Here is a 56171-nt window from a genome sequence, read left to right on the forward strand (position 1 = left end):
CGTGACGTACAGCAAGCCGAAGACGGACGGCGTCTGCGACGTGTGCGGCGGCGAGCTGTACCAGCGCGAGGACGACTCCGAGGACACCGTCCGCAAGCGGCTCGAGGTCTACCACACGCAGACCGAGCCGATCATCGACTACTACAAGGCCCAGGGCCTGGTCGTGACGATCTCGGCCCTCGGCAAGGTGGACGAGGTCACGAAGCGCGCGATGGCAGCCCTTCAGGGCGACGCGTAGTCATCAGTACGTCGCTTCGGCCGCGGTGCCCGTCCTGGGCGCCGCGGCCGTAGTGTTGTGTACCCAACGGTTGTAGGAAGACGGAGAGCGGAAGCCCGATGGTGCAGATCAAGACTCCCGAGCAGATCGCCAAGATGCGGGCGGCGGGGCTTGTCGTGGCCGCCATGCACAAGGCCACGCGTGAGGCGGCCGTGCCGGGTGCCACCACGAAGGACCTCGACGACGTGGCCCGCAAGGTGCTCGCCGAGCACGACGCCAAGCCGAACTTCCTCGGGTACGGCGGCTTCCCCGCGACCATCTGCACCTCCAAGAACGAGGTCGTCGTCCACGGCATCCCGAGCGAGGACGTGGTCCTCCAGGACGGCGACATCATCTCGATCGACGCCGGCGCGATCATCGACGGCTGGCACGGCGACGCGGCGTACACGGCCTTCGTGGGCAGTGGTCACGCCCCGGAGCTGATCGAGCTCTCCCGGGTGACCGAGGAGTCGATGTGGGCCGGGATCGCGGCCATGAAGCTGGGGAACCGGCTCGTCGACATCTCCCGCGCCATCGAGACGTACATCCGCCGCCAGCCCCGCCCGGCCCGCGGCAAGTACGGGATCATCGAGGACTACGGCGGCCACGGCATCGGCACCGAGATGCACATGGACCCGCACCTGCTGAACTACGTGGAGCGCCGCCGCGGCCGCGGCCCCAAGCTGGTGCCCGGCATCTGCCTCGCCATCGAGCCGATGGTGTCCCTCGGCACCGCGAAGACCGAGGTCCTCGAGGACGACTGGACGGTCATCACGACGGACGGCACCTGGTCCTCGCACTGGGAGCACTCCATCGCCCTGACCGAGGAGGGCCCCCTGGTCCTCACCGCCCCCGACGGTGGCAAGGCGAAGCTGGCCGAGTACGGGATCACGGCGGCGCCCGATCCGCTGGGCTGAGTCGTAGGGTCCCTGACCGCGCAGTTGCTTAAGGATCTTCGTTGCCGGGCAGTCATACCCGATTCGTCTTTCCGAGTGCACTGACGTAGACTGACGCGTCGGCTCTCGTGCATTCGCATGTCTGCGTAACGTCGCGGAGTCGATCAAGGTAGTCGATTCGAAGGGCGAAGCGTGGCCAAGAAGCAAGGTGCCATCGAGATCGAAGGCACTGTCGTCGAGTCTCTTCCGAACGCCATGTTCAAGGTGGAGCTCCAGAACGGCCACCAGGTCCTGGCACACATCAGCGGCAAGATGCGCATGCACTACATCCGCATCCTCCCTGACGACCGGGTCGTGGTGGAGTTGTCTCCGTACGACCTGACGCGTGGCCGGATCGTCTACCGGTACAAGTAGATCTTGCCCGCACCCCGCTCAGGCGAGGTGTTGGCACTGACCCGGAGAACCTCACAAATGAAGGTCAAGCCGAGCGTCAAGAAGATCTGCGACAAGTGCAGGGTGATCCGCCGTCACGGCCGGGTCATGATCATTTGCGACAACCCGCGCCACAAGCAGCGCCAGGGCTGACGCACGTACTGCATTCGCAGATTTTCGCGCGACGCACGTAAAAGCACATATGCAGGACCCGTCCCTCTTCAGATCCATTCGCAGGTAATGGAGGGCGACACCCCCGGTCGGAGGCCGGGGACCCAGGATGTACCTCGTACGGCACCTGGGAGCGGTTCTGCTGAAGACCTCCGAGTATCAACAGGAGCCATGAATGGCACGCGTTGAAGGCGTTGACCTCCCGCGCGACAAGCGCATCGAGGTCGCGCTCACGTATGTGTTCGGCATCGGCCGGACGCTGTCCCAGCAGACGCTGGACTCCACCGGTATCGACCGCAACACCCGCGTTCGCGACCTGTCCGAAGAGGACCTGGTCAAGATCCGCGAGTACGTGGACCAGAACGTCAAGACCGAGGGTGACCTCCGTCGCGAGATTCAGGCCGACATCCGCCGCAAGGTCGAGATCGGCTGCTACCAGGGCCTGCGTCACCGCCGTGGCCTGCCCGTCCGCGGTCAGCGCACCAGCACCAACGCCCGCACCCGCAAGGGCCCGCGTCGCGCCATCGCCGGTAAGAAGAAGCCGGGCAAGAAGTAGTCCTCGCTCAGCGGTCTATCGACAGCTGTTGCTGCAGGACCGACCACCTCCCGTAGGAGATACAGATGCCCCCCAAGGGTCGTCAGGGCGCTGCCAAGAAGGTGCGCCGCAAGGAAAAGAAGAACGTCGCTCACGGCCACGCGCACATCAAGAGCACGTTCAACAACACGATCGTCTCGATCACGGACCCCACGGGCAACGTGATCTCCTGGGCCTCCGCCGGCCACGTCGGCTTCAAGGGCTCGCGCAAGTCGACTCCGTTCGCCGCGCAGATGGCCGCCGAGTCGGCCGCGCGTCGCGCGCAGGAGCACGGCATGCGCAAGGTCGACGTCTTCGTCAAGGGTCCCGGCTCCGGCCGTGAGACCGCGATCCGCTCCCTCCAGGCCACGGGCCTCGAGGTCGGTTCGATCCAGGACGTCACCCCCACCCCGCACAACGGCTGCCGTCCGCCGAAGCGCCGCCGCGTCTGACGTATTTCTACGTCTGACCTGGTGCCGCTCGTGCGGTTGCCTTGAGGATTCGGGCGGTACGTACCCTTCGGGGGCCGTACCGCCCGTACCCTTGTCATTGCAGTAGGGCGTCAAATAGCGGGCGCCCATGACTGAAGGATCGCAACATGCTGATTGCTCAGCGTCCCTCGTTGACCGAAGAGGTCGTCGACGAATTCCGCTCCCGGTTCGTGATCGAGCCGCTGGAGCCGGGCTTCGGCTACACCCTCGGCAACTCCCTCCGCCGGACTCTTCTGTCCTCGATCCCGGGTGCGGCCGTCACGTCCATCCGGATCGACGGTGTCCTGCACGAGTTCACCACCGTGCCGGGCGTCAAGGAAGACGTCACCGACCTCATCCTCAACATCAAGCAGCTCGTCGTCTCCTCGGAGCACGACGAGCCGGTCGTGATGTACCTGCGCAAGCAGGGCCCGGGTCTGGTCACCGCCGCCGACATCGCGCCCCCGGCCGGTGTCGAGGTGCACAACCCCGACCTCGTCCTCGCCACGCTCAACGGCAAGGGCAAGCTGGAGATGGAGCTGACCGTCGAGCGCGGTCGCGGCTACGTCTCCGCCGTGCAGAACAAGCAGGTCGGCCAGGAGATCGGCCGCATCCCGGTCGACTCGATCTACTCGCCGGTGCTGAAGGTCACGTACAAGGTCGAGGCCACGCGTGTCGAGCAGCGCACCGACTTCGACAAGCTGATCGTCGACGTCGAGACCAAGCAGGCCATGCGGCCGCGTGACGCCATGGCGTCCGCCGGTAAGACGCTGGTCGAGCTGTTCGGTCTGGCCCGCGAGCTCAACATCGACGCCGAGGGCATCGACATGGGTCCGTCCCCGACGGACGCCGCGCTCGCCGCTGATCTGGCGCTGCCGATCGAGGAGCTCGAGCTCACCGTTCGGTCGTACAACTGCCTCAAGCGTGAGGGCATCCACTCCGTGGGTGAGCTCGTCGCTCGCTCCGAGGCCGACCTCCTCGACATTCGCAACTTCGGTGCGAAGTCCATCGACGAGGTCAAGATGAAGCTCAACGGGATGGGTCTGGCCCTCAAGGACAGCCCGCCCGGATTCGACCCGACCGCTGCGGCCGACGCCTTCGGCGCCGACGACGACGCGGACGCCGGTTTCGTCGAGACCGAGCAGTACTAGGCGCTCCGCGCTTAGGACGGATTTTGGCTGCGGGACCGTTGTGGCTGGTCGCGCAGTTCCCCGCGCCCCTTACGGGGCGCGGGTACCGCTGACCCCGGTACCTGATACGGCCGGGGCAGATCACTAGGAGAAACACCATGCCGAAGCCTGCCAAGGGTGCCCGTATGGGCGGCAGTGCCGCGCACGAGAAGCTGATGCTGGCGAACCTCGCCAAGGATCTCTTCGAGCACGGCCGCATCACCACCACCGAGGCCAAGGCCCGTCGTCTGCGTCCCTACGCGGAGCGTCTGGTCACCAAGGCGAAGAAGGGCGACCTTCACAACCGCCGTCAGGTCCTCCAGGTCATCTCCGACAAGAGCATCGTCCACACGCTCTTCACCGAGATCGGCCCGCGCTACGAGAACCGCCCGGGTGGCTACACCCGCATCACCAAGATCGGTAACCGCCGTGGCGACAACGCGCCCATGGCCGTCATCGAGCTGGTGGAGGCCCTGACCGTGGCCCAGGCGGCCACCGGTGAGGCCGAGGCGGCCACCAAGCGTGCCGTCAAGGAAGACGCCCTGAAGAAGGACGACGCTCCGGTCGAGAAGACCGAGGCCAAGTCCGACGAGGCCGTCGAGGCTCCCGCTGAGGAGTCCAAGGACGCCTGAGGCTCTGCCTAGCGTTTGAGCGGGTCCGCCCCCTTCGGGGCGGGCCCGCTTTCGTATGCCTGAGAGGATTGCGGTGTGAGTGAGCAAGTGGAGCCCGGGTTCGTCCGGGTGCGGCTCGATCTGAGCTACGACGGCAGGGACTTCTCCGGCTGGGCCAAGCAGCGCCAGGGCCAGCGGACCGTCCAGGGCGAGATCGAGGACGCGTTGCGTACGGTGACGCGGTCGCGGGAGACGTACGAGCTGACCGTGGCCGGGCGGACCGACAGCGGGGTGCACGCCAGGGGACAGGTCGCGCACGTCGACCTGCCGGAGGGCGTGTGGGCCGAGCACCGGGACAAGCTGGTGCGGCGGCTCGCCGGACGGCTGCCGCACGATGTGCGGGTGTGGAAGGCCGAGGAGGCGCCCGCCGGGTTCAACGCGCGGTTCGCGGCGATCTGGCGGCGGTACGCGTACCGCGTGACCGACCACCCCGGCGGCGTCGACCCGCTGCTGCGCGGGCACGTGCTGTGGCACGACTGGACGCTGGACCTCGACGCCATGAACACCGCCGCCGAGGCGCTGCTCGGGGAGCACGACTTCGCCGCGTACTGCAAGCGGCGCGAGGGCGCCACGACCATTCGTACGCTGCAGGAGCTGCGCTGGGAGCGGCGGCCCGACGGGATTCTGGAGGCGACCGTGAAGGCGGACGCCTTCTGCCACAACATGGTGCGGTCGTTGGTCGGGGCGATGCTGTTCGTGGGGGACGGGCACCGGCCGCCGGACTGGCCGGGCAAGGTGCTCGCCGCCGGCGTGCGGGACTCGGCCGTGCACGTGGTGCGGCCGCACGGGCTGACGCTCGAGGAGGTCGGCTATCCGGCCGACGAGCTGCTCGCGGCGCGCAGCGTGGAGGCGCGCAACAAGCGGACGCTGCCCGGGGTTTCCTCCGGGGCGTCCGGGTGCTGCTGAGCGCCTCCGGCGGGGGCTGCTGAGGCTCCGGCCGGGCTCCCGCGGCCGCGGGCGGGGCTGCTACTCCGGGTTGTTGGCCGCCGCCGACGCCTGGGCCTCGCCCCGGCGGTTGATCTGGTGGAACGTGAAGCGGGCGAGGTCGTCGCCGACCTCGTACGCGCCCCGGTCCTTCGTCGTGACGTCCTTGCCGCTGAGGAAGCCGGTCGTCGTGAAGTACGCGTAGCGGCCGTAGGCGTTGTACGTGCCGCGGCAGACCGTCGTGCGGCAGAAACCGGACACGCCCTTGCCGGGCAGGGAGGTGATGAGGCCCTTGTCCGCCTGCTTCTTGGCCTTGGTGGCCTGCGCCTCGGTGTCGAAGACGGCGACGCCGACGGTGACCGCGATGCCCTTGCGGGCGTAGGTGGCGCGCAGCACCTCGGTGCACTTGTTCTTCGTCAGGATGTTGGCCAGAACCGGTTGGGCGACGGAGGCGCACTTCTTGGTGCTCGCCGTCGCGCCCTTCTTGTAGACGCGCTCCCCGGAGGTCAGCTTCGTGCCCGGGAAGAGGGACTCCGGGCCGAGCGGGGCCTTGTCCTTCTTGGCGCTGGAGATGTAGTCCTTCGGGTCCGGCGGGGGCGGGGGAGTGGTCGCCTCGAAGGACGGCGCCGGGTCCTTGCTGGCGCCTGGGATGTCCGCGCTGGTGGGCAGCTCGCCGGCGGGCTTGTTGGAGGCCGAGGCGTCGTCGCTGTTCGCGGAGACGACCGCGATGGCGACGGCTGCGGCGACGCCGATCGTGGCGAGTGCGCCGCCGCCGATCAGCAGCCACTTGCGGCGGCGGGCACGTGTCTCGGACGCTTCGGCGAGCGCCGCCCAGTCGGGGGTCTGCGAGCCCCCCGGACCCCACTGGGGTCCCCCTTGCCCAAAGCTCATGGGCCGCATCTTAGACGGGGCGGTGGGGATGTTGAGCCGGGGTCGGGGGGCGATCTCGGCCTAGCCTGATCGGCATGGATTCGGGCAAATCAGGCAGTGGCGGCTTTTCTGGTCTTGCCGGGTGGCTGGTGCGGCCCGCCGGGTGGCAGGCGTGGGCCGTGCTCGGGGTCGTCCTCGGGGCGGCGGCGCTGCGGATCGCGTACCGGGTGCCGGACGGCGGGATGGACAACGCGATCGTCGTGCGGGCGGCCGACGCGTGGCTCGACGGGCGGTCCCCGTACGCCGACCGGCACTTCCTCTATCTGCCGGGGGCCGTGCTCGCGGCGGTGCCGCAGGCGATGTTTCCGCAGGTGGGGCGGGTGCTCGTACCGGTGGGGGTGGTGGGGGCGCTGGCCTGTGGGTGGGCCTGTGCGCTGCGGATCCACGGCGTGGCCCTGCGGAGCCGGTTCGCTGTGCTCGGTCTGCTCGGGCTCGTCCTCGGGTTCGCGCCCTTCGTCCACCTTGTTGAGCTGGGGAACTGGACGGTGGCTTCGGCGGTGGCGCTGCCGGTGGCGTTGCTGTGCGTGTGCCGGGGGCGGTGGGTGGTCGCCGGGGCGGTGATCGGGGCCGCCGTCGCGGTCAAGCCGCTGCTTGTGCCGGTGCTGCTGCTTTTCGTGTTCGCGCGGAAGTGGCGGGCGCTGGGGGTGGCGGTTCTGGTGCCAGTGGTGGTGTCGGTGCTCGCTGCGCTGGTGCTGCCGGATCCCGGGGCCTTCTTCACGCGGACGCTGCCGTTTCTGCTGCGCGGGGAGGATCGGTTCGTGCGGCTGTACGAGGCGTCGCCTGCGGCTGTGCTGCCTCGGGTGGGGGTCCCTGCCGTGGTGGCGTCGCTGGTTTCTGTGGTGGGGGGTGTGGTGGGGGTGTGGTGTGCGTGGCGGAGGTGGCGGGCCCCTGGGCCTTGGGTGGGGGCGGAGGTCCCGTCGGCCGGGGGGCCTGAGGCCGGGCGGGTCGTCGAGACCGCGGCTGCGTTGATGCTGGCCGCGTTTCTCGTGTCCCGGCCTTCGTACGACCACTATCTGCTGGTCGTGCTGCCGTTGCTGCTCGCGGGGGCGCTTCGGGCGTCGTCCGTGGTGCGAGGGCCGTGGTTCTGGGTGGCGCTGGTGCCGCAGGTGCCGGGGTTTGTGTGGGTGGGGGTGGAGGTGCTGCCGCGGCGGGCCTTCAAGGACGCGTTCACGTTGTGCGTGCTTGCGGGGGTGGTGTTCTGGTGGTGTGCCGCCGTCGGGCGCCGTGGCGGGCCTGTCGGGCCGGCGTCTGTGCCGGCGCCGTCGGCTGGCGCTTCTGTGGCGGGGGAGTGGTCCCTGCCGGGGGCTCCCCAGTCCCGCCCCTTCCCGTAACCAGGGGGCTGCCGCCCCCTGGGCCCCCGCTTATCGGCCTGGACGGCCTCGTCCTCAAACGCCGGACGGGCTGAGTGGGGCGGGTGGTGGGGAGGGGGCAGCCCCGGTGTACGGGGTGTGATTGAGGCGGGAAACGGTGCCTGTTCGCCAAGGCGGGGGCCCCGTTTTGACCCGTACGGGGCACGGCGGGTATTCTTCCAGTTCGTTATGCGTATTGGCTTGGTCGTTCTCACGCGATGGGCCCTTACGCAAGTTCCCTGGAGCAGTTACCAGTGGCTCGCATACGGGCATCGTCCCGGCCTTTGTGAGCCCCAGCTGCATGATCGCTTCAGAGGATTCGTGTGTCTGGAACCCATCCACTGAAGAAGCGAAGGCTACGAAGTGCGTACGTACAGCCCTAAGCCCGGCGATGTCACTCGCCAGTGGCACGTGATCGACGCCCAGGACATCGTCCTCGGCCGTCTCGCGACCACTGCCGCCAGCATCCTGCGCGGCAAGCACAAGCCGATCTACGCGCCCCACGTTGACACCGGTGACTTCGTCATCATCATCAACGCCGACAAGGTGCACCTGTCCGGCAACAAGAAGACCCAGAAGATGGCCTACCGCCACTCTGGCTACCCGGGCGGCCTCCGTTCGGTCCGCTACGACGAGCTCCTCGAGAAGAACCCCGAGAAGGCCGTCGAGAAGGCCGTCAAGGGCATGCTCCCCAAGAACACCCTCGGCCGTCAGATGCTCTCGAAGCTGAAGGTCTACGCGGGCGACCAGCACCCGCACGGCGCTCAGCAGCCGGTCCCGTTCGAGATCACCCAGGTCGCGCAGTAGTTCCGGCCACCCCCTAAGACGAAAAAGAATCTGAGGAGCATCGTGGCCGAGACCACCGCTGAGCAGCCGCTCGACGAGAACGCCGAAAACATCGACATCGAGTCGTACACCACCGAGTCGGACGCGCCCGTGGAGGGCGAGTACACCTCGGAGTCCAACGCCGCGCGCTTCGGCGACCCGCAGCCGGCCGCCGGCCTGGGCCGTCGCAAGAACGCCATCGCCCGCGTCCGGATCGTCCCGGGCACCGGCAAGTGGAAGGTCAACGGGCGCACGCTCGAGGACTACTTCCCGAACAAGGTCCACCAGCAGGAAGTCAACGAGCCCTTCAAGGTGCTCGAGCTCGACAACCGCTACGACGTCATCGCCCGCATCTCGGGTGGCGGCGTCTCCGGTCAGGCCGGTGCGCTCCGTCTCGGTGTCGCCCGTGCGCTGAACGAGGCCGACGTCGACAACAACCGTGGCGCCCTCAAGAAGGCCGGTTACCTCAAGCGCGACGACCGTGCGGTCGAGCGCAAGAAGGCCGGTCTCAAGAAGGCCCGCAAGGCCCCGCAGTACAGCAAGCGCTAAACACCGCTGCCTGCTAGTACTTCCCGAACGCCCCGGCGGCACCCTGTGTGCTGCCGGGGCGTTCGTTTATCGGCACCCCATGATCTGGGGTAGAAGTTCGACAGGCTGGGCGGCCAAGGCCGCGCGGTGGAGCCGCCAGACATCACCGCGTCCGCAGGACCAGCCGGCACTCAATGTTCGGAGGACAGCAGTGGGACGACTCTTCGGCACGGACGGTGTGCGCGGTGTCGCCAACGCGGATCTGACGGCCGAGCTCGCGCTCGGGCTCTCGGTCGCCGCGGCGCACGTGCTCGCCGAAGCGGGCACCTTCGAAGGCCATCGCCCGACGGCGGTGGTCGGACGAGATCCGCGGGCGTCCGGGGAGTTCCTTGAGGCCGCGGTCGTCGCGGGCCTCGCCAGCGCGGGCGTGGACGTCCTGCGCGTCGGTGTGCTGCCCACCCCCGCGGTGGCGCATCTCACCGGTGCGCTGGGCGCCGACCTCGGCGTGATGCTCTCCGCCAGCCACAACGCGATGCCCGACAACGGCATCAAGTTCTTCGCCCGCGGCGGCCACAAACTCGCCGACGTCCTGGAAGACCGCATCGAGTCCGTGTACGAGGAGCACCGCACCGGCGCTCCCTGGCAGCGCCCCACGGGCGCGGGCGTCGGCCGCGTCACGACGTACGACGAAGGCCTCGACCAGTACGTCGCGCACCTCATCGGCGTCCTCCCCAACCGCCTCGACGGCGTCAAGGTCGTCCTGGACGAGGCGCACGGCGCCGCCGCCCGGGTCTCGCCCGAGGCGTTCGCGCGGGCCGGCGCGGAGATCATCACGATCGGCGCCGAGCCGGACGGCCTCAACATCAACGACGGCTGCGGGTCCACGCACCTCGACCTGCTGAAGGCCGCCGTCGTCGAGCACGGCGCCGACCTCGGCATCGCGCACGACGGCGACGCCGACCGCTGCCTGGCCGTGGACCACACCGGCGCCGAGGTCGACGGCGACCAGATCCTCGCCGTCCTCGCCCTCGCGATGCGCGAGCGCGGCGTGCTGCGCCAGGACACCGTTGTCGCGACCGTCATGTCGAACCTGGGCTTCAAGCTCGCCATGGAGCGCGAGGGCCTCTCCCTCGTGCAGACCGCCGTCGGCGACCGGTACGTCCTGGAGTCGATGAAGGAGCACGGCTACGCCCTCGGCGGCGAGCAGTCCGGACACGTCATCGTCCTGGACCACGCCACCACCGGCGACGGCACCCTCACCGGTCTGCTGCTCGCCGCCCGCGTCGCCGAGACCGGCCGGAACCTCGCCGAGCTCGCCGCCGTCATGGAGCGCCTGCCGCAGGTCCTCATCAACGTCCCCGACGTCGACAAGTCCCGGGTGAAGACCTCCGCCGAGCTGGGTGCCGCCGTCGCCGACGCCGAGCGGGAGCTGGGCGCCACCGGCCGCGTGCTCCTGCGCTCCTCCGGCACCGAGCCGCTGGTGCGCGTCATGGTCGAGGCCGCCGACATCGAGCAGGCCCGCTCCGTTGCCGGGCGCCTCGCCGACGTGGTGAAGTCCGCGCTGGGCTAGGCCAGTTCGCGTTTCCTCGCGGCGCGCTCGCGCTGCCCCGCCCAGAGCAGCTTCTGGGCGAGCAGCGTGAGCGTGCCGGCGAGGACGATGCCGAGCAGGTTCAACAGCAGTTGCTCGGTGGAGCCCCAGGCCTGGTTGTACTTGCCGTAGCTGAAGGCGACCGCGGCGTTCGCCGCCGCCGGGACCGTCGTCACCGAGATCGCGACGCCCACCAGGGCCCCCGATTTCGCGGACGTCAGCGAGAGCGTGCCCGCGGCGCCCGCGAGGACGGCCACGACGAAGGAGAACCAGTCGGGCCGGTAGATGAAGTTGGTGTTGGGGCGCGCGGCGTCCAGCGCTTCGCCGTCGAAGAGGTCGACCGCGTCCATGAAGTAGCTGAAGCCCACCGTCACCAGCATCGCCACCGCGAAGCCCACGAGCAGCGCGATCAGCGAACGCAGCGCCAGCCGCGGGGCGCGCTGCACCAGCGCCGTGCAGAAGCCCGCGAGCGGCCCGAACTCCGGGCCCACCGCCATCGCGCCCACGATCAGGATCGCGTTGTCGAGGACCACACCGCACGCGGCGATCATCGTGGCGAGCGTGATGAAGGCGACGTACGTGATGGAGAGCGTGGACTCCTCGTGCGTGGCGTCCGTCAGGTGCTCCCACAGGACCGCGTCGGCGCCCTCGCCCGGTGCCTCGTCCTCGGCCTTGTCGGCCCGCAGGGACAGCGACAGGTCGATGTTCTCCAGGGCGATCGAGCCGTACTTGTGGATCTCCAGGGTGCGCAGCTGGTCGATCAGTTCGTCGCCCGCCTCCCGGGCGACGTCGCACATGACGATGTCGCCCGACGGGTTGCGGGCCGCGCCCGGCACCACCGCGAGATGGGTGGTGCCGACCGTCCTCTCGATCACGCGCACCACGTCATCGGTCTTGTCGGCCGGGGTGATCAGGCGCAGATGCAGCATGCCCGCACCCTAACGCGGCCCTGACGGGCCCCTCAGAGCTTGCGCAGGCTCAGGCGCTGCACCTTGTGGTCGGGGCCCTTGCGGACGACGAGGGTGGCGCGGCCGCGGGTGGGGGCCACGTTCTCAAGCAGGTTCACCTTGTTGATGGTCCGCCAGGTCGTGCGGGCGTAGTCCAGGGCCTCCTCCTCGGAGACCTGGGTGTACTTGCGGAAGTACGAGGACGGGTTCTGGAAGGCCGTCGCGCGCAGCTTGCGGAAGCGGTTCAGGTACCAGCGCTCGATGTCCTCGGGGCGCGCGTCCACGTACACACTGAAGTCGAAGTAGTCCGCGAGACCCACGCGGGTGCGGCCGTCCTTGCCGGGCAGGGCGGGCTGCAGGACGTTCAGGCCCTCGACGATGAGGATGTCGGGGCGGCGGACCGTGAGGCGCTGGCCGGGCACGATGTCGTAGATCAGGTGGGAGTAGACGGGGGCCGTAACCTCGTCCTTTCCGGCCTTGATGTCCGCGACGAAGCGCGTGAGCGCCCTTCTGTCGTACGACTCCGGGAAGCCCTTGCGCGACATCAGGCCGCGGGCCTGGAGCTCCTTGGTGGGCAGCAGGAAGCCGTCGGTGGTGACCAGCTCCACGCGCGGGTGCTCGGGCCAGCGGGACAGCAGGGCCTGCAGGAGGCGGGCGACCGTGGACTTGCCGACGGCCACCGAGCCCGCGACTCCTATGACGAAGGGCGTGCCGGACTGCGCGGCCTTCTCGGCGGTGTCGCCGAGGAAGGTGTTGAGCGCGCCGCGCAGTCCGTCGGTCGCGCCGACGTACAGGTTCAGGAGGCGGGACAGCGGCAGATAGATGTCACGGACCTCGTCGAGGTCGATGACGTCGCCGAGGCCGCGCAGCTTCTCGACCTCGGCGGCGGTCAGGGGGAGCGGCGTCTTCTCGCGCAGCGCGCTCCACTCGGAACGGGTGAGGTCGACGTAGGGGGTCGCCTCCGGCTTGTGCCGGTGGACGCCCCGTGGCGCCTTCGCTGGCGCTGAGACCGAAGAGATCACAGTCCATTGTTACGGCTGTTTGAACAGGAGGGCGGGTGGGGTGCGTCACCTTGGGCGCACACGGACGTACGCTTCCCGTTATGTGCGGAATCGTCGGATACGTCGGCTCGCAGTCGGCGCTCGAAGTGGTGCTTGCCGGGCTGCGACGCCTGGAGTACCGGGGATACGACTCGGCCGGAGCGGCCGTCATCGCCGACGGCGGGATCGCCGCCGCCAAGAAGTCCGGCAAGCTCGTCAACCTGGAGAAGGCCCTGGTCGACCAGCCGCTCCCGGCGGGCGCCACCGGCATCGGGCACACCCGCTGGGCCACCCACGGCGGCCCCACGGACGCCAACGCCCACCCGCACCTCGACAACGCGGGGCGCGTCGCCGTCGTACACAACGGCATCATCGAGAACTTCGCGGAGCTGCGGGCGGAGCTGGCCGGGCGCGGGCACGTGCTGAGTTCCGAGACGGACACCGAGGTCGTCGCGCATCTGCTGGCCGAGGAGTTCTCCGGCTGCGCGGACCTCGCCGAGGCCATGCGGCTCGTGTGCCGGCGGCTGAAGGGCGCGTTCACGCTGGTCGCGGTGCACGCGGACGCGCCGGACGTGGTCGTGGGGGCGCGCCGCAACTCGCCGCTCGTGGTGGGCGTGGGGGAGGGCGAGGCGTTCCTCGCCTCCGACGTGGCCGCGTTCATCGCGCACACGCGCTCGGCCATCGAGCTCGGGCAGGACCAGGTCGTCGAGGTCCGGCGGGACGAGGTCGTGGTGACCGACTTCGACGGGCGGCCCGCCGACGTACGCCACTACCGCGTCGACTGGGACGCGGCCGCCGCAGAGAAGGGCGGGCACGCCTCCTTCATGCACAAGGAGATCGCCGAGCAGCCGCGCGCCGTCGCGGACACGCTGCTCGGCCGGATCGGCGCCGACGGCGAGCTGATCCTCGACGAACTGCGCATCCCCGCCGCCGAGCTGCGCGAGGTCGACAAGGTCGTGGTGGTCGCCTGCGGGACCGCGTTCCACGCGGGGCTCATCGCCAAGTACGCCATCGAGCACTGGACCCGCGTTCCCTGCGAGGTGGAGCTGGCCAGCGAGTTCCGCTACCGCGACCCGATCCTGGACGCCCGCACCCTCGTCGTCACCGTCTCGCAGTCCGGCGAGACCATGGACACCCTGATGGCGCTGCGGCACGCCCGCGAGCAGGGCTCCCGCGTCCTCGCCATCTGCAACACCAACGGCTCCACGATTCCGCGCGAGTCGGACGCCGTGCTGTACACGCACGCCGGTCCCGAGGTCGCCGTCGCCTCCACCAAGGCGTTCCTGACGCAGCTCGTGGCCTGCTATCTGGTCGCCCTCTACCTGGGCCAGGTCCGCGGCACCAAGTGGGGCGACGAAGTCCTCGGCGTGGTGCGGGACCTGGCCGACATCGCCGGGGCCGTGGAGCGGGTCCTCGCGGACATGGAGCCCGTGCGGGAGCTCGCCCGGTCCCTCGCCGGCGCCGGGACCGTGCTCTTCCTCGGGCGGCACGTGGGGTACCCCGTCGCCCTCGAAGGCGCCCTGAAGCTCAAGGAGCTCGCATACATGCACGCGGAGGGGTTCGCCGCCGGGGAGCTGAAGCACGGGCCCATCGCGCTGGTCGAGGACGGGCTCCCGGTCGTCGTCGTGGTGCCCTCGCCGCGCGGCCGCTCCGTCCTCCACGACAAGATCGTCTCCAACATCCAGGAGATCCGGGCCCGCGGCGCCCGCACGATCGTGATCGCGGAGGAGGGCGACGAGACGGTCGTTCCGTACGCCGATCATGTGGTGTGGGTTCCGGTTACGCCTACGCTGCTTCAGCCGCTGGTGGCCACTGTGCCGTTGCAGGTCTTCGCCTGTGAACTGGCTGTGGCTCGGGGCAATGAGGTGGATCAGCCTCGGAATTTGGCCAAGTCGGTGACGGTGGAGTGAGCTTGTGATTATTGGGGTGGGTATCGACGTGGCCGAGATCGATCGGTTCGCGCTGTCGCTGGAGCGGCGGCCCGGCATGCGCGAACGCATCTTCGTCGAGCGGGAGTTGTTCCTGCCCGACGGGGACCCGCGCGGGATCGCATCGCTCGCCGCCCGCTTCGCCGCCAAGGAGGCCCTCGCCAAGGCCCTCGGCGCCCCCGCCGGACTGCGCTGGATCGACGCGGAGGTGTACGTCGAGGAGAGCGGGCAGCCGCGCCTGCGGGTCTCGGGGACGGTGGCCGCGCGGGCCGAGGCGTTGGGGGTGCGGGGGTGGCATGTGTCGATGAGCCATGACGCGGGGGTGGCTTCCGCGGTGGTCATCGCTGAGGGGTAGGAGCGGCGGCGGTCGGGTGCGGGTGAGGCCGTGGTGCCTCGTGGGGGCGTGTGCGCGAGACTTGGGGGATGCGTACTGCGTACTGCGTGGAGAGTGTCCGGGGCGCCGAGCGCGCGCTGATGGCCCGTGTGCCGGAGGGCGCCCTGATGCAGCGGGCCGCCGCCGGGCTCGCCGTGGCCTGCGGGCAGTTGCTCGGGAGGGTGTACGGGGCGCGGGTCGTGCTTCTCGTCGGGAGCGGGGACAACGGGGGTGACGCGTTGTACGCCGGGGCGCGGCTCGCTCGGCGCGGGGCCGGGGTGACCGCGGTGCTGCTGGATCCCGGGCGGGTGCACGGGGGTGGGCTTGCGGCTTTGCGGGGGGCTGGGGGGCGGGTTGTTGACGCTGTGGTGGGGGGTGAGGGCCGGTCCGGGGCCGGGGCCGGGGGCGGTGGTGATGCGGATTCCGGTGGTGCGGGTTCTGGTTCTGGTCGTGGTGCGGGGTCCGGTGCTGCGGGGTTCGGCTCCGGTTCGGTGGGGGACGTTGCCGAGGGTGCGCTCGCCGTTGTGGGGCGGGCTCAGCTCGTCGTCGACGGGATCGTCGGGATCGGGGGCACGGGCGGGCTGCGGCCCCTCGCCGGGCGGCTCGTGCGTGCCGCCCAGGAATCCGGTGCGCTGATCGTCTCCGTCGACCTGCCCAGCGGCGTGGACGCCGACACCGGGCAGGTGCGCGGGGACGCCGTGCGCGCCGACGCCACCGTCACCTTCGGTGCGTACAAGCCCGGCCTGCTCATCGACCCCGCCCGCGAGCACGCCGGCGCCGTGCGGCTCGTCGACATCGGGCTCGACGCCGAACTCGCCGCGTACGACCGTGACTTGGAAGCCCTTCAGTACGTCGACGTCGACCGGCTGCTGCCCGTGCCCACCGCCGAGAGCGACAAGTACCGGCGCGGTGTCGTCGGCATCGTCGCCGGGTCCGCCCGCTACCCGGGGGCCGCCGTGCTCGCCGTCGCCGGCGCGCTGCGCGGGGGCGCCGGGGCCGTCCGGTACGTGGGGCCCGCCGCCGACGCCGTCATCGCCCGCTTCCCGGAGGCCCTGGTCTTCGACGGGCCGCCCGCCAAGGCCGGGCGCGTGCAGGCCTGGGTCGCCGGGCCGGGGCTCGGGGACGACGCGGCTCGGCTGCGTGACGTCGTGGACGCCGAGGTGCCCGTGCTCATCGACGCCGACGGGCTGCGGCTCGTCGACCACGCCGCCGTGCGCGCGCGTACCGCGCCCACGCTGCTCACTCCGCACGCCGGGGAGGCGGCCGCGCTGCTCGGGGTGTCCCGGGCCGAGGTGGAGGCGGCTCGGCTGGACGCCGTGCGGGAGTTGGCCGCGCGGTACGGGGCGACCGTGCTGCTCAAGGGGTCGACCACGTTGATCGCCGCGCCGGGTGGGGGTGCCGTGCGCGTGAACCCGACGGGGACTTCGTGGCTGGCCACGGCCGGGAGCGGGGACGTGCTCTCGGGGCTCGCCGGGTCGCTGCTGGCTGCGGGCCTTGGGGCGCGGGACGCCGGCTCGGTGGCCGCGTTCCTGCACGGGCTCGCCGCGCGGCTCGCTGCCGAGGGGGCGCCGGTGGGAGCACAGGATGTCGCGGACGCGGTGCCGCTGGCTTGGCGGGACGTGCGGGGGTAGGTCGGGGCGGGTGCCGCTCAAGGCCAGGGGCCGGCTCGTGTTCGGCTCTGAGAGACTTGGGGGCGATGACTGAGACTGTGTTGCCGCGCGTTCGCGCGGAGATCGACCTCGACGCCCTGCGGGCGAACGTGCGCGCGCTGCGCGCCCGCGCGCCCCACGCGGCCTTCATGGCCGTGGTGAAGGCGGACGGCTACGGCCACGGGATGATCCCGTGCGCCCGCGCCGCCGTGGAGGCGGGCGCGACCTGGGTGGGCACCGCCACCCCGGAAGAGGCTCTCGCGCTGCGCGCGGCCGGCATCGGCGGACGCGTGATGTGCTGGCTGTGGACCCCGGGCGGGCCCTGGCGCGAAGCCGTCGAGGCCGACGTGGACGTGACGGTGAGCGGCATGTGGGCCCTGCGCGAGGTCACCGCCGCCGCCCGCGCCGCAGGACGCGTCGCCCGCGTACAGCTCAAGGCCGACACCGGCCTCGGCCGCAACGGCTGCATGCCCGACGACTGGCCCGAGCTGGTGGGGGAGGCGTTGCGTGCGCAGGAGAACGGCCTGGTCACGGTCACTGGGTTGTGGTCCCACTTTGCTTGTGCCGATGAGCCCGGACATCCGTCCATCCAGGGGCAGATGGATGTTTTTCGGGAGATGGTGGCGTATGCGGAGGGGCGTGGGATACGTCCTGAAGTGCGGCACATCGCCAACTCTCCGGCCACGCTGACCCTGCCGGACACCCACCTCGACCTCGTCCGGCCCGGCATCGCCATGTACGGCGTCTCGCCCAGCCCCGAGATCGGCACCCCGCAGGACTTCGGCCTGCGCCCCGTCATGACCGTCGCCGCCGCCCTGGCCTCCGTGAAGCACGCCCCGGCCGGGCACGGCGTGAGTTATGGGCATCACTACACCACCCCGGGCGCCACGACACTGGGCCTCGTTCCCGCCGGGTACGGCGACGGCATCCCCCGGCACGCCTCCGGCTCCGGCCCTGTCCTGGTCGACGGCAAGTGGCGTACCGTCGCCGGGCGCATCGCCATGGACCAGTTCGTCGTCGACCTGGGCGGCGACGAGCCCCCTGCCGGATCGGAGGCCGTGCTCTTCGGCCCCGGCGACCGCGGCGAGCCCACCGCCGAGGACTGGGCCCGCGCGGCGGGCACCATCGCGTACGAGATCGTGACCCGCATCGGTTCACGCGTTCCGCGCGTCTATGTGAACGAGGGGTCGACCGGCAGCGGCGACTGACGCCGGGCGGGACCGACGACTAGCAGAGGAGCGGGTACGTGGGCGAGGGCAGCACGGGGGCGGCCGCCGCGGAGGTGGTGGCCGAAGTGGCCGGTTCGGCGGGCAGCACCTGGCGGCGGGCCGGTCTCGCGGGCGCCGCCATAGGAGTCATCGCCGCCGGCGCGGCCGCGGGCGTCGCCATCGAGCGCATGACCGTCGGACGCGGCATGCGCAAGAAGGCCCGCCTCGCCCTCGACGCCTCGGGCCCCTACGGCTCGCTGCGCGGCATGCCCGGCAAGGCCTACGCGGACGACGGCACGGTGATCGCGTACGAGGTCGACGAGGTGGAGCCGGGCGCGGCCGACGGACCGCAGTCGCCGCGCAAGCGCCGGCTCTTCGGGCGCAAGGCACCCGCCCCCGTCACCGTCGTCTTCAGCCACGGCTACTGCCTCAGCCAGGACTCCTGGCACTTCCAGCGGGCCGCCCTGCGGGGCGTGGTGCGCGGCGTCTACTGGGACCAGCGCAGCCACGGCCGCTCGGGCCGCGGCATGGGCCAGCTCCACGACGGCAAGCCGGTCTCCATCGACCAGCTCGGCCGCGACCTGAAGGCCGTCATCGACGCCGCCGCGCCCGAGGGCCCGCTGGTGCTCGTCGGCCACTCGATGGGCGGCATGACGACCATGGCTCTCGCCGATCAGTTCCCCGAGCTCATTCGGGAGCGGGTTGTCGGGGTCGTTCTCGTCGGTACGTCCTCCGGGAAGCTCGGGGAAGTCAGCTTCGGGCTTCCCGTGGCCGGGATGAACGCCATCCGGCGCGTCCTGCCCGGCGTCCTGAAGGCCCTCGGCTCCCAGGCCGACCTGGTGGAGAAGGGGCGGCGGGCCACCGCCGACCTGTTCGCGGGCATCATCAAGCGCTACTCGTTCGCCTCCCGGGACGTCGACCCGGCGATCGCCCGGTTCGCCGAGCGCCTGATCGAGTCCACGCCCATCGACGTGGTCGCCGAGTTCTACCCGGCGTTCGCCGAGCACGACAAGGCCGAGGCCCTCGTCCACTTCGCGGGTCTTCCCGTACTCGTCCTCGCGGGCGACAAGGACCTCGTCACCCCGAGTGAGCACAGCGAGGCCATCGCGGACCTGCTCCCCGACGCCGAGCTGGTGCTCGTCCCCGACGCCGGGCACCTGGTCATGCTGGAGCACCCGGAGGCCGTCACCGACCGCATCGCGGACCTTCTTGTCCGCGCGGGCGCCATGCCGGAGGCGGACGGAGCGCGCACGTCGAGCGGCTAACGTGGCCGTCATGGAAGCACCGCACAGCCCGGCCCCCGCCGTCTCCCTCCAGCTCACCGTCAACTCGCCGCAGCAGATGGGCGAGTTGGGCCGCCGCCTGGCCAAGATCCTGCGCCCCGGCGACCTCGTCATGCTCACCGGCGAGCTCGGCGCGGGCAAGACGACACTGACCCGGGGCCTCGGTGAGGGCCTCGGCGTGCGCGGCGCCGTCACCTCGCCGACCTTCGTCATCGCCCGCGTCCACCCCTCCCTCGGCGACGGTCCGCCCCTGGTCCACGTGGACGCGTACCGCCTGGGCGGCGGGCTCGACGAGATGGAGGACCTGGACCTCGACGTGTCCCTGCCGGACTCCGTGGTCGTAGTCGAGTGGGGCGACGGCAAGGTCGAGGACCTCTCCGACGACCGGCTGCACGTCGTCATCCACCGGGCCGTCGGTGATACCACGGACGAGGTACGCGAGGTGACCCTGCGCGGGCTCGGCGGGCGCTGGGCGGGGGCGGACCTGACGGTTCTGTCTGCCTGAGGGGTCCGGCGCGTTCTCGTCGGTTCGCCCGAACTTTCCGACAAGCCGTCGGCAAGATGTTGCGCGGCGAGCGTCGCCCGTGGTCACATGGATACCAGGTCTTGGTTAGGTCTACCTAACCATGTCTGCCCCCGGAGCCCCAGGAGGCGTCCATGCCGGCTTCAGAACGTGATGCGCAGACTCAGCCGCGCGGGCATGCGGCGCGGCCATCCGCCTCGGCCACTTCGTCCGGCTGCTCGATGAGCGATCTGCTGGCGTCCTGCGCCGCCGCGAGCGCGGTGTCCACGCCGCCCGCGGCGCCGGAGCACCCCGCGGCAGCGCGCGCGGACGAGCGGCGGCGCGATGCCGCGTAAGCAGATGAGTCAGGCGGATGGGTCAGCAGGGGCTCGGTCGGCGCCCTACTTGATGACGACGACCTTCGTGTCCCGCAGCGCGAAGTCCCACATGGCGTTGCCGTCCGCGCGGGACGAGCGGATGCCGCCCGTCTTCTTCGCCGGATCCGGCTTCGACGTCGAGCCGTTGAGCGCCGCGCTGAACCCGACCGCTATGCCGTTGACCGACGTGAACCGCACGACGTGCTCGATCAGCACCCCGTCCGACCCTATGACCTGCCCCGTACGCGAGTTGACGGCGTACGAACCCGGCACCGGGTCCACAGTGCTCGGCGTCACCCGATAGGTCCGCTTCACCTTGCCGGAGTCGCCGACCAGCCACACCCGGTCGCCGGCCAGGGAGTACACGACGCGCTTGCCCTTGCCGGAGGCGGCGGGCAGCTTCAGCGGGTTCTTGTCCTTGGGGGAGCTCGACGGCACCGTCGGGGACTTGTCCGGGCTGGCGTTCAGGTCGTCCGGGGCGCTGGCGGAGGCCTGGTAGGCGAGGAAGCCGACCGCGGCGAGCGCCGCCGCGGTGAGCCCGGCCACGAATCCCGAGCTGCTCCTGGACACTGCGCCACCTCTCCTACGTACGGCTATGGGGTGACGGTAGCAGCAGGCGTGCCCCTGCCCGGGGCGGCCGTGCGCCGTGCGCCGGAGCCGTAGGCTGTTTGCGTGCTCTTGCTCGCTCTGGATACCGCCACCCCCGCAGTGACCGTCGCTCTGCACGACGGCACGTCCGTCATCGCCGCATCGAGCCAGGTCGACGCCCGCCGCCACGGCGAGCTGCTGCTCCCCGCCGTCGACCGCGTGCTCGCCGACGCGGGCCTGAGGCTCGACGCGGTCACGGCCGTCGTCGCGGGCGTCGGCCCCGGCCCGTACACCGGGCTGCGCGTCGGCCTGATGACCGCCGACACCTTCGGCCTCGCCCTCGGCGTCCCGGTGCACGGGGTGTGCACGCTGGACGGCCTGGCGTACGCGTCCGGCATCGAGGGCGGCCCGTTCGTCGTCGCGACGGACGCGCGCCGCAAGGAGGTCTACTGGGCGCGGTACGAAGACCCGCGTACGCGGGTGAGCGGTCCCGCCGTGGACCGGCCCGCGGACATCGCGGAGCAGGTCGCGGGCCTGCCTGCCGTCGGCGCGGGCGCGGCGCTGTACCCGGACACGTTCCCGGACACGCGCGGCCCCGAGCACGTCACGGCCGCCGCGCTCGCGTCCCTCGCCGCGGAGAAGCTGGCCGCGGGCGAGGAACTCCTCGAACCCCGCCCGCTCTACCTGCGCCGCCCGGACGCGCAGGTCCCCAAGAACTACAAGGTGGTCACGCCCCAGTGACCACCGTGCCCCCCGAGCCCGCTGAGCCCTCTGGGAAACAGCCCCACGGCGCCGCGCTGCGCGAGATGCGCTGGTGGGACATCGACCCCGTGCTCGCCCTGGAGAAGGAGCTCTTCCCGGACGACGCCTGGTCGCGCGGCATGTTCTGGTCCGAGCTCGCGCACGCGCGCGGGGCCGGCTCCACGCGCCGCTATCTGGTGGCGTACGAAGGCGACCGGCTCGTCGGATACGGCGGGCTCGCGGTCGCGGGCACCGACTCGGACGGCGGCGCGGCGGTGGCCGCCGACGTGCAGACCATCGCGGTCGCCCGCGACCACTGGGGCACCGGCCTCGGCGCCCGGCTGCTCACCGAGCTGCTGCGGTACGCCACGGCTTTCGAGGCCACCGAGGTGATGCTGGAGGTCCGCGTGGACAACGAGCGGGCCCAGAAGCTGTACGAGCGCTTCGGCTTCGAGCCGATCGGCTTCCGCCGCGGCTACTACCAGCCCGGCAACGTGGACGCCCTGGTGATGCGCCTGTCCGACCCCTCCGCCATACCGGGCCGGTCCGTGAACGGCGCCCCCGACGACACCCCCGACCCCGCGACGACCGACGGCCAGGCGGAACCTGGCCCGCTGAACGGCGTACAAGGAACCGAGATCCATGGCTGACACCCGTGACGAGCCCCTCGTCCTCGGCATCGAGACCTCCTGCGACGAGACGGGAGTGGGCGTCGTCCGCGGCACGACGCTCCTCGCGGACGCGGTCGCGTCCAGCGTCGACGAGCACGCCCGCTTCGGCGGCGTGGTGCCGGAGGTGGCGTCCCGCGCCCACCTGGAGGCGATGGTCCCGACCATCCAGCGCGCCCTGAAGGACGCCGGGGTGAGCGCGAAGGACCTCGACGGCATCGCCGTCACCGCGGGCCCCGGCCTCGCGGGCGCCCTGCTCGTCGGCGTCTCGGCCGCGAAGGCGTACGCGTACGCGCTCGGCAAGCCGCTGTACGGCGTGAACCACCTGGCCTCGCACATCTGCGTGGACCAGCTGGAGCACGGGGCGCTGCCGGAGCCGACGATGGCCCTGCTCGTGTCCGGCGGCCACTCCTCGCTGCTCCTTTCCACCGACATCACCTCGGACGTGCGGCCCCTCGGGGCGACGATCGACGACGCGGCGGGGGAGGCCTTCGACAAGATCGCCCGCGTGCTGAACCTGGGCTTCCCCGGCGGCCCGGTCATCGACCGCTACGCCCGCGAGGGCGACCCGGCCGCGATCGCCTTCCCGCGCGGTCTGACGGGCCCGCGCGACGCGGCGTACGACTTCTCCTTCTCCGGGCTCAAGACGTCGGTGGCGCGCTGGATCGAGGCGAAGCGGGCGGCGGGCGAGGACGTGCCGGTGCGGGACGTGGCGGCGTCGTTCCAGGAGGCCGTGGTGGACGTGCTGACCCGCAAGGCGGTGCGCGCCTGCAAGGACGAGGGCGTGGACCACCTGATGATCGGCGGCGGAGTGGCCGCGAACACCCGGCTGCGGGCGCTCGCGCAGGAGCGGTGCGAGAAGGCCGGGATCCGGCTGCGCGTGCCCCGGCCCAAGCTGTGCACGGACAACGGGGCGATGGTGGCCGCGCTCGGGGCGGAGATGGTGGCCCGCAACCGGGCGGCGTCGGACCTGGGGCTTTCGGCGGATTCTTCGTTGCCGGTGACGGAGCCGCATGTGCCGGGGGCGCATGGTGCCCACGCTCACGATCACGACCACGTGCACGAGGTCAGCAAGGACAACCTCTACTCATGAGCGTCGCGTTGATGTGGGAGGCGCGGGCCACCGAGGGCCGGGGGCCCGAGCTGCTCGCGTGGGCGCGGGACCAGAAGCTGGTGCCCGCGCCCCTGCGCCGGGAGACCTTCACCGCCCCGCAGGACCGCGTCCTCGTGATCACGTGGTGGGACGCGGCGTACGACGCGGACCTGCCCGAACTGGCCGATCCGCCGGGCGATTTGGTGTCCCGGCCGCCTCACCGGTGGCGGTTCGAGCCCCAGGGCGAGGGCTGATCCCCGTACGCCCCCGGAAGCGGCCGGTCCTCGGGCGTCATGAGGAGCGCGATCACCACGACGAGCTGGAGCGGGATGGTGGCGAACGGCGTCAGGATGCTGAGCGTCCCGACCGTCGAGTCCCAGTACATGTCGAAGCCGTCGTCGAAGGCCGGGACCAGGGTGCGCACGTCGAAGTAGATCGAGGCGAGCGCGAGCGCGAGCGCGGCGCCGCGGGCCGCCGGGCGCCCGGCGAGCAGCAGGGCGCCGATGAGCAGGGGCGCGGCCACCAGGAACAGGGCGTAGAAGGCCTGGGGGAGCGGGATGCCGCGTGAGGCGTCGACCGCCGCCCGGAGGAAGTCGCCCCCGTCGGAGTCCTGTCCGCTGCCGATGAAGTAGATGTGGTCCCGGGTGAGGGTGTAGATCAGCCAGCCCACCTCGATCGCGCCGCTCAGCAGCAGAGCCACACCGGACACCACGAAGGCCGGCCGTGCGCGGCGGCCCGCGACGGGCGGTGGGGTGTAGAGGTCGCCGTACGGGGCGTACGCGGGCGGCGGCGGGGCGTCCGCGTACGGGGACCGCGGCGGGTACGCCGGGGCGGCCATCGGTGGCGGGGTGGCGTGCGCCGGGCCGCGGGTGCGGGCGACGGCCGCCCAGATCGCGCAGCCCAGGGCGATGCCCGTGAACCGGAAGGTGAGCAGGGCCTTGCCGTAGCCGATTTCGGTGATGAGGTCGCCGTACTCGTCCGAGGCCATGAGGCCGATCACTTCCCGCAGGCCCAGGCAGATCAGGAGCGCGGCGAGCAGCGCGAGGCCCCCGCGCGCCACCCGGCGCCGCCCGAGCGCGAGGGCGCCGACGACGAGGGCGGCCGCGAGGAACGCCCAGTCGTGGTGGGTCTGCGCCACCAGCGTGAGGGACTCCCGTGGGTCGTACAGGGCCTTGAAGGAGTACCCGGAGTAGCGGGTGTAGCTGGTGGACGGCCCGTCGGTGGCCTCCTTGGCCTCGTACCCGATCCAGACCGTCGCCACGAGCGCGTACAGCAGGACGGCCGCGCCGGTCCACTGCAGCGCCGGTGCGTCGCGTGGTGCGACGCGCCCCGGTATGCCCTGTCCTGCCCCTGCCCCGCCCTGACCCCATACGGCCATGCGTGCCCCCCGTTTTCTGGATTCTGTTTTTCCGGTTTCCGTCTGCACGCGGATCCCGTCCGTACGTGTAGCCGGTGGTCGGCCGCGTTGTCTACGGCGTATCCGCTTGCGGGTGCGACCGCGTCGGGCGGCCGGGTCCCGCGGCCCGCGCGAGCAGGCCGTCCACCACCGCGCTCAGCTGGTCGGCGAAGTCGTAGGCGTCCCTGAGCTCCGCCCAGCGGGGGGTCAGCGGGGCGACGTGGGGGAGCTCGGCGGTGTCCGCTTCCGTGAGCATGTCGGGGAAGTACCGCTTGCGGTCGGGCTCTTCGGCGCGGCGGGTCATCGCGTTCCGGAAGGCGAGGTCGCCGTACACGCAGTGCCAGACGGTGCGGTAGGCGTGCACGGCCTGGTCGGGGGAGAGCCCGCAGGCCTCGCCCGCGCCGATGATCTCGTCGACCATCCACATCGCGCCCTTGTCGCTGAGGTCGCCGAGGCTCAGCACCTCCACCACCCAGGGCAGCCGCAGCAGGATGCCGTGCATGTGCAGGGACACGGCGAGCAGCCGGTCGCGCGGCTCTTCGGGCAGTTCGGGGCGCGGCAGCGTGGCGGCCGTCCCGGCCAGGGTGAGCATCAACAGCTCGTCCTTGTCGCGCACATGGTGGTACAGCGCCATGGGCGTCGCGCCGATCTCCTTGGCGACGCGGCGCATGCTGAGCGCCGCGACGCCCTCCTCCTGGAGGATGCGCCGCGCCACGTCGACGATCGCCTCCGGGTCGATGCGCCGGGGGCGGCCGACGCGGCGCTTCTGGGGCTGATCGGTTTCCTTCTCCCCGGCCGTGCCGGGTTCTTCGTCCTTCGCTCGTGCTGCCACGTGCTCATTGTCCCGTCGTCCGCCCGCGCGAGGGCGGCCCCCTGCTCGTGGGGCGTGGGCCCGCGGCCTGCGGGGCCCCGGCCCGTCCAGTTTCTTTACGCGTATAGCCAATTTCTATACGCGTATAATAATCTGCGCGGCATGACGCACTCACCCACCGGCGGCCCGCCCGCGCGCGGCCCGCTCCTCCTCCCCGTCCTCCTGACCGTCCAGTTCCTCGTCTCCCTCGACATGTCCGTCGTCAACATCGCGCTGCCCGACATGGGCGCCGACCTCGGCTTCGCGCCCGAGTCGCTGACCTGGGTCGTCAACGCGTACGCGCTCGCGTTCGGCGGGCTTCTGATGCTCGGCGGAAGGCTCGCCGACCTGATGGGCCGGCGGCGCACACTCGTCGCCGGGTTCGTGGTGTTCGGGGCGGCGAGCCTCGCGGGAGGGCTCGCGCAGGACCCCGGCCAGCTCGTCACGGCGCGGGCGGTGCAGGGCGCGGGCGCCGCCGCCCTCGCGCCGGTGGCGCTCGCGCTGATCACCGTCCACTACGCGCAGGGCAAGGAGCGGGCACGGGCGCTCGGCCTGTGGGGCGCGTCGGGCGCGCTCGGCGGGGCGGTCGGGATCATGGCGGGCGGACTGCTCACGGACTGGGTGGGCTGGCGCTCGGTGATGCTGGTCAACGTCCCGGTGGTGCTCGCGGCGCTCGCCGCCGTCCGGCCCGGCATCCCCGCCGACCGGCGCGGGGCCGACGCCCCGCGCCTCGACGTGGCGGGCGCGCTCCTGGTCACGGCGGGGACGAGCGTGCTCGTGCTCGGCCTGGTCCGCACCGAGACCGAGGGCTGGGGCTCGGCGGCGACCGCAGGGACGCTCGCGGCGGCGGCCGCGCTGCTCGGCGCCTTCTGCGCGGTCGAGATGCGCGGCGAACGGCGCGGCCGCGGGCCCCTCCTCCGGCTCGGCCTGCTCACCCGCCGCCCGGTCCTGTCCGCGAACGTCTTCGCGCTCCTGATGTCCTCGGGCCAGTTCGCCGCGTTCTACTTCACCTCGCTCTACCTCCAGGAGGTCATGGCGTACGGACCCACGCGGGCCGGAGCGGCCTTCCTGCCGTTCTGCGCGGGCATCGTCGCGGGCACGGTGGTCGCGACCCGCACGGTGGGCCGGGTCGGGGAGCGGGCGCTGCTCGTGGCGGGCGGGCTGCTCGGCGCGGCCGGGTTCGGGTGGTTCGCGCTGGCGGTCGGGGCGGGCGGCACGTTCGCGGGGTCGATCCTCGGTCCTTCGCTCGTGGCGAGCGTGGGCATCGGCATGTGCTTCGTGCCGCTCGGTACGGCGGCTACGGCGGGCGTGGCGGCGGAGGAGACCGGCATGGCGTCGGGGCTGCTCAACAGTTCGCGCCAGCTCGGCGGGTCGATCGGCCTCGCGGTGCTCGTGACGGTCGCGTCGAGTGCGACGGGGGCGGGCGGCGGGCCCGGGGCGCTCGCGGACGGGTACGCGGCGGCGTTCGGGGTGGCGGCGGGGCTGCTGGTGGCGGCGGCGCTGGCCACCGCGGTGCTGCACGGGCGGCGTACGGCTGCGCTTTCGGCGCCGACACTCCCGCGACCTGCGGAAACGTACGAATCCGAGAAAACTTCGAAGAATCTCGGCGAGGGTGTCGATCCGGGCGTCTCCCGTTCGACGCATCAGTGAGAAGTGAGAGCGAGCGGCGGGGAGAGCCCCCGTCGCCCACCTTCTGAACGGAGACACGGTCATGCCGCGCTATCTGACGATGATCCGCATCGACGAGAACAACCTGCCGGAGAGCGGTGGCCCGAGCGCCGAGCTGGAGGAGCGCATGGGCGAGCTGCTCCAGGAGATGACCAAGGCGGGCGTCCTGCTCGACACCGCCGGCCTCGCGCCGAGCGCCGAAGGGGCCAGGGTGCGCTGGGAGAACGGGAAGCTCTCCGTCACGGACGGGCCGTTCACCGAGGCCAAGGAGGTCGTCGGCGGCTACTCCATCGTCCAGGCCAAGGACCGGGCCGAGGCGGTCGAGTGGACCAAGCGGTTCCTGAAGGTCCACGAGGAGTACTGGACGATCACCGTGGAGGTCAGGGAGATCTCCGAGCCCGACATCCAGGGGGTCGGGCCGCAGGCCTGACGTCCCTCACCCCGGCTGTCGGCCGGTCCCTTTGCGGAGGTGTCGTGGGGGTGCTCTGATGTGTGGCCGTGGACCATGTGCCCGAGCACCCCCGCCGCGCCGTCGACGGCGACGTCGAGCGTGATGTCGAGCGCGACGTCGAGACCGTCTTCCGGATGGAGGCCCCGCGCGTCATCGCCGGTGTCGCGCGGATCGTACGAGACGTCGGCATCGCCGAGGAGCTCGCGCAGGACGCGCTGGTCGCCGCCCTGGAGCAGTGGCCGCGGTCCGGCGTCCCGGACAACCTCGGCGCCTGGCTCATGGCCACCGCCAAGCACCGCGCCATCGACCTCGTACGCCGCCGTGAGCTCTACGCGCGCAAGCTCGCGGAGGTCGGCCGGGACCTGGAGGCCGCGCCGCCGCACCTCGACGAGATCCCGGACCTCGTCGAGGACCCGGACGCCATCGACGACGACCTGCTGCGCCTCGTCTTCACCGCCTGCCACCCCGTCCTCTCCGCCGAGGCCCGGGTCGCCCTGACGCTCCGTCTGCTCGGCGGCCTGACCACCGCCGAGATCGCCCGCGCGGTGCTCGCGCCCGAACCGACCGTCGCCCAGCGCGTCGTGCGCGCCAAGCGCACCCTCGCCGCCCGGAACGTTCCCTTCGAAGTCCCCTACGGGCCCGACCGCGAGGCCCGGCTCGGCTCCGTCCTCGACGTCATCTACCTCATCTTCAACGAGGGGTACGCGGCCACGGCCGGGGACGACCATGTGCGGCCCGGCCTGTGCGAGGACGCCTTGCGGCTGGCTCGGCAGCTTGCCTCCCTCATGCCGAAGGAGGCCGAAGTGCACGGGCTTGCGGCGCTGTTGGAGCTTCAGGCCTCGCGTACCGCTGCGCGGGTGGGGGCGGGTGGGGAGCCGGTGCTGTTGAAGGATCAGAACCGGGGGCGGTGGAATCGGCTGCTGATCCGGCGGGGGTTCGCCGCGCTGGCTCGGGCCGAGGAGGTGGCCCGGGGGCCGCGCGGGCCCTACGTCCTCCAGGCCGCCATCGCCGCGTGTCACGCGCACGCGCGCTCGTACGACGACACCGACTGGTCCCGGATCGCCGCCCTCTACGCCCTCCTCGCCGCCCGGAGCCCCTCTCCCGTCGTCGAGCTCAACCGGGCCGTCGCCGTGTCCATGGCCGACGGGCCCGAGGCCGCCCTCGCCCTCGTCGACGCCCTCACCGCCGAACCTGCCCTCCGCGCCTACCACTTGCTCCCCAGCGTCCGGGGCGATCTCCTCTTCCGTCTCGGCCGCCTTCGCGAGGCCCGCGCGGAGTTCGAGCGCGCGGCTGCGCTGACGCGCAATGAGCGGGAGCGGGGGTTTTTGCTGGGGCGGGTGGGGGAGTGCGGGGGGTAGCCCTGCCGGGGGCCTCCCCAATCCCGCCCCTTCCCGAAACCGGGGGCTCCGCCCCCGGACCCCCGTATCGGCCTGGACGGCCTCGTCCTCAATCGCCGGACGGGCTAAACCGCGCCGCTGTGGCTGGGGGTTTCAGCCCGTCCGGCGTTTGAGGACGAGCCGCGAAGCGGCGATAGCGGGGTCCGGGGGCGGAGCCCCTGGTTACGGGAAGGGGCGGGACTGGGGGCTACGCAGCCGCGCCTCCAACCGGACGCCCCACCAGCATGGTGGGCGCCCCCCCGACCCGGGTGAGGAACACCGTCGCCGACCCCGCCCCCTGGGGCTTCACCTTCCGGCGGAGTTCCTCCGGCTCCACCGCCGACCCCCGCTTCTTGACGGTGAGGATGCCGACCCCCCGCTCCCGCAACAACGCCTTCAACTTCTTGACGTTGAAGGGCAGTTGGTCGGTGATCTCGTACGCGGTGGCGTAGGGCGTGGCGACGGCCGCGTCGGACGTGACGTACGCGATGGTCTCGTCGATGAGCCCGCCCCCGACGCGCGCGGCGACCTCGGCGACGAGGTGGGCGCGGATGACGGCCCCGTCGGGTTCGTACAGGAAGCGCCCGACGGGCCGGACATCCGGGTCGGGGAGCATCGTGGCGAGCGGGGAGGCCAGGGTGTCCCCGGAGGGCAGCAGCGTGGCCCGGTGCGAGGCGGGGGCGTCGGAGCCGAACCACAGGACGGCTTCCTTGACGTCACCCCCGTCGGAGATCCACTCGGCCTCCGCGTCGCCGGGCACGGCCTCGTGCGGAATGCCGGGGGCGATCTTCAGCGCGGCACGCGGAGCCTTACGGGCGGCCTCGACGGCCCAGGAGAGGGGCGGTGAGTAGGACTCCGGGTCGAAGATCCGGCCGCGCCCGCCGCGCCGGGCGGGGTCCACGAACACGGCGTCGTACGGGGACGTGTCGACGTCCGTCACATCCGCCTCGCGGACCTCGATGAGGTCGGCCAGGCCCAGCGCTTCCGCGTTGGCGCGCGCGACCGCGCAGGTCAGCGGGTCACGGTCGACGGCCAGGACGGAGACCCCGGCGCGCGCCAGCGCGATCGCGTCGCCGCCGATGCCGCAGCAGAGGTCGGCGACGGAACGCACATCGAGGTGCTTGAAGCGCTGCGCGCGGTATGTCGCCACGGACGTGCGGGTGGACTGCTCGACGCCGTTCGGCGTGAAGAACATGCGGGCGGCGTCCGCAGCGCCGAACTTCGCGACCGCCCGCTGCCGCAGCCGCGCCTGCGCGAGCGCGGCGGAGACGAGTTCGGCGGGGTGTGCGCGGCGCAGCCGGGTGGCCGCCGCCAGCTCCTGGCTCGGTTCGACGTCCCGTACGGCTTCGAGGAGGGAGCGGCCCTCGTCGGTGCGGAGCGCGGCGAAGGAGGCAAGCGGATCGTTCACGCCGCCCATTGTGGGCCAGTGTGGGCCAGTCGGTGGAAGGTGCGCGTGCGGCGGCGGTGTCGGCCCGGCGCGCGGGGCCCGGACTGCGAGGATCCGGCGCCATGCGACTAGTACGACAAAAAGAACAATCCGGGCGAGGGCGAGGGCGAGGGAAGCCCGGGAAGGGCAAGCTCGCCGCCGGTGCCCTCAGCGCCGCCGTCGTCGCCACCGCGATCGCCTCCGGCTGCGCCTCCGACACCGACGGGCGCGCCGGCGCGCACGGCCAGCAGCGGCAGCCCGCCGAGGCGATGCGGGACTACGCCGACGTCCTGCGGGCGAAGCAGGCCGCGCGGGCCGCCGCGGCCAAGCGCTGGGGGCTCGCGCAGACCCCCCTTGCCGCGCCGCCCGCGCCCGCCGTCAAGCCGCGCCTCACCACCCGCAAGGGCTTCGAGGTCGCGGGGCAGGCGGAGTTGCCGCCGGTGTTCACCTCTGTCCCGACCAAGGACAAGGTCGTCTTCCTGACGGTCGACGACGGCGCCGAGAAGGACCCGGCGTTCCTGCGGATGATGACCGACCTGAAGCTGCCGTACACCGCCTTCCTCAGCGACTACCTGGTCAAGGAGGACTACGGCTACTTCAAGCGGATGCAGAAGCGTGGCGTCGTACTGAACAACCACACGCTCAACCACCGCTATCTGCCGGGGCTCTCCTACGAGGGGCAGCGGCGGGAGATCTGCGGGATGCAGGACACGATCCAGAAGCGGTACGGCAAGCGGCCCGAGCTGTTCCGGCCGCCGTACGGGAACTACAACCGCGACACCCTGCGCGCCGCCAAGACCTGCGGCGTCAAGGCGGTGCCGCTGTGGGCGTCCGAGGGCTTCGCCGACCACATGGAGTGGCGCGAATGGGACAAGGACCTGCATCCGGGCGACATCGTCCTCACGCACTTCCGCGGCCGTGAGGACTGGAAGGGCACCATGCCGGACATGGTCCGCACGGTCCTGAAGACGGTCACGGCCAAGGGGTACGCCGTGGCGCGCCTAGAGGACTACCTGTGAACCGGCCCGCGCGGGGCCGACCCGCGCGGGCCCGCCTCGTGGTCGTCGCCGCGGCCCTGTTCCTGCTCACCGGGTGCGCGCAGTCCGTCGACCCGATCGAACGGCTCGGACGCAAGGCGGCCGAAAAGATGCCCTCCAGGAAGGCCGGGCCCTCGCCGGGGTGCGAGCGGGCGGGGGCGGCGGCGCCCGGCGCGGGACCCGGCGCCCGTACGGAATCCGCCGCCCCTGAGGAGCCCGACGCCCGCGCGGAACCCGGCGCGCGTGCGAGACGTTGTCCGGACGCGGAGTCCGCGTCCCCGGTCCCGGCACCCCGCGCCGACCCCCCGTAAAGCCGCTTCCATTGGCACTCCGCTTGACCGAGTGCTAATCGTCGTCCTAGTCTCGGGCCTGGCACTCCCCACTGGAGAGTGCCAACAGCGACGGGCAGGTCCGGCACCCGCGACGACGGATCGACCTGGTCGCCACCTCAGATCAGTTAACCCCGCGAGATCTCCGAAGGGGGAGGTCGGATCGTGACGACCGCCAGCTCCAAGGTTGCCATCAAGCCGCTTGAGGACCGCATTGTGGTCCAGCCGCTCGACGCCGAGCAGACCACGGCCTCTGGCCTGGTCATCCCGGACACCGCGAAGGAGAAGCCCCAGGAGGGTGCTGTCCTCGCCGTGGGCCCGGGCCGCTTCGAGAACGGCGAGCGCCTGCCGCTCGACGTCAAGGTCGGTGACGTCGTGCTCTACAGCAAGTACGGCGGCACCGAGGTGAAGTACAACGGCGACGAGTACCTCGTCCTCTCGGCCCGCGACGTGCTCGCGATCATCGAGAAGTAGTCGAGAAGTAATCGTCTGCCTCACCGGCAGATTTGCTTGAGCTGCGCCCCTGGTCCCCGCTGATTGCCGGGCGGCGAGGGGCGCAGTTCGTTTGCTGCATGTTTCCCGGGGCGAACCCCCGGACCCCCGAGTTTCCGAGAGGGCTGAACCGCTCCCATGGCGAAGATCCTGAAGTTCGACGAGGACGCCCGTCGCGCCCTCGAGCGCGGCGTCAACAAGCTTGCCGACACGGTCAAGGTGACGATCGGCCCCAAGGGCCGCAACGTCGTCATCGACAAGAAGTTCGGCGCCCCCACCATCACCAACGACGGTGTCACCATCGCCCGCGAGGTCGAGGTCGAGGACCCGTACGAGAACCTCGGCGCCCAGCTGGTGAAGGAGGTGGCGACCAAGACCAACGACATCGCTGGTGACGGCACCACCACCGCCACCGTGCTCGCCCAGGCCCTGGTCAAGGAAGGCCTGCGCAACGTCGCCGCGGGCGCGTCCCCGGCCGCCCTGAAGAAGGGCATCGACGCCGCGGTCAAGGCGATCTCCGAGGACCTCCTCGCCACCGCCCGTCCGATCGACGACAAGTCCGACATCGCCGCCGTGGCCGGGCTCTCCGCCCAGGACACCCAGGTCGGCGAGCTCATCGCCGAGGCGATGGACAAGGTCGGCAAGGACGGCGTCATCACCGTCGAGGAGTCCAACACCTTCGGTCTGGAGCTGGACTTCACCGAGGGCATGGCCTTCGACAAGGGCTACCTGTCGCCGTACATGGTGTCCGACCAGGAGCGCATGGAGGCCGTCCTCGACGACCCGTACATCCTGATCCACCAGGGCAAGATCTCCTCCATCCAGGACCTGCTGCCGCTCCTGGAGAAGGTCATCCAGGCCGGTGCCTCCAAGCCGCTGCTGATCATCGCCGAGGACGTCGAGGGCGAGGCCCTGTCGACCCTGGTCGTGAACAAGATCCGCGGCACCTTCAACGCCGTCGCGGTGAAGGCCCCGGGCTTCGGCGACCGCCGCAAGGCCATGCTCGGTGACATCGCCACCCTCACCGGCGGCACCGTCATCGCCGAGGAGGTCGGCCTCAAGCTCGACCAGGTCGGCCTGGACGTGCTCGGCTCCGCCCGCCGCGTGACCATCACCAAGGACGACACGACCATCGTCGACGGCGGGGGCAACTCCGACGACGTCCAGGGCCGCGTCGCGCAGATCAAGGCCGAGATCGAGGCCACGGACTCCGACTGGGACCGCGAGAAGCTCCAGGAGCGCCTCGCGAAGCTGGCCGGCGGCGTGTGCGTCATCAAGGTCGGCGCCGCCACCGAGGTGGAGCTGAAGGAGAAGAAGCACCGTCTGGAGGACGCCATCTCCGCGACCCGCGCCGCGGTCGAGGAGGGCATCGTCTCCGGTGGTGGCTCCGCGCTCGTGCACGCCGCGAAGGTCCTCGAGGGCAACCTCGACCTGACCGGCGACGAGGCCACCGGTGTCGCGGTCGTGCGCCGCGCCGTCGTCGAGCCGCTGCGCTGGATCGCCGAGAACGCCGGCCTCGAGGGCTACGTCATCACCACCAAGGTGGCGGAGCTGGACAAGGGCTTCGGCTTCAACGCCGCGACCGGCGAGTACGTCGACCTGGTCAAGGCCGGCGTCATCGACCCGGTCAAGGTGACGCGCTCCGCCCTGGAGAACGCCGCGTCCATCGCCTCCCTGCTGCTCACGACCGAGACCCTGGTCGTCGAGAAGCCGGCCGAGGAGGAGCCCGAGGCCGGCCACGGCCACGGGCACTCCCACTGAGCGGTGACCTGAGCTAGCCAGGCCGAAGGCCCGGCACCCCGTCGCGGGGTGCCGGGCCTTCGCGCTGTCCGCCGCCGCGGTGGCCAACCGGCCTACTTCGGGCCGTACTTCCGTCCCGTACGCGACGTGACCCCGCCGATCAGCGCCCTCGGCGTCACCTTCACCACGCCCATCATGGCCTTGTACCTGGGGTCCGGGACGGACAGGGACTTGCCGCGGGCCAGGTCGGCCAGGGCCGCCGTGACCAGCTTGTCCGCGTCGAGCCACATCCACTTGGGGATGTTGTCGGTGCCCATGCCGGCCCGCTCGTGGAACTCCGTACGCACCAGACCCGGGCACAGCGCCATCAGCCGCACCCCGGAGCCCTCCAGGTCCCGCGCCGCGCCCTGCGTGAACTGCACGACCCACGCCTTGGACGCGCCGTACGTCCCGCGCGGCACGAACGCCGCGACCGACGCGACGTTGACCACGCCGCCGCGGCCCCGCTCGCGCATGGCCTCCGTCGCCGCCGACGTCAGCCGGAGCACCGCCTCGCAGTGCACCTTCAGCATCGTCAGCTCGTCGGCGAGGGGCACCTCCAAGTAGCGGCCCTTGTTGCCGAATCCGGCGTTGTTGACCAGCAGGTCGACCCCGTCGCGACGGCGGCCGACCCGCTCCTCGACGGCCTTGATGCCCTCCTCCGCGCTGAGGTCGGCGGTCAGGACCTCCGCCTCGATGCCGTGCCGGTCGTGCAGTTCGGTCGCCTGCTCCCGCAGCCGTTTCGTGTCGCGTGCCACCAGGACGAGATTGTGGCCGTCGGCGGCAAGGCGCCGCGCGAAGGCCGCGCCGATGCCCGCGGTCGAACCCGTGATGAGAGCCGTAGTCATGGACCAAGGCTAGTGAGGGCCGGGCCACCCGCGCGCCACGAGCCCCGTTCCGTACACCCGGCGTACAGCATCCGGACCGTCAGCTTCCTTGCTGCTCAATGCTCTTGAGGTACCTGAGCGCCTTCGCCGCCGACTCGGGGTGCAGTGCGTCCCCGGCGGCAAGCAGCCGCGGCAGCAGCGCCCGCTCCGTCGTCACGGCCCGGAACTGCAGGGCCACGGTGACGTCGTGGTCCGGGCGGTGCACGACCTCGACCTGGTCGCCCGCCTGGATCTCGCCCGGTTCGATCACCCGCAGATAGGCGCCCGGCAGCACGGCCTGCGTGAACCGGCGCACCCAGCCCTTCTCACCCACATGGCCCTGGAACGTACGGCACGGGATGCGGGAGGAGGTCACTTCGAGGAGCAGGTCGGAGCCGACGCGCCAACGCTCGCCGATGAGGGCGCCGTTCACGTCCACCCCGGACGTCGTGAGGTTCTCGCCGAAGCCGCCGTTGCGCAGCGTGGTGCCGAGCAACCGCTCCCACTCGTCGAGGTCCTCGCGCGCGAAGGCGTACACCGCCTGGTCGTTGCCGCCGTGGTGGCGCAGGTCGCAGATGGTGTCCCCGGCGAGACCGCTGCCGCCGGTGCCCTTGGGGCCCGGCGCCGTCACCCGGACGGGCCCCTCGACGGGTGCCTTGTCGATCCCCGTGCTCCCGCCCGGCGAATCTGTGTAGTCGACGGACTTGGCGCGGCCCACATTCACGGAGAGAAGCTTCATGCGGCCAGGCTAAGCGAGCGCTACTCAAAGCCGCCACGCAATATTGGGCATCTGGCCCAAGTGTCGCTTATGCTCGACTCATGATCGAGGCCCGTCATCTCCGTGTCCTGCGCGCCGTGGCCGCCACCGGCTCCTTCTCGGCGGCGGCCCGCGAACTGGGCTGCACCCAGCCCGCCGTGAGCCAGCAGATGAAGGCCCTCGAAGCGTCGGCGGGCACACCGCTGCTGATCCGCACCGGCCGCGAGATGCGCCTCACGCAGGCGGGCGAGGCCCTGGTCAGGCACGCCGCGGGCATCCTCGCCGGGCTGACCGCCGCCGAGGAGGAGGTCGCCGCCATCGCGGGCCTGCGCGCGGGCCGCGTCCGCCTCGTCTCCTTCCCGAGCGGTTCCTCGACCCTGGTGCCGGGCGCCCTCGCGGCCCTGCGCGCCGCGCACCCCGGCACCCGCGTCTCCCTGGAGGAGGCCGAGCCGCCGCGCTCGGTGGAGATGCTGCGCGAGGGCGACTGCGACGTGGCGCTCGCGTTCCGGTACGCGGGCGCCGCCGCCGCGGAGGAGTGGGCGGACCTGGTCGTGCGGCCCCTGCTCGCCGACCGGCTCGTCGGTCTCGTGCCGGAGGACCACCGCCTGGCGAAGGCTTCGAGCGTGACGATCGGCGAGCTGGCCGACGAGTCGTGGATCGCGGGCTGCCCGCGCTGCCGCCGTCAGCTGGTGGAGGTCTGCGAGAGCGCGGGCTTCGTGCCCCGCATCGACTTCGCCACGGACGACTATCCGGCGGTGGTCGGCCTGGTCGGGGCGGGGCTGGGGGTCGCGGTGCTGCCCGAGCTCGCGATCGAGTCGGTACGCCCCAAGGGCGCCCGCGCGGTGACGGTGGAGCCCGCCGTGAGCAGGGAGATCGTCGCGCTCACCCTGCCGGACCTGGCGCAGGTGCCGGCGGTCGCGGCCACGCTCGACCACTTGGCGCGGGCCGCGGCGCGCTGACGCGTGCCGGTGCGGAACTGAGCGCACCTGCGCAGAAACGTTCCTTCAGGGCGCCGTTCCGCCACCGGCCGCGGTGACCAGGCGGTTGCGGGCCCGACCCATCAGCTCCTCGCGCTCGTCCTCGGTCAGCCCGCCCCACACGCCGTACGGCTCACGGACCGCGAGCGCGTGCGCGGCGCACTCCGCGCGCACCGGGCACCGCATGCAGACCTCCTTGGCCGAGTTCTCGCGCGCGCTCCGTGCCGCTCCGCGCTCGCCCTCCGGGTGGAAGAAGAGCGAGCTGTCCACCCCGCGGCAGGCCGCGAGGAGCTGCCAGTCCCACAGATCTGCGTTCGGTCCGGGAAGGCGGGAGAAATCTGCCATTGCGTGTCTCCTGGTAGCCGTTCTGACGCGGATACGGTGCCCATGACCGTACATCTACTGTCTAAGGAGATGAAAATATGACTCATTGCGAATCTAGCCACAGACACCAGGAAAAGGGAAGAAAAGCCGCTAAATGGGGCATGCCTCTTGACTGAGCTGGTCGGGTGCCGGTGGAGGGCGGGTCGGAGCCCGGCGGGCGGAGGCATCCGCTCGCGCCTTCTGTGCCGTGTCCGCGCCCTCACGTAGAGTGCCGAAGGTGGCTGTCTGACCCCGTAACTCTTTCGAGTGACCGTCGTTGAGAGTGCGGAGGCGGTTGAAAGAACAAGCGCTCGGGCAGATGTCCGAGTGCGTCAACCGCACAGGTGACGACTTGTACCAGCCTGGAGGCTCAAGGTGACGCGCATCAGCTGCGGAGGACGGCCATGACATCCGTCCTCGTCTGCGACGACTCCCCGCTCGCCCGAGAGGCGCTGCGCCGCGCGGTCGCGACCGTGCCCGGCGTCGAGCGCGTGACGACAGCGGCCAACGGCGAGGAAGTCCTCCGCCGCTGGGGCGCCGATCGCTCGGACCTGATTCTGATGGACGTACGCATGCCCGGACTGGGCGGCGTGGAGACCGTGCGGCGGCTGCTCTCGGCCGATCCCGGAGCGCGCATCATCATGCTCACGGTCGCCGAGGACCTGGACGGGGTCGCGCTCGCGGTCGCCGCGGGCGCACGCGGCTATCTGCACAAGGACGCCTCGCGCGCCGAGCTGCGCGCGACCGTCACGCAGGCGCTCGCCGACCCGACCTGGCGGCTTGCCCCGCGCCGTCTTCGCTCGGCCGAGATGGGCGCCGCGCCCACGCTCACCGCGCGTGAGATCCAGGTCCTCGAAGGGATGAGCCACGGCCGGTCGAACGCCGAGATCGGCCGCGAGCTCTTCCTCTCCGAGGACACGGTGAAGACGCACGCCAGGCGCCTGTTCAAGAAGCTCGGCGCCTCGGACCGGGCGCACGCGGTGGCGCTCGGCTTCCGCTGGGGTCTGGTTCGCTGAGCGGGCGCTGACGGGGCATGGTTGTTCCCGCCCGCCGTGCGGCGGGCGGGGCCATGGAAGGCCCGTCATCGCCCTCCTCGGGAGCGGCTTGTGGCGCTTCGCCGCCGATGCCGCATCCTTGAGGGGTGGAGTTCCTTGGGGACGAGTCGGCCGAGCGGGAGGGGAAGGTGCGGGAGATGAGTTCCGGCGCACCCGCTCATAACGCTTCGGTGCACAACTATGGACGCGGTGCCACGGATCAGTCGGCGCCAAGGCACCATGGACCGATGCGCGATGACAAGACGACGGTGATCGGTGCCCTCGTCCTACGCGCCGTGGAGGGGGACGAGCAGGCCACGCACGACCTGTTGGCCCACGTCCACCCGCTCGCGCTGCGGTACTGCCGGGCCCGCCTTTCCCGACTTCCCGGTGACGCGCGGCACTTCGTCGAGGACCTCGCGCAGGAAGTCTGCGTCGCGGTGCTCCTCGCGCTGCCGCGCTACCGGGACACGGGGCGGCCCTTCGAAGCCTTCGTCTTCGCCATCGCCGCGCACAAGGTCGCCGACCTGCAGCGGGCCGCGATGCGGCATCCCGGGTCGACCGCCGTGCCCTCGGACGAGATGCCCGAGCGGCCGGACGACTCGCTCGGGCCCGAGGAGCGGGCGCTGCTCAGCAGTGACGCCGAGTGGGCCAAGAAGCTGCTCGCCAACCTGCCGGAGAACCAGCGGGAGCTGCTGCTCCTGCGCGTCGCCGTCGGCCTCACGGCCGAGGAGACCGGGCAGATGCTCGGCATGTCCCCCGGGGCGGTCCGGGTGGCCCAGCACCGGGCCCTGAGCCGCTTGCGCGCGCTGGCCGAGCAGTAGTCCGCGCCCGCCCACGGGGGAGACTTTCGCCACCCTGTGGTGCGGGGGTCGTCCTCCCGGCGGAGCCGGGTCTTCTTTTCCGCCGCAGCGGTGACCAGCCCCGATGGCGCATCTCGGCGGTGCCGAGCCAACCCCGGCCCAGGAAGGGGCCCCACCCGCCAAGCCCACAGCGCAGCTATAGAAACCTACGAACCCCGGCCCCCACGGGCACCGTGGAATGAGAGAGCCATGCTTCCCGTTAGCATGGACATCCGCACCGATCAAGGCCATTTGGGGAAGGTGTCATGACTGCAAACGTCGACGGAGTGCCCGAGAAATTCGCGACACTCGGGCTGACCTACGACGACGTGCTGCTGCTCCCGGGCGCGTCCGACATGGCTCCCGGTGACATCGACACCGCCTCGTCCATCTCGAAGAACGTCAGGGTGAACGTCCCGCTGCTGTCCGCGGCGATGGACAAGGTCACCGAGTCCCGGATGGCCATCGCCATGGCCCGCCAGGGCGGCGTCGGCGTGCTGCACCGGAACCTGTCGATCGCCGACCAGGCCAACCAGGTCGACCTGGTCAAGCGCTCCGAGTCCGGCATGGTCACGGACCCCATCACGGTGCACCCCGACGCCACGCTCGGCGAGGCCGACGCGATCTGCGCCAAGTTCCGCATCAGCGGCGTCCCGGTGACCGACGGCTCGGGCAAGCTGCTCGGCATCGTCACCAACCGCGACATGGCCTTCGAGGCCGACCGCACGCGCCAGGTGCGCGAGGTCATGACCCCGATGCCGCTCGTCACCGGCAAGGTCGGCATCAGCGGCGTCGACGCGATGGAGCTGCTGCGCCGCCACAAGATCGAGAAGCTGCCGCTGGTCGACGACGCCGGTGTCCTCAAGGGCCTCATCACGGTCAAGGACTTCGTGAAGGCCGAGAAGTACCCGAACGCCGCCAAGGACTCCGAGGGCCGCCTCCTCGTCGGTGCCGCCGTCGGCGTCGCCGGTGACGCCTTCGACCGCGCCCAGGCGCTCATCGAGGCGGGCGTCGACTTCATCGTCGTTGACACCGCCCACGGCCACTCCCGGCTCGTCGGCGACATGGTCGCCAAGATCAAGTCCAACGCAGGCGGCGTGGACGTCATCGGCGGCAACATCGCCACCCGCGACGGCGCCAAGTCCCTCATCGACGCCGGTGTCGACGGCATCAAGGTCGGCGTGGGCCCCGGCTCCATCTGCACCACCCGCGTCGTCGCCGGTATCGGCGTACCGCAGGTGACGGCCATCTACGAAGCGTCGCTCGCCGCCAAGGAAGCCGGTGTCCCGGTGATCGGCGACGGCGGCCTGCAGTACTCCGGAGACATCGCCAAGGCGCTCGTCGCCGGCGCGGACACGGTCATGCTGGGCTCCCTGCTCGCGGGCTGTGAGGAGTCTCCCGGAGAGCTGCTCTTCATCAACGGCAAGCAGTTCAAGTCGTACCGCGGCATGGGCTCGCTCGGCGCCATGCAGACGCGCGGCGAGCAGCGCTCCTTCTCCAAGGACCGCTACTTCCAGGAGGGCGTCGCCTCCGACGAGAAGCTCGTCCCCGAGGGCATCGAGGGCCAGGTGCCCTACCGCGGCCCCCTGTCGGCCGTCGTGCACCAGCTCGTGGGCGGTCTGCGCCAGTCGATGTTCTACGTGGGCGGGCGCACGGTGCCCGAGCTTCAGGCGAACGGCCGCTTCGTACGGATCACGTCCGCGGGCCTCAAGGAGAGCCACCCGCACGACATCCAGATGACGGTCGAGGCGCCGAACTACAGCCGCAACAAGTAGCGGCAGACCCCAGCAGAACGCAGTACCACGCGCGCGTGGGGGCGGTCCGGATTCCCTGGGCCGCCCCCACGCGCGCGTGTCGGGGATACTGGAACGGCATATACGGAGTGTCGTAGGAAAGCTGAAGGGCCACACACGTGACTGAGATCGAGATCGGGCGCGGCAAGCGCGGCCGCCGGGCGTACGCCTTCGACGACATCGCCGTCGTACCGAGCCGGCGCACCCGGGACCCCAAGGAGGTCTCGATCGCCTGGCAGATCGACGCCTACCGCTTCGAGCTGCCCTTCCTCGCGGCCCCCATGGACTCCGTGGTCTCGCCGGCCACGGCCATCCGCATCGGTGAGCTCGGCGGCCTCGGCGTGCTGAACCTCGAGGGCCTGTGGACGCGGTACGAGGACCCGCAGCCGCTGCTCGACGAGATCGCGGAGCTGCCCACCGACGCGGCCACCCGCCGCCTCCAGGAGATCTACGCCGCTCCCATCAAGGAGGAGCTGATCGGGCAGCGCATCAAGGAGGTGCGCGACTCCGGAGTCGTCACCGCCGCCGCCCTGTCGCCGCAGCGCACCGCGCAGTTCTCCAAGGCCGTCGTGGACGCGGGCGTGGACATCTTCGTGATCCGCGGTACGACGGTGTCGGCCGAGCACGTCTCCGGTGCCGCCGAGCCGCTGAACCTGAAGCAGTTCATCTACGAACTCGACGTGCCGGTGATCGTCGGCGGTTGCGCCACGTACACGGCCGCGCTGCACCTGATGCGCACCGGCGCGGCCGGTGTCCTCGTCGGCTTCGGCGGCGGCGCCGCGCACACCACGCGCAACGTCCTCGGCATCCAGGTGCCGATGGCGACGGCCGTGGCCGACGTCGCGGCGGCCCGCCGTGACTACATGGACGAGTCCGGCGGCCGGTACGTCCACGTCATCGCCGACGGCGGCGTGGGCTGGTCCGGCGACCTGCCCAAGGCCGTCGCGTGCGGCGCGGACGCCGTGATGATGGGCTCGCCGCTCGCGCGTGCCACGGACGCGCCCGGCAAGGGCCACCACTGGGGCATGGAGGCCGTCCACGAGGACGTGCCGCGCGGAAAGAAGGTCGACCTCGGCAGCGTCGGCACCACCGAGGAGATCCTCACCGGTCCCTCGCACATCCCGGACGGCTCGATGAACTTCTTCGGAGCGCTGCGCCGGGCCATGGCCACGACGGGCTACAGCGAGCTCAAGGAGTTCCAGCGCGTCGAGGTCACGGTGGCGGACTCGCAGCACCGCCGCTGACCGTTGCACGGAGCTTGAGCAGGAAGGAGCCCGGACCGCCCTGTCGGCGGTCCGGGCTCCTTGTCGTTTCCGGGTCCCGGTCGTGTTCGCGCGGGCGCCCCAGCCGTCCTACTGCGCGGCGCGCTTGGCGCTGCCGAAGGCCGCGATCGCGGCTATCACGAAGAACACGTACGTCATCGCGTCGGCCTCGTGCTTCCACGCCTCCTGCAGGAGGTCGAAGTTGTCGAAGAACACCTCGGTGAAGTCGATGTTCGCCTTGTCGGCGATGACCATGGCGGCGCCGACCAGCTGGCCCAGGTAGACCGCGCCGAGCGAGAAGACCGCGGCGAGGGCGCCGAGGGCCGGGTTGGGGCCGCCCACCTTGCCCGCGACCAGACCCACGATGAAGCCGACGCCGACGGCCGCCCAGCCGATCTCGTGCTCGGTGGCGCCGATGATCGCCCCGTAGATGCCCGCGGCCACCAGGGCGGCCACGAAGGCGACGGCCACGCCGAGGCCGACGTTCCCCCGGGCGGCCGGAGGCGGCGGCGGGAAGCCACCGGGCTGCGGCTGCTGCGGGAAGGGGTTGTACGGCTGCTGCGGCTGCTGGCCGTAGGGCTGTTGCGGCTGCTGCGGGTAGCCGTAGCCCGGCTGGCCGCCGTACGGCTGCTGGGGCTGCTGGCCGTACGGCTGCTGCTGGCCGTACGGCTGTCCGCCCTGGCCTGGAGGCGTGGGCTGTGTCATCTGGTTTCCCCCTGGGACGTGAACGCACTGGTGTGCGGTAAGTGACTGGATCCGCACGGTAGCAGCAGCGCGCGAAGGGCCCCAGGGGGTTGTGTGTGGGATCAGAGGCGGTGGGCGGCGCCGGCCGGGGTCGCGCCCCTGGTGTCGAGCAGGAGCTGGGCCTTCACGGCCAGGCCCTGGAGGTCGTACGTGCGGTGGTGCTGGAGCAGGATCGTCAGATCGGCGTCGGCGGCGGCCTCGTAGAGGGTGTCCGCGCGGGGCACCGGATGGCCGAGAACGCTCCAGTGCGCGACGTACGGGTCGTGATAGCTGACGGCCGCGCCCAGCTCCATGAGGCGGACCGCGAGCTCCTGGGCGGGGGCGGCCTCCTGGTCGGCGACGTCGGGCTTGTACGTGACGCCGAGGAGCAGCACGCGGGCGCCGCGCGCGGACTTGCCGTGCTCGTTGAGCAGGGTCGCGGCGCGCTGGATCACATAGCCGGGCATGCGGTCGTTGACCTGCTGGGCGAGCTCCACGAGGCGCAGCGGGCGGGCGCCGCGCGCGGGGCCCGGCACGTCCAGGGGCACGCCGTGGCCGCCGACGCCGGGGCCGGGGCGGAAGGCCTGGAAGCCGAAGGGCTTGGTCTCGGCGCAGCGGATGACGTCCCACAGGTCGATGCCGAGGTCGTGGCAGAGCACGGCCATCTCGTTGACCAGCGCCATGTTCACGTGCCGGTAGTTGGTCTCCAGGAGGTGCACGGTTTCGGCCTCGCGGGGACCCCGCGCGCGGACGACCTTGTCCGTGAGGCGGCCGTAGAAGGCGGCGGCGGACTCGGTGCAGGCGGGGGTGAGGCCGCCGATGACCTTGGGGGTGCCGGCGTAGCCGTGGCTGCGGTTTCCGGGGTCGAGGCGGCCGGGGGAGTAGGCGAGGTGGAAGTCGCGTCCGGCGCGCAGGCCCGAGCCCTCTTCGAGGAGGGGGCGCAGGAACTCCTCGGTGGTTCCCGGGTACGCGGGTGACTCCAGGATGACCGTGGTGTGCGGGCGCAGGCGGGCGGCGAGGGCGCGGGCGGCGTCGGCCACCTGGCCGAGGTCGAGGGAGCGGTCCGCGGCCGGGGGCGTGGGGGCGCAGATGACGGCGGTGCGGACGCGGCCGAGCTCGGCGGGGTCGGTGGTCGGCCGGAAGCCCCCCGAGAGCATTCGGCGGACGTCGGCGGCGGTGAGGGTGCCTTCGGTGCCGTCGCCCGGCAGCCGGCCCCCGGCCAGGTCGGGTGCCCGGACGGGGTCGTAGCCGATGGTGGCGATGCCGCCTGCGGCGGCGGCATGGGCGAGGGGCAGGCCGAGGTGGCCGAGACCGATGACGGCGAGGTCTGCTGGCATGGCGGTGAGCCGTCCTTCCCAATAGCCGGGCGGATATAGCCAAAGCGGAACGATCGCGCAAGCCCTGTGGACAAGATGGGCGAGTGCAATGTCAGACTAGGAGTAAATATGACCGATTTGTGGGATTGGACTTCTCTCGGCGTCGGAGTGTTGGCGGCGCCTTCCGCGCGTTTTCCACAGGCCGCGTGGCCGAACTCGGCGGGCGGGGCAAGAATCTGGGCATGATGTGAGCGCGACCACACCCGAACAGCACGGGAGGCAGCGGTGAGGACAGCGACTCTGGGCCCGGCGGAGCGTGCCGAGGCACTCGCGGGCATGGCCGAGCACGAGCTGGACATTCTCGTCGTGGGCGCGGGCGTGGTCGGCGCGGGCACGGCGCTCGACGCCGTCACCCGCGGCCTGAGCACGGGCATCGTCGAGGCCAGGGACTGGGCGTCCGGCACGTCCAGCCGCTCCAGCAAGCTCATCCACGGCGGCCTGCGCTATCTGGAGATGCTGGACTTCGCGCTGGTCCGCGAGGCCCTCAAGGAGCGCGGCCTGCTCCTCGAACGGCTCGCACCCCACCTGGTGAAGCCCGTCGCGTTCCTGTATCCGCTCCAGCACCAGGCCTGGGAGCGGTTGTACGCGGGATCCGGTGTGGCGTTGTACGACGCCATGTCGATGGCGCGAGGCCACGGCCGCGGCCTGCCCACGCACCGTCACCTGACCCGCCGTCACGCCCTGCGCGTGGCCCCGTGCCTGAAGAAGGACGCCCTGGTCGGGGCGTTGCAGTACTACGACGCGCAGATGGACGACGCCCGCTATGTGGCGAACCTCGTGCGCACCGCCGCCGCCTATGGCGCCAAGGCCGCCAACCGCGCCCGCGTCACCGGCTTCCTGCGCGAGGGAGAGCGCGTCGTCGGCGCCCGCGTCCAGGACGTCGAGGCCGGCGGGGAGTACGAGATCCGGGCCAAGCAGATCGTCAACGCCACCGGCGTGTGGACCGACGACACCCAGGCGATGGTCGGCGAGCGCGGCCAGTTCCACGTCCGGGCGTCCAAGGGCATCCACCTGGTCGTGCCCAAGGACCGGATCAACTCCTCCACGGGGCTCATCCTGCGCACGGAGAAGAGCGTCCTCTTCGTGATCCCCTGGGGCCGGCACTGGATCATCGGGACGACGGACACCGACTGGGACCTGGACAAGGCCCACCCGGCCGCGTCCAGCGCCGACATCGACTATCTCCTGGAGCACGTGAACTCGGTGCTCGCGGTGCCGCTGTCCCGCGACGACGTGCAGGGGGTGTACGCGGGCCTGCGGCCGCTGCTCGCCGGGGAGTCGGACGCCACCAGCAAGCTCTCCCGCGAGCACACCGTCGCGCACCCCGCGCCGGGCCTGGTCGTCGTCGCCGGCGGCAAGTACACGACGTACCGGGTCATGGCCAAGGACGCCGTGGACGAGGCCGTGCACGGCCTGGACCAGCGCGTCGCGGACTGCGTCACCGAGGACGTCCCGCTGGTCGGCGCCGAGGGCTATCGCGCGCTGTGGAACGCCCGCGCGGGCATCGCGGCGCGCACGGGACTCCATGTGGTGCGCGTGGAGCACCTGTTGAACCGGTACGGCGCGCTGGCGGAGGAAGTGCTCGCCCTCGTCACCGCCGACCCGGGCCTGGGCGAGCCGCTCGGCGGCGCCGAGGACTACCTGCGCGCCGAAGTCGTCTACGCCGCGTCCCACGAGGGTGCCCGCCACCTGGACGACGTGCTCACGCGGCGCACGCGCATCTCCATCGAGACCTTCGACCGCGGCACCCGCAGCGCCCGCGAGTGCGCGGAGCTGATGGCGCCGGTGCTCGGCTGGGACAAGGACCAGATCGAGCGGGAGGTGCAGCACTACGAGAAGCGGGTCGAGGCCGAACGCGAGTCGCAGCGCCAGCCGGACGACCTGACGGCGGACGCGGCACGCCTCGGCGCGCCGGACATCGTGCCGCTGTAGGCCGCCGGCCAGGGGATTCTGGCCGGTTTGACCCGAGGAGGGTTGCCAAGGGAGGTATGGGCAGGGAGGTTTGGGGTGGTGCGCCGGGGTTCACCCGGTGGGAATGTCCATGATGTGGGACGCCGGACCCGCGGCGTTGACCGGTCCCGGGGTGAGGGACAATGAAGGCTCTGTCAGGGCTGGTTGTGCGGGTAGTTGAGGGGACGCATGTCGGAGGCGGAGCAGACGGGCGGGGCTCGTCAGGATCAGAGCGCACGTCTCCTCGCGGGCCGGTACCGGCTCGGTGACGTGCTCGGCCGCGGCGGCATGGGCACGGTGTGGCGGGCCAAGGACGAGACGCTGGGCCGCACGGTCGCGGTGAAGGAACTGCGTTTCCCTTCGAGCATCGACGAGGAGGAGAAGCGCCGGCTCATCACGCGCACGCTGCGCGAGGCCAAGGCGATCGCCCGGATCCGCAACACCGGTGCCGTGACGGTCTATGACGTGGTCGACGAGGACGACCGGCCGTGGATCGTGATGGAGCTCGTCGAGGGCAAGTCCCTCGCCGAGGCCGTCCGTGAGGACGGGATGCTCACGTCGCGGCGCGCGGCCGAGGTCGGTCTCGCCGTGCTCGACGTGCTGCGCTCGGCGCACCGCGAGGGCATCCTGCACCGCGACGTGAAGCCGTCCAACGTGCTGATCGCCGAGGACGGCCGCGTCGTCCTCACCGACTTCGGCATCGCCCAGGTCGAGGGCGACCCGTCCATCACGTCGACGGGCATGCTCGTCGGCGCCCCCTCGTACATCTCGCCGGAGCGGGCGCGCGGCCACAAGCCCGGCCCCGCCGCCGACATGTGGTCGCTCGGCGGCCTGCTCTACGCCGCCGTGGAGGGCGTGCCTCCGTACGACAAGGGCTCGGCCATCGCGACCCTCACCGCGGTGATGACCGAGGCCGTCGAACCGCCGCAGAACGCGGGTCCGTTGCTGGAGAAGGTCATCTACGGCCTGCTCGCGAAGGACCCCGAGCAGCGCCTCGACGACGCGGGCGCGCGGGCGATGCTCCAGGACGTGATCAACGCGCCGGACCTCCCCGAGGACGACCCGGCCGACCCGGTCGACGCGACGAAGGTCGTGCCGCTGCCGCCCATCCCGCCGCAGACACCGCCGCCCGGCGCCTCCGGGACCCGCAAGGGCGAGGAGGCCGCGGAGCGGCTGAAGGGCGCGTTCCGCTCGGTCCGCAAGAAGGCGAGTGCCGCGGCGACGTCGGCGCGGGGTGCGGGTGCGGGTGCCGGTGCGGCTGGGGGCGGGGTTTCGGCTGGGACCGGGACCGGGGTGAGCGAGCGCGGAGCCGGTGGTTCCGGTGCGGCGGGCGGGGCTGCTGCTTCCGGCGCCGCTGCTTCCGGTACGGCTGCGTCTGGTGCGGCGGGTGTGGATGACCGTGCAGCTGGTGCTGGTGTCCCTGGGGCCGGTTCGGGCACGGGCTCGGGCACGAGTTCCGGAGTCGGCTCGGGTGCCGGCGCGGCTTCCGGAGGCGCGGGCGCCGGGGCGGGTGCCGGAGTCGGCATGAACTCGGCCGCCGCGGGCCCGGGTTCGCACGGCGGGGCGCGGATCCCCGCGCAGCCCGGCATGCCGCCCAGACCGCCGGGAACGGCCTCAAGACCGCCCGCTCGGGCGCCGCTCACGGATGTGGTGCCCCGGCGCACGCTGGTGATCATCGCGGTGGTCCTCGCACTCGCCGTGCTCGGCACGGTCCTCGCCTTCGCCCTCAACGGCGACGGGGACAGCGGCGCCAAGAGCGGTGGCGACAAGTCCTCGTCCAGCGGCGCGACCGCGGGCGGCGACGGCAAGGAGGAGGGCTCCGGCAAGGACGGCGGCTCCGGCTCCGGCAAGGACGACAACGCGGGCTCCGGCTCCGGCTCGGACGACGGCAAGGGCAAGGAGCAGGACGAAAGCTCCGGTTCGGGCTCCGGCAAGGACGACGCGGGGCAGGGCTCGGACCTCGGCGCCGGCGGCAAGGGCGACGGCGCCGAGGAAACGTACAAGCACTCCCAGGGCTTCTCGATCGGCCTGCCGAAGGGCTGGAAGTTCAACTCGACCGACACCGCGGGCGCCCGCTTCACCGGGCCGAACGGGCAGAAGCTGCTCATCGGCTGGACCACCACGCCCAAGGACAACCCGGTGGCCGACTGGAAGAACCAGGAGCTCGGCATGCGCCGGGCGCAGTACGACCGGATCCGCATAGAGAAGGTCGGCTTCCGCGGCTGGAACACGGCGGACTGGGAATTCACCTACGTGGACGGCGGCACGAAGTACCGCTCCGTGGACCGCGGCTTCGTCGTCAACGGCGGTCTGGGGTACGGAATGATGTACACCGCGAAAGCGGACGACTGGGACAGCGAGCAGCGTCGTACGGCCTGGCGGACCTTCACACGGACCTTCGAGCCGAAGAAGTGACGGTGGGGCGGGACCGGTGAGATGGCCGGGCGATGACCGGTGAGATCTCGCATCCCCTCAATACGGTTCGGTTGTGGCACGTATCGTGAGTGCTTGCGGAGGGTAAGCAGCCGCAACGAGCCGTAAGACGAACGGAATTGACCACCGGGCGGATTGGGGGAGGCATCGTGGACGACTATGCGGGACGGGTGCTCGCCGACCGCTACCGCCTGCCGCTGCCCCCGGCCGACGAGTACGAACTCGCCGAGACCCGCGCCTTCGACACCTACTCCGGCCAGGAAGTCCTGGTCCGGCAGGTGCCGCTGCCGGAGATCGTCGAGGCGGAGGTGCTCGGCGACGAGGCGTACGGCGACGGCGATCTCAGCGATGTGCTGCCCGGCGGACTCCCCGAGGGGTTCCGGAGCGCGCGCGGGAGCGCGGGCCGAGGCGGCGCCCGGCGCGCGGGGTCGCGCGCCACGCGCCGGCCGAGCGACCCGGCCGTCCTGCGCGCCATCGAGGCCGCCCAGGCCGCCGCGCGCATCCCCGACCACCCGCGCCTCGACCAGGTCTTCGACGTGTTCGCGGAGGACGGCTCGCTGTGGATAGTGAGCGAACTGGTGGCGGCCCGGCCGCTCGCGGCGCTGCTCGCCGACCGGCCGCTGAACCCGTTCCGCGCGGCGGAGGTCGCGGCGGACGTCGTCACGGCCCTGCGCGTGCTGCACGCGCACGGCTGGGTGCACCGGAACATCACCGCGCGCACGGTGCTCGTCTGCGACGACGGGCGCGTGATGCTGACGGGGCTCGCGGCGGGCGCCGCGGAAGAGGCCTTGTGCGGGTACGACCCGCGGCCCGAGGAGGACGATTTCGCGGGCTTCACGGAGCCCGCGGGGGCCGGGGCCGGCCAACTCGATCAGGGTGAGCAGGGTGAGCAGGGTGAGCAGGGTGATCCGGTCGAGCAGATCGAACAGGCCGGGGTCGCCGGGGCGTTGGGGCCCGGTTCTGAGTACGGGGCTTCTGAGTACGAGGGTTCCTCGTACGGGGATTCCGAGTACGGCGGTGCGGAGTACGGGGCGACCGGTGAGTACGGCGAGGGCGCTGAGTACGGAGAGGCGCCCGCGTATGGAGAGGCCTCCGCGTACGGAGACTACGACGCGTACGGCGAGGCTGGCGCGTACGGAGAACACGGCGGGGCCGGAGAGGCCCGTGGCGGCAATGGGTCGCGTGGGCATGCCGCGATCGAGGTGGCGCGGAGCGCGGACGACGGCGGCGCCGAGGCGTACGGCAGGTCGGAGGCGTACGGCGAGGCCGGGGCGTACGGAACGGCCGAGCGGGACTTGCGGGCGGCGCGGGCCGGTGCCATCGCCGCGTACCGCGCGGGGGCGGCGCGTGCCGCGGCCCGGGTCAGCGAGGCCGAGCGCGGTGCGGAGGCCGGGGCCGGCGAGGCGGCGGGTGGCGGGGGCCATGGCGCGTACGGCACCGAGGGCGGTGACGGCACCGGTGGGTCCGGCGGTCCCGGCGGTCCCGTAGGGCACATCCCGGATCCGTACGGAGTCCGTGAGCGGCAGCGGAAGCCGTGGCACGGGGCCGTGACGAGGGCCGGAGCCGTGCCCGCACAAGGCACACCGGACGCGCAGGGCGCACCGCACGCGCAAGGTGCGCCGAGCACGGCGAGCGCGCCGGGCGCACACGGCACTCAGGGCGCGCGGCGCACGCCGGGCGCACAGGACTTCCCAGGAGCCGGGAGCGCTCCGGGTGCACAGGACTTCCCCGGGGCCCGGACCGCTCCGGGCAGGCAGGGCGGCCAGGGCGGACAAGGCGCACCCCTCGCCGGAGGCGCCCCTCTCGCCGGAGGCGCCCCCTTCGGCCAGGCCGCCCGCCTCGGCCAAGCCGCACCCCCGCACCCCCTCGCCAAGCAGGTCCCGCCCGCCCGGACGCAGCCCGCGCCCGGCCGCGCGCCCGCGCACCAGCCCGCCCAGGGCCGCCCGCCCGCCAACCAGCCCGCGTCAGGCCGCCCTTCATCGAGCCACCCCGCACCAGGCAGCCCTTCGCCGAACAACCCCGGCCCCGGCCGCCAGGCTCCGAACCACCCCGGCCCCGGCCGCCAGGCCCCGAACCACCCCGCCCCCGCCGGTCACCCCACCCACGACCTCGCCAAGCCCCCCACCCCCGGCCACCCCGACACCAACACCCGCCCCCGCGAAGGCAACTGGGACGACGACCCCGGAGAGCCCCGTCCGCGCCGTGGCCCCACCACCGCGCTCGCCGCCGAGCGGGCCCGGCATGCCCGGATGACCGTCGTCGGGGCCGTCACCGAGCGGTGGGCGCCGGAGCAGGCCGTGCCGGTGCACGAGAACTGGCAGCTGGCCGCGCCCATCGGGCCCGCGACCGACCTGTGGGGGCTCGGCGCGCTGCTGTTCCGCGCCGTCCAGGGCCACGCGCCGTATCCGGAGGACAGCACCGCCGAGCTGGTGCAGCTGGTGTGCGCGGAGCCGCCCGCGTTCGCGGAGGAGTGCGGCCCGCTGCGGCCCGTCGTCGAGTCGCTGCTGCGTCAGGACCCGACCGAGCGGATCGACTTCGAGGAGCTGAGCGGCTGGCTGCGCTCCCTCGTGCGGTCGGCGCCGGAGCCGGACGCGGGCACGCACGTGGTGCCCGCGCCGCCGTACGACGGCGGCAAGCTGCCCGTCGTACGCCGCCGTGGCGAGGTCGTCCGCAAGCGCCGCGCGCCCGCGCCGGTTCCCACCGGCAACGGCCAGGGCCACGGCAGGCACAAGCACAAGCGCGGCCGCGAGCGCGAACGCGGCCCGGACACCCGGCCGGTGAAGGCGCCGCGCCCCGAGCGCGCCCCGAGCCCCGCGCGGCCGCCGCGTTCGCTGGGCCGTGTGCTGCTCGTCGTGATCCTCGCCGGGCTCGTGGCGGCCGTCGCGTACGCGATGCTGTTCATGCCCAAGTCCGAGGACAAGGCGGACACCGGGCGCACCGGCAACGCCGGAGAGGTCAGCCAAGGGCCGGAGGACAACCGCCCGAGCCCGGACGAGAAGCCAGGCGGCAGCGGCGGTTCCGGCGAGGACGACGGCAAGTCGCCGGACCCGGACAAGACGCCCGGCTCGCAGGAGCCGCAGACCGCCGACCCCGACGTCGCCGCGGGCTTCACCGTGCGCAAGGACACCGAGGGCTTCCGCGTGGCCGTGGCCAACGGCTGGGACCGGCAGCCCAAGAACGGCCGCGGCCAGGTCCTCTACACGCACGGCGGCTTCGAACTTCTCGTCGTCCCGGGCCGCGACAGCACCGGCGAGTACGGCACGGACCCGATGACCTACCAGAAGGAGGACGAGCGCGAACTCCAGCCGTTCCGCGACTCCTCCTGGGCCACGTCCAGCGGTCTTCGCCGCGTCGAGGTGGGCGGACGGTCCATGGCCGAGGGCCAGTTCACCTGGCAGGGCAGCGACGGCGCCGAGGTCTTCGTACGCAATCTCGCGATGGTCGTGGACGGGAAGTACCACGTGGTGCAGGTGCGCGGCCCCGAGGCCGAACGGGACGAGGTGACGCGGCTGTTCGAGCAGGCGTCGGCGTCGTACCGGGCGGGAAACTGACCCGACTCCTCGTCATACCGAGATACGGAGCCGGAAACCGGCCCGCGCCGCCTTGACTTCCCCGCCGGCGCCGCCACCCCACCGCCCCCAGCGTCACAGTGCGGTCTCCGATCACCCCCTCCCGTTCCCTGCGCGCGCCCCCCTCCTTAACCTGGCTCTGACAAACCTCAAGAACCTGGCCCTGTCAAGACCAACTGCGGGGGAACGTGAATCAGATGCAGGGCCTGCTCCTCGCCGGCCGGTACCGGCTCGGTGAGACCATCGGCAGCGGTGGCATGGGCCGGGTGTGGCGCGCCCGGGACGAAGTGCTGCACCGCACCGTCGCCGTCAAGGAACTGACGGCGGCCCAGTGGGTGCAGGAGGCCGAGCGCGAGCTGCTGCTCACCCGCACGCAGACGGAGGCCCGCGCCCAGGCCCAGATCAACCACTCCGCCGTCGTCACCGTCCACGACGTGGTCGAGTACGACGGCCGGCCGTGGATCGTGATGGAGCTCGTCGAGGGCCAGTCGCTCGCGGACGCCGTCCGCGACCAGGGGCGCGTCGAGCCGCGCGAGGCCGCCCGCATCGGCCTGTGGGTGCTGCGCGCGCTGCGTGCCGCGCACGGCGCCGGGGTGCTGCACCGCGACATCAAGCCGGGCAACGTCCTGCTCGCCGCGGACGGCCGGGTGCTGCTCACCGACTTCGGCATCGCCTCGATCGAGGGCGACTCGACGATCACCCGCACCGGGGAAGTGGTCGGCTCCGTCGACTACTTGGCGCCCGAGCGGGTCAGCGGCGCGAACCCCGGCCCCGCCGCCGACCTGTGGGCGCTCGGCGCCACGCTGTACACGGCGGTCGAGGGGAACTCCCCGTTCCGGCGCACGTCCCCGCTCGGCACCATGCAGGCCGTGGTGACCGAGGAGCCCGATCCGGCGAAGTACGCGGGCGCCCTCGGGCCCGTCATCTCGGCGCTCCTGCGCAAGGATCCCGAGACGCGGCCCGACGCGGTCGAGGCGGAGCAGATGCTGGCGGAGGCCGCGGAGGGGCGGCGGCCCGGATCGGCGCAGGCGTATGTGCCGACGACGGTGCACAAGGGGCCGTCCGGGACGGGGCACACGTCGCTTTCCGGCCAGGAGCAGGGCGGTACGTCGGGCCACGGTACTGGTGGGGCGGACGCGTCCGGTGGGGCGCAGACCCCGTACGGCACCTCCCCGACACACGTGGCGGGATCCCCGCAGTCCCCCCAGTCCGCGCAGCCTGCGCCGTCCCCGCAGTCGCCGTCGTTCCCTTCGACCCCGCCCTCCTCGTACGGCACCTCTCCTTCGTACGGCGCGTCAGTCCCGTACGCCGCACACGCCCCGCACCACCACACGGGCGGCACCACCGTCCCCACGCACACCGGCCCGGGGGCCGGGCGGAGGCGCTGGGTCCGGGCGCTCGCGCTGTGTGCCGCGGCCGCGTTGCTCGGCGGGGGCGCGGTGTTCGGCTATGTGCAGTTCAAGGGCGATGACGACGGCGACGGCGGCCGCGCGGAGTCCGGCAGCAGTCAGGGCAAGGACGGCAAGGACGGCAAGGACGGCAAGGACGGCAAGCCCGTCGGTGTGGTTCCCAAGGACTGGGTACGTGTGCACGACGTGGAGGGCTTCAGCCTCATGCTGCCCAAGGGCTGGCAGCGGCAGGTGGACGGTACCCAGATCGACTACACCCCGGACAACGGCCGCCACTTCGTGCGCATCAGCGTCGACCGCAGTCCGGACTTCGACAGCCCGTACGCGCACCAGCTCGACCTGGAGAAGCAGCTGAAGCTGCCCGAGTACCGGCGTCTGCGGCTGAACTCCAACTACTTCCGCGACTCCCCGGGCGCCCTCTGGGAGTTCACCTGGAAGGCGGGCGCCAACGACACCACGAAGGGCCCACGGCACGCCATCTCGCAGAGCTACATCACCCGTGATCGGGGCGTCGAGTACGTGATCTACATGTCGGCGCCCGAGGACGGCTGGGCCAAGACGCGGAAACAGTTCGACGCGGTGCTGCGCGGGTGGCGCGCCTGACGACCCATCGGGAGGCGGCGAGGGGGGGCGCCCGCCCGGCGCGCAGGGGCCTGAACTGGCCCCTTTCCCGATCTATGAGGATCCGTGGCCACACCTGTGGGGCATGATGGCCGCATGGGGAGCCTGGGTGAGAACGCCCGTGTGATCGCCGGCCGTTACCGCCTGGAGGCGCGGCTGGGCCGGGGCGGCATGGGTGTCGTCTGGCGCGCGACCGACCAGCTCCTCGGCCGCCGCGTCGCCGTCAAGGAACTGCCCCTGGACGACTCGCTCTCGGACGAGGAGGCCGCGCAGCAGCGCGAGCGCACCCTGCGCGAGGCGCGCGCCGTCGCGCAATTGCGGCATCCGCACATCATCGTGGTGCACGACGTCGTCGTACACGACGAACGCCCCTGCATCGTCATGGAGTTGATCGAGGGCGGCTCGCTGGCCGGACGGATCAGCAGGTCGGGGCCGCTCGGCCCGCAGGCCGCCGCCCGCGTCGCCCTCGACCTGCTCGGCGCGCTCGGCACCGCGCACGCCGCCGGGGTCCTGCACCGCGACCTCAAGCCCGCCAACGTACTCCTGGAAGAGGCCACCGGCCGGGTCGTGCTCACGGACTTCGGCATCGCGCAGGTCTCGGGCGCGACGACGCTCACGGAGGTCGGGTCGTTCGTCGGGTCGCCGGAGTACACCGCGCCGGAGCGGATGTCGGGCGAGCGCACGGGGCCCGAGTCCGACCTGTGGTCGCTCGGCGCGCTGCTCGTGGCGGCGGTCAGCGGGGAGTCGCCGTTCCGGCGCGACTCGATCGGCGGGGTGCTGCACGCCGTCGTCTTCGACGAGATACGACCACCGCCCGCGGCGGCGCCGCTCGCCCCCGTCGTCTTCGGCCTCCTCGAACGCGATCCGCGGCGGCGCCTGGACGCGGCTGGGGCGGAGCGGCTGCTGCGCGCGTACATGGAGACCGGCGTGATGCCGCCGCTGCCCGGCGCGGGGGGTGGGGGCGGCGGGGGTGCGCCGTCACCGCCGCCGGGGCGCCGTCCTGCCCTGGCGCGGCTTCCGGGGTTTCCCGGGCTTCCCGGGCGCCATCCGCCCGCGGGGCGCGAGCAGACCGGGCGCGCGCCGGTGGGGCCGTCGTCCGGGGTGCCCCTGGGTGGTGCGGCGGGCGCTTCTGGGGGCGCCGGGGGCGTTTCGGGCTCCGTGGTCGCTTCCACGCGCCGTCGCCAAGGCCGCACCATGCTGATCGCCGCCGCCCTGGTCGCGGCCGTCGCGGGCGGCGCCGTGTCGGCCGCGGCGCTGCTGCTGGGGCAGGACGGCGACGGGGACGGCGGCCGGACCTCGTCGCCGAGTTCGGCGTCCCCGGACACCCCCACCGACTCCGGCGGCCCCCGGCCCACGGCGACCTCCACGGTCACCAAGACCCCGGACACCACCCGCCCCTCCACCCCCGCCGCCCCCAAGGGCTACCGCCTCGCCAAGGACCCGCGCGGCTTCGCCCTCGCCGTGCCCAAGGGCTACGACCGCAAGGCGGAAGGCCCGCGCACCTTCTACATCTCGCCGGGCGGCACCTTCCGCATCGGCATCAAGGAGAGCGCCGCGGGGCCGGGCGGCCCGCTCGCCGCACAGCGCCGCGCGGACGCCCGAGGCCCGCGCAACAACCCCGGCTACCGCGACGCCGACATCACCGAGACCACCCGCAACGGCCGCCCCGCCGCGCTCTGGCAGTTCACCTGGGACGGCTTCGGCACCGACGAGGGCCCCCGGCACACCTTCGACCTGTGCTGGCAGGAGGGCGGCCGGATGTACGACGTGTGGGTGTCGTCGCCGGTGGGCCTCACGCGGGAGGCGCGGCGGTACTTCGACGCGGCGGTGGACACGTTCGTACGTCGCTGACTCGTTCCGCGTACGTCGCTGATCCGTTCCGCGTAGGTCGCTGATCCGTCGTACGCACGTCGCCGCCCTGTCCTCGTGTACGTCGCCGAAGTTCCCGGTTCCTGCATCACCCCGGTCACAACTGGGCACCCTGGCTGGAACCCGGGGGGCCGCGCACGGTACTCATGGGGGCATGAGTAATGACGGGGGAGCCTCCTACGGCCCGAACGAGACCACCAGCTACGGCCTGCAGCCTCCGCAGCCCCCGCAGCAGGGTGGCGGCGCGCCGTACCCCAATCCGTACGCGCAGCAGTCCGCACACGCCGTACCGAATCAGCCGAATCAGCCGAACCAACCGTCCCAGCCCGCGCAGCCGTCCCAC

53 protein-coding genes (2 of these 53 cut by a window edge) are annotated in these 56171 nt (G+C 71.9%); 41 read left to right on the top strand and 12 right to left on the bottom strand.

Going from position 1 to position 56171, the window contains the following annotated elements:
- The 9 genes from IEY91_RS29925 to truA all read left to right on the top strand — a co-directional run.
- Positions 1–238, top strand: partial view of an adenylate kinase gene (locus IEY91_RS29925; protein ID WP_164321722.1) — the 3' end only. Its footprint begins 416 nt before the window's first position; only the last 238 of its 654 coding nucleotides appear in the window; the start codon falls outside the window, past its left edge; its stop codon occupies positions 236–238.
- A gap of 98 nt (positions 239–336) precedes the next feature.
- The gene (gene map / locus IEY91_RS29930; RefSeq protein WP_164321720.1) at positions 337–1173 is read left to right on the top strand and encodes a type I methionyl aminopeptidase; all 837 of its coding nucleotides are present in this window, start codon (positions 337–339) and stop codon (positions 1171–1173) included.
- A 171-nt stretch (positions 1174–1344) separates the two neighbouring features.
- Positions 1345–1566, top strand: a complete 222-nt coding sequence (gene infA, locus IEY91_RS29935; protein ID WP_003948620.1) for a translation initiation factor IF-1 — start codon at positions 1345–1347, stop codon at positions 1564–1566.
- Positions 1567–1623: 57 nt separating this feature from the next.
- A complete protein-coding gene (gene rpmJ / locus IEY91_RS29940; RefSeq protein WP_003948619.1) occupies positions 1624–1737 on the top strand; it encodes a 50S ribosomal protein L36 in 114 nt (37 codons plus the stop codon).
- A gap of 193 nt (positions 1738–1930) precedes the next feature.
- A complete protein-coding gene (rpsM, locus tag IEY91_RS29945) occupies positions 1931–2311 on the top strand; it encodes a 30S ribosomal protein S13 (RefSeq protein ID WP_164321718.1) in 381 nt (126 codons plus the stop codon).
- A gap of 65 nt (positions 2312–2376) precedes the next feature.
- Positions 2377–2781: a 30S ribosomal protein S11 gene (gene rpsK, locus IEY91_RS29950; RefSeq protein WP_003948617.1), complete on the top strand. Its 405-nt coding sequence runs from the start codon at positions 2377–2379 to the stop codon at positions 2779–2781.
- Between the two features lie 146 nt (positions 2782–2927).
- The gene (locus IEY91_RS29955; protein ID WP_016645160.1) at positions 2928–3950 is read left to right on the top strand and encodes a DNA-directed RNA polymerase subunit alpha; all 1023 of its coding nucleotides are present in this window, start codon (positions 2928–2930) and stop codon (positions 3948–3950) included.
- A gap of 137 nt (positions 3951–4087) precedes the next feature.
- A complete protein-coding gene (rplQ, locus tag IEY91_RS29960; protein WP_164321716.1) occupies positions 4088–4600 on the top strand; it encodes a 50S ribosomal protein L17 in 513 nt (170 codons plus the stop codon).
- Between the two features lie 75 nt (positions 4601–4675).
- Positions 4676–5545, top strand: coding sequence for a tRNA pseudouridine(38-40) synthase TruA (gene truA / locus IEY91_RS29965; protein WP_189176341.1), 870 nt, complete (start codon positions 4676–4678; stop codon positions 5543–5545).
- Between the two features lie 60 nt (positions 5546–5605).
- On the opposite strand, the gene IEY91_RS29970 is transcribed toward truA, so the two are convergent.
- Complete coding sequence (locus tag IEY91_RS29970; protein WP_164321712.1) at positions 5606–6454, bottom strand: hypothetical protein; 849 nt, start codon at positions 6452–6454, stop codon at positions 5606–5608.
- A gap of 74 nt (positions 6455–6528) precedes the next feature.
- Between IEY91_RS29970 and IEY91_RS29975 the strand changes: the two genes are divergently transcribed.
- The 4 genes from IEY91_RS29975 (at position 6529) to glmM (ending at position 10765) form a co-directional block, all read left to right on the top strand.
- Positions 6529–7824, top strand: a complete 1296-nt coding sequence (locus IEY91_RS29975) for a glycosyltransferase 87 family protein (protein WP_189176342.1) — start codon at positions 6529–6531, stop codon at positions 7822–7824.
- Positions 7825–8205: 381 nt separating this feature from the next.
- On the top strand, positions 8206–8649 hold the full coding sequence (gene rplM / locus IEY91_RS29980; protein ID WP_189176343.1) for a 50S ribosomal protein L13: 444 nt from the start codon (positions 8206–8208) through the stop codon (positions 8647–8649).
- Between the two features lie 42 nt (positions 8650–8691).
- Positions 8692–9216 carry a 30S ribosomal protein S9 gene (gene rpsI, locus IEY91_RS29985; protein ID WP_164321706.1) on the top strand — a complete coding sequence of 175 codons (525 nt, stop codon included), beginning with the start codon at positions 8692–8694 and terminating at the stop codon, positions 9214–9216.
- A 190-nt stretch (positions 9217–9406) separates the two neighbouring features.
- Positions 9407–10765: a phosphoglucosamine mutase gene (glmM, locus tag IEY91_RS29990; RefSeq protein ID WP_189176344.1), complete on the top strand. Its 1359-nt coding sequence runs from the start codon at positions 9407–9409 to the stop codon at positions 10763–10765.
- Here the strand turns inward: glmM and IEY91_RS29995 are convergent.
- Complete coding sequence (locus IEY91_RS29995; RefSeq protein ID WP_164321702.1) at positions 10762–11712, bottom strand: DUF389 domain-containing protein; 951 nt, start codon at positions 11710–11712, stop codon at positions 10762–10764. The genes glmM and IEY91_RS29995 overlap by 4 nt on opposite strands.
- 32 nt (positions 11713–11744) lie before the next feature.
- Entirely contained in the window at positions 11745–12749 is a 1005-nt protein-coding gene (gene coaA / locus IEY91_RS30000; protein WP_164328274.1) for a type I pantothenate kinase, read from the bottom strand.
- An 83-nt stretch (positions 12750–12832) separates the two neighbouring features.
- Between coaA and glmS the strand changes: the two genes are divergently transcribed.
- The 6 genes from glmS (at position 12833) to tsaE (ending at position 19716) form a co-directional block, all read left to right on the top strand.
- On the top strand, positions 12833–14680 hold the full coding sequence (gene glmS, locus IEY91_RS30005) for a glutamine--fructose-6-phosphate transaminase (isomerizing) (RefSeq protein WP_189176345.1): 1848 nt from the start codon (positions 12833–12835) through the stop codon (positions 14678–14680).
- A gap of 4 nt (positions 14681–14684) precedes the next feature.
- Positions 14685–15053 carry a holo-ACP synthase gene (locus IEY91_RS30010; protein WP_164321698.1) on the top strand — a complete coding sequence of 123 codons (369 nt, stop codon included), beginning with the start codon at positions 14685–14687 and terminating at the stop codon, positions 15051–15053.
- 68 nt (positions 15054–15121) lie between these two features.
- Positions 15122–16702 (top strand): NAD(P)H-hydrate dehydratase, encoded by a 1581-nt coding sequence (locus IEY91_RS30015; RefSeq protein ID WP_189176346.1) that lies wholly within the window; start codon positions 15122–15124, stop codon positions 16700–16702.
- Positions 16703–16767: 65 nt separating this feature from the next.
- Positions 16768–17928, top strand: a complete 1161-nt coding sequence (gene alr / locus IEY91_RS30020; RefSeq protein ID WP_189176347.1) for an alanine racemase — start codon at positions 16768–16770, stop codon at positions 17926–17928.
- Positions 17929–17966: 38 nt separating this feature from the next.
- Positions 17967–19193, top strand: a complete 1227-nt coding sequence (locus tag IEY91_RS30025; protein WP_189176348.1) for an alpha/beta fold hydrolase — start codon at positions 17967–17969, stop codon at positions 19191–19193.
- Between the two features lie 10 nt (positions 19194–19203).
- Positions 19204–19716 (top strand): tRNA (adenosine(37)-N6)-threonylcarbamoyltransferase complex ATPase subunit type 1 TsaE, encoded by a 513-nt coding sequence (gene tsaE, locus IEY91_RS30030; RefSeq protein ID WP_164321689.1) that lies wholly within the window; start codon positions 19204–19206, stop codon positions 19714–19716.
- A 398-nt stretch (positions 19717–20114) separates the two neighbouring features.
- On the opposite strand, the gene IEY91_RS30040 is transcribed toward tsaE, so the two are convergent.
- The gene (locus IEY91_RS30040) at positions 20115–20660 is read right to left on the bottom strand and encodes a hypothetical protein (protein WP_189176350.1); all 546 of its coding nucleotides are present in this window, start codon (positions 20658–20660) and stop codon (positions 20115–20117) included.
- 102 nt (positions 20661–20762) lie between these two features.
- Between IEY91_RS30040 and tsaB the strand changes: the two genes are divergently transcribed.
- From tsaB to IEY91_RS30060, 4 genes are all read left to right on the top strand, one after another.
- Positions 20763–21419, top strand: coding sequence for a tRNA (adenosine(37)-N6)-threonylcarbamoyltransferase complex dimerization subunit type 1 TsaB (tsaB, locus tag IEY91_RS30045; protein WP_189176351.1), 657 nt, complete (start codon positions 20763–20765; stop codon positions 21417–21419).
- Positions 21420–21484: 65 nt separating this feature from the next.
- Entirely contained in the window at positions 21485–22069 is a 585-nt protein-coding gene (gene rimI, locus IEY91_RS30050; RefSeq protein ID WP_189176399.1) for a ribosomal protein S18-alanine N-acetyltransferase, read from the top strand.
- Entirely contained in the window at positions 22062–23180 is a 1119-nt protein-coding gene (gene tsaD / locus IEY91_RS30055; protein ID WP_164321674.1) for a tRNA (adenosine(37)-N6)-threonylcarbamoyltransferase complex transferase subunit TsaD, read from the top strand. The genes rimI and tsaD overlap by 8 nt, the downstream gene beginning before the upstream one ends.
- Complete coding sequence (locus IEY91_RS30060; protein WP_189176352.1) at positions 23177–23434, top strand: hypothetical protein; 258 nt, start codon at positions 23177–23179, stop codon at positions 23432–23434. Before tsaD ends, IEY91_RS30060 begins: the two co-directional genes overlap by 4 nt.
- Here IEY91_RS30060 and IEY91_RS30065 read toward each other — a convergent pair.
- Together IEY91_RS30065 and IEY91_RS30070 are read right to left on the bottom strand one after the other, a co-directional pair.
- Complete coding sequence (locus IEY91_RS30065; RefSeq protein ID WP_189176353.1) at positions 23398–24558, bottom strand: hypothetical protein; 1161 nt, start codon at positions 24556–24558, stop codon at positions 23398–23400. The two genes, IEY91_RS30060 and IEY91_RS30065, sit on opposite strands and share 37 nt — an antisense overlap.
- Before the next feature lie 91 nt (positions 24559–24649).
- On the bottom strand, positions 24650–25408 hold the full coding sequence (locus IEY91_RS30070) for a TetR/AcrR family transcriptional regulator (protein ID WP_189176354.1): 759 nt from the start codon (positions 25406–25408) through the stop codon (positions 24650–24652).
- A gap of 141 nt (positions 25409–25549) precedes the next feature.
- On the opposite strand from IEY91_RS30070, the gene IEY91_RS30075 reads away from it, so the two are divergent.
- The 3 genes from IEY91_RS30075 (at position 25550) to IEY91_RS30085 (ending at position 28903) form a co-directional block, all read left to right on the top strand.
- Positions 25550–27076 carry an MFS transporter gene (locus IEY91_RS30075; protein ID WP_189176355.1) on the top strand — a complete coding sequence of 509 codons (1527 nt, stop codon included), beginning with the start codon at positions 25550–25552 and terminating at the stop codon, positions 27074–27076.
- 61 nt (positions 27077–27137) lie between these two features.
- Positions 27138–27524: a YciI family protein gene (locus tag IEY91_RS30080; RefSeq protein ID WP_189176356.1), complete on the top strand. Its 387-nt coding sequence runs from the start codon at positions 27138–27140 to the stop codon at positions 27522–27524.
- Positions 27525–27679: 155 nt separating this feature from the next.
- On the top strand, positions 27680–28903 hold the full coding sequence (locus IEY91_RS30085; RefSeq protein WP_229697312.1) for an RNA polymerase sigma factor: 1224 nt from the start codon (positions 27680–27682) through the stop codon (positions 28901–28903).
- 226 nt (positions 28904–29129) lie between these two features.
- Here the strand turns inward: IEY91_RS30085 and IEY91_RS30090 are convergent, their stop codons facing one another.
- Positions 29130–30338, bottom strand: a complete 1209-nt coding sequence (locus tag IEY91_RS30090) for a class I SAM-dependent methyltransferase (RefSeq protein WP_189176357.1) — start codon at positions 30336–30338, stop codon at positions 29130–29132.
- A gap of 92 nt (positions 30339–30430) precedes the next feature.
- Here IEY91_RS30090 and IEY91_RS30095 point away from each other — a divergent pair, with 92 nt between their 5' ends.
- From IEY91_RS30095 to groL, 4 genes are all read left to right on the top strand, one after another.
- A complete protein-coding gene (locus IEY91_RS30095; RefSeq protein WP_189176358.1) occupies positions 30431–31366 on the top strand; it encodes a polysaccharide deacetylase family protein in 936 nt (311 codons plus the stop codon).
- On the top strand, positions 31363–31695 hold the full coding sequence (locus tag IEY91_RS30100) for a hypothetical protein (protein ID WP_164321659.1): 333 nt from the start codon (positions 31363–31365) through the stop codon (positions 31693–31695). The genes IEY91_RS30095 and IEY91_RS30100 overlap by 4 nt, the downstream gene beginning before the upstream one ends.
- Positions 31696–31878: 183 nt before the next feature.
- Positions 31879–32187, top strand: a complete 309-nt coding sequence (gene groES / locus IEY91_RS30105) for a co-chaperone GroES (RefSeq protein WP_004955293.1) — start codon at positions 31879–31881, stop codon at positions 32185–32187.
- A gap of 156 nt (positions 32188–32343) precedes the next feature.
- Positions 32344–33966, top strand: a complete 1623-nt coding sequence (gene groL, locus IEY91_RS30110; protein ID WP_189176359.1) for a chaperonin GroEL — start codon at positions 32344–32346, stop codon at positions 33964–33966.
- Between the two features lie 92 nt (positions 33967–34058).
- Here groL and IEY91_RS30115 read toward each other — a convergent pair whose 3' ends face one another.
- Positions 34059–34832, bottom strand: a complete 774-nt coding sequence (locus IEY91_RS30115) for an SDR family NAD(P)-dependent oxidoreductase (protein WP_189176360.1) — start codon at positions 34830–34832, stop codon at positions 34059–34061.
- A gap of 79 nt (positions 34833–34911) precedes the next feature.
- Complete coding sequence (locus IEY91_RS30120) at positions 34912–35589, bottom strand: MOSC domain-containing protein (protein WP_164321653.1); 678 nt, start codon at positions 35587–35589, stop codon at positions 34912–34914.
- 80 nt (positions 35590–35669) lie between these two features.
- Between IEY91_RS30120 and IEY91_RS30125 the strand changes: the two genes are divergently transcribed.
- Positions 35670–36566: a LysR family transcriptional regulator gene (locus IEY91_RS30125; RefSeq protein WP_189176361.1), complete on the top strand. Its 897-nt coding sequence runs from the start codon at positions 35670–35672 to the stop codon at positions 36564–36566.
- 45 nt (positions 36567–36611) lie between these two features.
- Here IEY91_RS30125 and IEY91_RS30130 read toward each other — a convergent pair whose 3' ends face one another.
- Positions 36612–36929: a WhiB family transcriptional regulator gene (locus tag IEY91_RS30130; protein WP_164321649.1), complete on the bottom strand. Its 318-nt coding sequence runs from the start codon at positions 36927–36929 to the stop codon at positions 36612–36614.
- A 422-nt stretch (positions 36930–37351) separates the two neighbouring features.
- On the opposite strand from IEY91_RS30130, the gene IEY91_RS30135 reads away from it, so the two are divergent.
- From IEY91_RS30135 to IEY91_RS30150, 4 genes are all read left to right on the top strand, one after another.
- Positions 37352–37963, top strand: coding sequence for a response regulator transcription factor (locus IEY91_RS30135; RefSeq protein ID WP_003948568.1), 612 nt, complete (start codon positions 37352–37354; stop codon positions 37961–37963).
- Positions 37964–38229: 266 nt separating this feature from the next.
- Positions 38230–38805, top strand: a complete 576-nt coding sequence (locus IEY91_RS30140) for a sigma-70 family RNA polymerase sigma factor (RefSeq protein WP_164321647.1) — start codon at positions 38230–38232, stop codon at positions 38803–38805.
- A 284-nt stretch (positions 38806–39089) separates the two neighbouring features.
- Entirely contained in the window at positions 39090–40598 is a 1509-nt protein-coding gene (gene guaB / locus IEY91_RS30145; protein WP_164321645.1) for an IMP dehydrogenase, read from the top strand.
- 137 nt (positions 40599–40735) lie between these two features.
- Complete coding sequence (locus tag IEY91_RS30150; RefSeq protein ID WP_164321643.1) at positions 40736–41860, top strand: GuaB3 family IMP dehydrogenase-related protein; 1125 nt, start codon at positions 40736–40738, stop codon at positions 41858–41860.
- 108 nt (positions 41861–41968) lie between these two features.
- Here the strand turns inward: IEY91_RS30150 and IEY91_RS30155 are convergent, their stop codons facing one another.
- Together IEY91_RS30155 and IEY91_RS30160 are read right to left on the bottom strand one after the other, a co-directional pair.
- A complete protein-coding gene (locus IEY91_RS30155) occupies positions 41969–42583 on the bottom strand; it encodes a hypothetical protein (RefSeq protein WP_164321641.1) in 615 nt (204 codons plus the stop codon).
- 101 nt (positions 42584–42684) lie between these two features.
- Complete coding sequence (locus IEY91_RS30160) at positions 42685–43938, bottom strand: nucleotide sugar dehydrogenase (protein WP_164321639.1); 1254 nt, start codon at positions 43936–43938, stop codon at positions 42685–42687.
- 264 nt (positions 43939–44202) lie between these two features.
- Here IEY91_RS30160 and IEY91_RS30165 point away from each other — a divergent pair, with 264 nt between their 5' ends.
- The 6 genes from IEY91_RS30165 to IEY91_RS30190 form a co-directional block, all read left to right on the top strand.
- Positions 44203–45909 (top strand): glycerol-3-phosphate dehydrogenase/oxidase, encoded by a 1707-nt coding sequence (locus IEY91_RS30165; RefSeq protein ID WP_164321630.1) that lies wholly within the window; start codon positions 44203–44205, stop codon positions 45907–45909.
- A 207-nt stretch (positions 45910–46116) separates the two neighbouring features.
- The gene (locus IEY91_RS30170; protein ID WP_189176362.1) at positions 46117–48342 is read left to right on the top strand and encodes a serine/threonine-protein kinase; all 2226 of its coding nucleotides are present in this window, start codon (positions 46117–46119) and stop codon (positions 48340–48342) included.
- Positions 48343–48509: 167 nt separating this feature from the next.
- A complete protein-coding gene (locus IEY91_RS30175; RefSeq protein WP_189176363.1) occupies positions 48510–51911 on the top strand; it encodes a serine/threonine kinase C-terminal domain-containing protein in 3402 nt (1133 codons plus the stop codon).
- 215 nt (positions 51912–52126) lie between these two features.
- Entirely contained in the window at positions 52127–53941 is a 1815-nt protein-coding gene (locus IEY91_RS30180) for a serine/threonine-protein kinase (protein ID WP_189176401.1), read from the top strand.
- Positions 53942–54055: 114 nt separating this feature from the next.
- Positions 54056–55810 carry a serine/threonine-protein kinase gene (locus tag IEY91_RS30185; protein ID WP_164321616.1) on the top strand — a complete coding sequence of 585 codons (1755 nt, stop codon included), beginning with the start codon at positions 54056–54058 and terminating at the stop codon, positions 55808–55810.
- Positions 55811–55982: 172 nt separating this feature from the next.
- A protein-coding gene (locus IEY91_RS30190) for a serine/threonine-protein kinase (RefSeq protein ID WP_189176364.1) crosses the window boundary here: on the top strand, positions 55983–56171 show its 5' portion. 1581 nt of this gene lie beyond the right edge of the window; 189 of the gene's 1770 nt are visible here — the first part of the coding sequence; its start codon is at positions 55983–55985; the stop codon falls past the right edge of the window.

This window comes from Streptomyces lasiicapitis, assembly GCF_014646335.1.
Classification (GTDB): domain Bacteria; phylum Actinomycetota; class Actinomycetes; order Streptomycetales; family Streptomycetaceae; genus Streptomyces; species Streptomyces lasiicapitis.

Coding starts and splice junctions, on each gene's coding strand:
- map (WP_164321720.1), top strand. CDS start 337: ATGGTGCAGATCAAGACTCCCGAGCAGATCGCCAAGATGCGGGCGGCG.
- rpmJ (WP_003948619.1), top strand. CDS start 1,624: ATGAAGGTCAAGCCGAGCGTCAAGAAGATCTGCGACAAGTGCAGGGTG.
- rpsM (WP_164321718.1), top strand. CDS start 1,931: ATGGCACGCGTTGAAGGCGTTGACCTCCCGCGCGACAAGCGCATCGAG.
- rpsK (WP_003948617.1), top strand. CDS start 2,377: ATGCCCCCCAAGGGTCGTCAGGGCGCTGCCAAGAAGGTGCGCCGCAAG.
- IEY91_RS29955 (WP_016645160.1), top strand. CDS start 2,928: ATGCTGATTGCTCAGCGTCCCTCGTTGACCGAAGAGGTCGTCGACGAA.
- rplQ (WP_164321716.1), top strand. CDS start 4,088: ATGCCGAAGCCTGCCAAGGGTGCCCGTATGGGCGGCAGTGCCGCGCAC.
- IEY91_RS29970 (WP_164321712.1), bottom strand. CDS start 6,454: ATGAGCTTTGGGCAAGGGGGACCCCAGTGGGGTCCGGGGGGCTCGCAG.
- IEY91_RS29975 (WP_189176342.1), top strand. CDS start 6,529: ATGGATTCGGGCAAATCAGGCAGTGGCGGCTTTTCTGGTCTTGCCGGG.
- IEY91_RS29995 (WP_164321702.1), bottom strand. CDS start 11,712: ATGCTGCATCTGCGCCTGATCACCCCGGCCGACAAGACCGATGACGTG.
- glmS (WP_189176345.1), top strand. CDS start 12,833: ATGTGCGGAATCGTCGGATACGTCGGCTCGCAGTCGGCGCTCGAAGTG.
- IEY91_RS30015 (WP_189176346.1), top strand. CDS start 15,122: ATGCGTACTGCGTACTGCGTGGAGAGTGTCCGGGGCGCCGAGCGCGCG.
- alr (WP_189176347.1), top strand. CDS start 16,768: ATGACTGAGACTGTGTTGCCGCGCGTTCGCGCGGAGATCGACCTCGAC.
- tsaE (WP_164321689.1), top strand. CDS start 19,204: ATGGAAGCACCGCACAGCCCGGCCCCCGCCGTCTCCCTCCAGCTCACC.
- rimI (WP_189176399.1), top strand. CDS start 21,485: ATGCGCTGGTGGGACATCGACCCCGTGCTCGCCCTGGAGAAGGAGCTC.
- tsaD (WP_164321674.1), top strand. CDS start 22,062: ATGGCTGACACCCGTGACGAGCCCCTCGTCCTCGGCATCGAGACCTCC.
- IEY91_RS30060 (WP_189176352.1), top strand. CDS start 23,177: ATGAGCGTCGCGTTGATGTGGGAGGCGCGGGCCACCGAGGGCCGGGGG.
- IEY91_RS30065 (WP_189176353.1), bottom strand. CDS start 24,558: ATGGCCGTATGGGGTCAGGGCGGGGCAGGGGCAGGACAGGGCATACCG.
- IEY91_RS30075 (WP_189176355.1), top strand. CDS start 25,550: ATGACGCACTCACCCACCGGCGGCCCGCCCGCGCGCGGCCCGCTCCTC.
- IEY91_RS30080 (WP_189176356.1), top strand. CDS start 27,138: ATGCCGCGCTATCTGACGATGATCCGCATCGACGAGAACAACCTGCCG.
- IEY91_RS30085 (WP_229697312.1), top strand. CDS start 27,680: ATGGAGGCCCCGCGCGTCATCGCCGGTGTCGCGCGGATCGTACGAGAC.
- IEY91_RS30090 (WP_189176357.1), bottom strand. CDS start 30,338: ATGGGCGGCGTGAACGATCCGCTTGCCTCCTTCGCCGCGCTCCGCACC.
- IEY91_RS30095 (WP_189176358.1), top strand. CDS start 30,431: ATGCGACTAGTACGACAAAAAGAACAATCCGGGCGAGGGCGAGGGCGA.
- groL (WP_189176359.1), top strand. CDS start 32,344: ATGGCGAAGATCCTGAAGTTCGACGAGGACGCCCGTCGCGCCCTCGAG.
- IEY91_RS30115 (WP_189176360.1), bottom strand. CDS start 34,832: ATGACTACGGCTCTCATCACGGGTTCGACCGCGGGCATCGGCGCGGCC.
- IEY91_RS30120 (WP_164321653.1), bottom strand. CDS start 35,589: ATGAAGCTTCTCTCCGTGAATGTGGGCCGCGCCAAGTCCGTCGACTAC.
- IEY91_RS30125 (WP_189176361.1), top strand. CDS start 35,670: ATGATCGAGGCCCGTCATCTCCGTGTCCTGCGCGCCGTGGCCGCCACC.
- IEY91_RS30130 (WP_164321649.1), bottom strand. CDS start 36,929: ATGGCAGATTTCTCCCGCCTTCCCGGACCGAACGCAGATCTGTGGGAC.
- IEY91_RS30135 (WP_003948568.1), top strand. CDS start 37,352: ATGACATCCGTCCTCGTCTGCGACGACTCCCCGCTCGCCCGAGAGGCG.
- IEY91_RS30140 (WP_164321647.1), top strand. CDS start 38,230: ATGCGCGATGACAAGACGACGGTGATCGGTGCCCTCGTCCTACGCGCC.
- guaB (WP_164321645.1), top strand. CDS start 39,090: ATGACTGCAAACGTCGACGGAGTGCCCGAGAAATTCGCGACACTCGGG.
- IEY91_RS30155 (WP_164321641.1), bottom strand. CDS start 42,583: ATGACACAGCCCACGCCTCCAGGCCAGGGCGGACAGCCGTACGGCCAG.
- IEY91_RS30160 (WP_164321639.1), bottom strand. CDS start 43,938: ATGCCAGCAGACCTCGCCGTCATCGGTCTCGGCCACCTCGGCCTGCCC.
- IEY91_RS30170 (WP_189176362.1), top strand. CDS start 46,117: ATGTCGGAGGCGGAGCAGACGGGCGGGGCTCGTCAGGATCAGAGCGCA.
- IEY91_RS30180 (WP_189176401.1), top strand. CDS start 52,127: ATGCAGGGCCTGCTCCTCGCCGGCCGGTACCGGCTCGGTGAGACCATC.
- IEY91_RS30185 (WP_164321616.1), top strand. CDS start 54,056: ATGGGGAGCCTGGGTGAGAACGCCCGTGTGATCGCCGGCCGTTACCGC.